Below are 55398 nucleotides of genomic sequence, written 5' to 3' on the forward strand. Positions count from 1 at the left end.
GATGTCAACATATCTGGCGTTGACTTTTGGCACGCTGTTGAGTTCTCAAGGAACGGACACTTCCTTCGAGCCGCATCCCTGCGGGCCCTCCGGGCGCTTCGTTCTTTCGTGTTTCCAGCTTATCAGATGTTTTCCGCCCCGTTTTCCGGAGTTTCATTCGATCCGATTCGCTTTTGCCTTTCGGCGCTCCCGAACTCTAGCAGAGTTATTCGTTCCGCATTTCCACTCGAATTTTCGAATGGGCGCGCGGCGAGTCGCTCAGCGAGGGTTTGGGGGGCCGCCTCCCGGTCACGTCCGGTTCGGGCGACTCGGACTACGTTAGGTCACTAGGACGGACGAGTCAAACCTCGAGGGGCCGGATCTGGCTGGATCCGGCCCCTCGAAGTGTGCGCCACAGGTCAACTGCGGTCTGTTTCAGGCCATCCGACTACGCGAAGGAGCCGGAGAGCACCTGCCGCGGAGCGATCAGGCGCCGGCCAGTTCGACCGCGGCCAGGTTCCGCTTTCCGCGGCGGAGGACCAGCCAGCGGCCGTGCAGCAGGTCGTCGGTGGTGGCGACGGCCTCCTCGTCGGTGACCTTGGCGTTGTTGAGGTAGGCGCCGCCTTCCTTGATGGTGCGGCGGGCACCGGAGCGGCTGGGGGCCAGGCCGGATTCGACCAGGAGGTCGACGAGCTGGCCGAGTTCGGTGACGGTGGCCTTGGGAACCTCGGCGAGGGCGGCGGCCAGGGTGGCGGGTTCGAGGTCGGCGAGGTCGCCCTGGCCGAACAGGGCCTTGGAGGCGGCGACGGCGCGCTCGTACTGCTCGGCGCCGTGGACGAGGGTGGTGAGTTCCTCGGCGAGGGCGCGCTGGGCGAGGCGGGCGGCGGGGCGTTCCGCGGTGTCGCGTTCCAGCTGCTCGATCTCCTCGCGGGAGCGGAAGGAGAAGATGCGCAGGAACTTGGCGACGTCCCGGTCGTCCGCGTTCAGCCAGAACTGGTAGAAGGCGTAGGGGGTGGTGAGTTCGGGGTCGAGCCAGACGGTGCCGGACTCGGTCTTGCCGAACTTGGTGCCGTCGGCCTTGGTGATCAGCGGGGTGGCGAGGGCGTGCACGGAGCGGCTCTCGGCCTTGCGGATCAGGTCGGTGCCGGCGGTGAGGTTGCCCCACTGGTCGCTGCCGCCGGTCTGCAGGGTGCAGCCGTAGCGGCGGTTGAGCTCCAGGTAGTCCATGCCCTGCAGGATCTGGTAGCTGAACTCGGTGTAGCTGATGCCCGCGTCGGAGTTGAGGCGGCGGGCCACCGCTTCCTTGGCGATCATGTTGTTGACCCGGAAGTACTTGCCGACGTCGCGCAGCAGGCTGATCGCCGACATCCCGGACGTCCAGTCCAGGTTGTTGACCATGCGCGCGGCGTACTGGCCCTCGAAGTCGAGGAAGCGGGAGATCTGGCCGCGCAGGCGCTCGACCCAGCCGGCCACCGTCTCGGGGTCGTTGAGGACGCGCTCGGCGGTGGGCTTGGGGTCGCCGATCAGGCCGGTGGCGCCGCCGACCAGGCCGAGCGGGAGGTTTCCGGCCTGCTGGATGCGGCGCATGGTCAGGATCTGGACCAGGTTGCCGAGGTGCAGGCTGGGCGCGGTCGGGTCGAAGCCGCAATAGAACGTGACCGGGCCGTCCGCGAACGCCTTGCGCAGTGCGTCCTCGTCAGTGGACAGGGCGATCAGCCCTCGCCACTGGAGCTCGTCGACGATGTCGGTCACGGTCCGCGTCTCCTTCGGTCGTGGGTCCGGCGCGGTGCGGCCCTGGTGGGCTGCGCGCCTGGACAGTTCCAGCGGGGTAGAGCCTACGCGGTCGTGACCCGGAGGTTCGGGGACAGGTCACCGGGCGGGACGGAAATTCCGTTGTTCGAGACGTGGCGGGCGGCCACAGTTGTGCCACCGCCGACCGGCGGCCGCGAGCACCGGAGGTGGCCCGTCATGCGCAACACCCTTGTCCTGAACGCGAGCTACGAACCGCTGACCACGGTGCCACTGCGCCGTGCGGTGGTGCTGGTCCTGCAGGACAAGGCGGTGGTCGAGCAGGCCCATCCACTGCGGGTGGTGCGCGGCTCGGGGGTTCAGGTGCCGGTGCCGCGGGTGATCCGGCTGACCAGGTACGTGCGGGTGCCGTTCCGACAACAGGCTCCGTGGTCGAGGCGGGGTGTGCTGGCGCGGGACCAGCACCGCTGCGCGTACTGCGGGCGGCGGGCCACCACCGTGGACCACCTGGTGCCCCGGTCGCGCGGCGGTGCGGACAGCTGGCTGAACACCGTGGCGGCCTGCGCGGAGGACAACCAGCACAAGGCGGACCGGACGCCGGAGCAGGCCGGGATGCGGCTGCTGCGGCGGCCGTTCGAACCGACGCCGGAGGCGACGTTGATGCTCGCGCTCGGGCTGCGGGCGGGTGAGCTCGGAGAGCTGGCCGCCTGGCTGCCTGCGGGCGCGTGAAATGCCGACGGGCCCGACCTGATCAGGGGACAGGTCGGGCCCGTCGGCATGCGGGCGAAAGACCGGCTGCGGGTCAGCTCTTGCTGGTGAAGCCGGTCGCGATACCGAAGTTGGCGGCGTGCTCGGGGACGGCGACCACGTGCCCGGAGGTGGTGAACACCCGGCCCGCGGAGAGCAGCGAGCCGGTGCCCTGCGGGAAGGCGCCGCCCTGGGTCTCCTGGCCGCCGGCCACCGCGAAGCGGCTGAGGTGGGCGGGCTGGTCGGCGCGCTCGTCGACGGCGACCAGCAGGCCGCTGTTGTCGACGCCGGCGGGGTGCGCCTTGCCCTTCTCGGCGATGGGGGTGCGCCACTGCTGCTTGCCGGTGCCGAGGTCGTAGGCGGTGATCGCGGTGGGGTTGCCACCGCCGTCGGGGACGACCGCGGCGAACATGGTGCTGCCCTGGAAGTGGACGCCGGGGACGGCGGCGAAGCTGCCGCGGGCGACGTCCAGGCGGCCGCCGCCCTCGACGCCGAGCTGGATCTCGACGCCGGGGTCGCCGTTGGCGCCCCAGGCGAAGACCCGGTCGTCGGCGGGCTGGCTGCCGGTGGTGAGCACCACGGCGGGCTCGGCGGAGAGCACGGTGACGGTCGTGGGCTGGTTGTTGAGGCCCCGCCAGTACTTCACCTTGCCGTCGGAGACGTTCAGCGCGACGGCCTGGTCACCGGGGGTGGAGTCGGCGCAGCGGCTGTGCAGCAGGACGGTGGTGGGGCCGGCGCTGCCGGAGAGGGTGCAGAACTTGCCCTGGCCGGTGTACTGCCAGGCCTCGGAGCCGTCGTTGGCGGCCCAGGCGGCGGCCTTGTCGTAGCCGACCGCGATCACCTTGTCGTCGGTGACGGCGACGTGGGCGGCGTACTTCTCCTTGGCGTCGGACAGCGTCTTGGACCAGGTGATCTTCCCGGCCTTGGTGTCGACGGCGGCGGCGGTGCTGCACGGGCTCTTCGGGTCGGCGGCGGGTCGGTAGACCACGGCGCCGATGCCGCCGGAGTTGACGCTCGGGGACAGTCCGCAGGGGACGGCTCCGTCGGCGGGCGGGGCGAGCGTCCAGGTGGGCTTGCCGTCGGCGAGGTTGTAGGCGTGCACGCCGGTGGCGTCGGCGCGGACCACGGCGTCGGCGAGCAGCCAGCTGCCGACCAGGGTGTCGTCGGCGCCCTGGGCTCCGGCGGCGGCCGGATCGGTGTTGGCGGTCCAGGCCTTGGTGTGGGCGACCGCGATGTTCTGGGTGGTGCCCTGGGTGCCCTTGTCCGCGCCGGACTTGCCGCTGTCGCTGTCGGAGGTGGCCAGCACGGCCGCGGTGGCCAGCACGGCGAGCGCGGCGACGCCGGCGCCTATCCGGATGGCGAGGCCGCGCTTGCTGGGCGCGCCCGGGCCGGCGGTGACGGCGGCGCGGGCCCGGGAGACCAGTCCGCCGGCCGGCGGCTCGGCGTCATCGGCAGCGTGCGTCGGCGGAGTTGACGTGCCGTCGGCGCCGGGCGCGAACGGGTCGGCGGCGCTGGTCTGCGGGTAGTCGCTGGCGGTGACCGGGCCGGGCTCGGCGGCGGGCTCGGCGAACGCGCCCGGCGCCGGAGTCTCCTGCTGCGTGAACGGGTCGGCCGGGGCGTACTGCTGGGCGGCCGGGTCGGCGTACACGCCGGGCTGCTGGTAGCCGCCGAAGTCCTGCTGCTGCCCTGCGTAGAGCTGCTGCTGACCGTAGGTCTGCTGGTCGACGTAGCCCTCGGGGTAGCCCTGCTGCTGGCCGTACGCCTGGTCGTAGCCCTGCGGCTGGTACGCCTGGTCGGGCCGGCCGTAGAGCTGCTCCTGGGCGGCCGCGTCCAGCTGTCCCCCGGGCTGCGGGTAGCCGCCGTAGGCCTGCTGCTGCTCGGTGTAGGCCGGCTGCTCGCCGTGGACCGGCTGCTGCCCGTACGCCTGCTGCTCGCCGTAGGACGGCTGCGGCTGCGGGTACCAGGGCTGCTGCTGGTCGTACCCGGGGGTCGTGGAGGGTTCCTGAGCCATGCGTTCCGTCCGTCCCGACTGCGGTCTGGCAAGCAGCCAGCATCTCACGCCCGGCGGACGGGTTTTGGCCGGGGCTTTGCCCGGGGACCGGGACGGTGGGTCAGGAGGTGGTGTCGAGGGCCTGGTCGATCAGGTGGGCGAGGGTGAAGTCGAGGCCGGTCAGGCCGCCCGCGCTGTGGGTGCTGAGGACGAAGGTGAGGGTGCGCCAGCGGATGTCGATGTCGGGGTGGTGGTCGAGCGCCTCGGCCTGCTCGGCGACGGCGTCGACGACCTTGATCGCGGTGGGGAAGCTCGCGGTCTCGGCGGTGCGGGTGAGGGCCTCGCCGGTGCGGGTCCAGTGCGGAAGGTCGGCGAGGGCGGCGGTGATCTGGTCCTCGCTGAGGCGGGTGCGGCTCATGTGTGGTCTCCGTCCGAGTGGCTGTCGGGGCAAGCCTAGGGAGCTGTCAGAAGAACAGCAGCTTGGTGACGGCGGCGAGTCCGACCAGGACGATCAGGGTGCGCAGTGCGACCGGCGGGAGGCGGCGGCCGACCTTGGCGCCGAGCATGCCGCCGAGGGTGGAGCCGACGGCGATCAGGCCGGCGGCGGTCCAGTCGACGGTGGAGGTGAGGACGAAGAAGATCGCGGCGACGCCGTTGACGATCAGCGCGAGGACGTTCTTGATGCCGTTGACGGTCTGCAGGGTGTCGGGGAGCAGCATGCCCATCAGGGCGAGCAGCAGGACGCCCTGGGCGGCGCCGAAGTAGCCGCCGTAGACGCCGGTGAGGGCGATCAGCAGGAGCAGCAGTGGTCCGCCGTCGGTGGCGGGCGGCAGGGTGCCGGCGGCGCGGCGGGCGGCCATCGCGCGGGCGACCCGGGGTTGCAGGACGACCAGGACGAGGGCGGTGAGGATGAGCACTGGGACGACGGCGTCGAAGGCGCCGGGGGCCACGATCAGCAGCGCCGCGCCGATGAGTCCGCCGGTCAGCGAGGCGGCGCCGTAGCGGATCAGGCGGCGGCCCTGGCCGGCGAGTTCGGCGCGGTAGCCGATGGCGCCGGCGAGCGAGCCGGGGGCGAGGCCGAGGGTGTTGGAGACGTTGGCGGTGACGGGTGGCAGGCCGATGGCGAGCAGCACGGGGAAGGTGATCAGGGTGCCGGAGCCGACGATGGCGTTGATGGTGCCGGCGGCGGTTCCGGCGAGCAGGACGGCGAGCGCCTCCCACAGTGTCATCCGCTTTCCCCTCGTTGGCTGCTGTCGGGCCGGTTGATCATGCCGGAGCGGTTCGGCGTTCCGCCAGAGGGTGTCCGAATCGCGGTCCGGCCCCAACACGCGCGCAGGCCCCGCCCGTTGGATCGGGCGGGGCCTGCGGAGCGCGGCTGACTACTCGTCGAACTTCGGGTACTCGCGGGTGGGCTCGACCCGGGGGCGGAGCGTCTTGTCGGTGTCCACGGGGCGCGGGGCGCTGGCCGGGTCGACGGGGACGCGGGCGGCGGCCGGGGGGACGGCGGTGGCCTCGGGGCCTCCCTTGCCGCCGCCGGTGGCGCCCTGGAACGCGCCGCCGAGGCCCTTGAGCGCGTCGCCGACCTCGCTGGGGATGATCCACAGCTTGTTGGCGTCGCCCTTGGCGAGCTCGGGCAGGGTCTGCAGGTACTGGTAGGCGAGCAGCTTCTGGTCGGCGTCGCCCTCGTGGATGGCCTCGAAGACCGTCCGGATCGCGGCGGCCTCACCGTCGGCCTTCAGCACCGCGGCCTGGGCCTCACCTTCGGCCTGGAGGACGGCGGCCTGCTTCTCACCTTCGGCGCGCAGGATCTGGGCCTGCCGGGCGCCTTCGGCGGTGAGGATGGCGGCGCGCTTGTCACGGTCGGCGCGCATCTGCTTCTCCATCGAGTCCTGGATGGAGGTCGGCGGCTCGATGGCCTTGAGCTCGACCCGGTTGACCCGGATGCCCCAGCGGCCGGTGGCCTCGTCGAGGACGCCGCGCAGACCGGCGTTGATGACCTCGCGGGAGGTCAGGGTGGACTCCAGGTCCATGGAGCCGATGATGTTGCGCAGCGTGGTGACGGTGAGCTGCTCGATGGCCTGGATGTAGCTGGCCACCTCGTAGGTCGCGGCCCGCGGGTCGGTCACCTGGTAGTAGATGACGGTGTCGATGTTGACGACCAGGTTGTCCGAGGTGATGACCGGCTGCGGCGGGAACGGGACGACCTGTTCACGCAGGTCGATCCGGTTGCGGATGGTGTCGATGAACGGCACCACGATGTTCAGGCCGGCGCTGAGGGTGCGGGTGTAACGGCCGAAGCGCTCCACGATCGCGGCGCTGGCCTGCGGAATCACCTGGATCGTCTTGATCAGGGCGATGAAGGCCACCACGACCAGGACGATCAGCACGATGAGGACGGGTTCCAACGCTTCTCCCCTAGACGACCAGGGCGGTCGCGCCCTGGATTTCGACGACGTCGACCTGCTGGCCGGGCTCGAAGACCGAGCCCGGGTGGAGCGCCCGGGCGGACCAGATCTCGCCGTTGAGCTTGATCCGGCCGCCCTCCCCTCCGTCGACTGTTTCCTGTACGACTGCGGTGGCGCCGGTCAGCGCCTCCACGCCCGTGCGGTAGCCCGGGCCCTGCTTCAGCTGGCGGTAGGCGATCGGGCGTACGAACACCAGAAGCGCCGCCGACACTCCGACGAACACCAGGAACTGCGGGACCACACCGCCGCCCAGGCCGGCCGTCAGGGCGGCCGCCCCGGCGCCGACCGCGAACATGGCGAATTCGGGCATCGCGGTCGCCACCAGCGGAATGCCCAGGCCCACTGCGAGCAGCAGCCACCAGATCCAGCCGTCCACGCGTCCATCCTAGGGAAGTTCGACCTCTTCAGGCGTAGCTTCCCGCAGCTGGGGGTGCGGAAACCGGCCAGGTGTGCGACCGGTTCCCCTTGGGTAGCGGATCCGGCCGTCAGCCGAGCGGCAGGCCCTGCGCGGTCCAGCGGTCGCCGCGCTGCTCCAGGGTCAGCGGCAGGCCGAAGCAGTGCGAGAGGTTGCGGGCGGTGAGGGTGGTCTCGATCGGCCCGGCCGTCATGATCTTGCCTTGACGGATCATCAGCACGTGGGTCATGCCGGGGACGATCTCCTCCACGTGGTGGGTGACCATCACCATGGACGGCGCGAACTCGTCCTGGGCGAGCGCGGCGAGGCGGCGCACCAGGTCCTCGCGGCCGCCGAGGTCGAGGCCGGCGGCGGGCTCGTCCAGCAGCAGCAGTTCGGGGTCGGTCATCAGGGCGCGGGCGATCAGGGTGCGCTTGCGCTCGCCCTCGGAGAGGGTGCCGAACTTGCGGTCGGTGAAGCCGGCCATGCCGAGCCGGTCCAGCAGGACCAGGGCGCGGGCCTCGTCGGGCTTCTCGTAGGTCTCCTTGCCGTGCACGGTCAGACCCCAGGCGGCGGTCAGCACCGACTCCAGCACGGTCTGGTTGCCCGGCAGCTTGTCGAACATGGCGGCGCTCGCCAGACCGATCCGGGCGCGCTGCTCGAACACGTCGATCTGGTCGAGCTTCTCGCCGAGCACGACGGCCTGGCCCGAGCTCGGGAACAGGTAAGCGCCGGCGATCTGGAGCAGTGTCGTCTTGCCCGCGCCGTTGGGGCCGAGCACCACCCAGCGCTCGCCCTCCTTGACCGTCCAGGACACGTGATCGACGAGTGCGCGCCCCTCCCGGACCACGGAAACGTCCACCAGCTCCAGCACGTCGCTCATGCCTACGCCTTCCCCAAATGCAAGAATCCGGCCGTCCGTGGAACCTGCGCGAAGGTCCTCGGGGTGCGGTCCAACCTGTGTCAGGCCAAACCTACGCCACCCGCCCCGCGCGGTTGTCCGTAGGCTGGTCCGATGCTCGCGACTCCTGCCGACAATCCGTACCAAGAGCCTCGTTCGGGACGACTCACCGCCTGGGGCAACGCGCTGCTGGCCGGTGCCTGCTCCCCCGACGACGCCGCCACCGCCGTCCAGGGCGACGACGACGCCCACCGGGTGACCGGCCTTCCCGGCGAACCGCCGGACTCGCTGCACGGCCTCACCTGGGCGCTGGGGAAGCTGCGCGTGCTGGGCGCGAAGGGCCTGCGGCTGGCGCTGCCGGTGGCCGGGCACCCGCTCGGGCTGACCGGGCCGCCGGCCTTCAACGCGCTGGCGATGGGCGCCCAGGAGGCCGTCCTCGCGGTGGGCGTCCCGTACGGGCTGGTGCCGGAGGTCGAGGTGTACGGCCCGGAGGGCGACCAGGGCGTGCGGGTGCTGTGGCAGTGCCTGCCGGTCAACGACGCGCTGCCCGCCGACGTGCCCTCGCTGGACGAGGCGGAGCGCGAACTCGCGGACGGCCTGCGGCAGGCCACCGTCATGCTGACCCGGCTGGACGTGGCGGGGGCCGGGCCGCAGACGCTGCGCGCCCTGGAGGGGTTCCGCCGCCGCGGCCACCAGAAGCTGCTCGCGCCGGGCTACCCGCAACGCGCGGTGCGGGTGCTGGAGTCGGCCCGGCAGGTGTCGGCGCTGCTGGGGATCGCCGCGGGCGGCCACGGCGCGGCCGTCTCCGCCTCCGAGATGACGGCCCGCCGGGAGATCCTCGCCCCGCTGGACCGCACCGCCAGGCGGGCCCAGGTCGCGGCGTACAACGCGATCGTGGACGAACGGGGCTGAGCGGGTCCTCAGCCCTGGTTGCGCACCGCCCAGAGCGCGGCCTGGGTGCGGTCGGCGACGTCCAGCTTCATCAGGATGTTGCTGACGTGGGTCTTCACGGTCTTCTCGGACAGGTGGAGCGCGCGGGCGATCTCCCGGTTGGAGCGGCCGTCGGCGAGGTGCGAGAGCACCTCGCGCTCGCGGTCGGTGAGGCTGCCGCCGCGGCCCTGCGCGGGCGCGGGGACGTCCTCGACGAGCAGCGCGGCGGCGAGTTCGGGCTGGAGCAGGACGTGGCCGGCATGCACCGAGCGGATCGCCCCGGCCAGCGCCTCCGGGTCGACGTCCTTGTACACGTAGCCGGCCGCGCCGGCCCGCAGGGCGGGGACCATGGTGCGGTGCTCGGTGAAGCTGGTGACGATCAGCACCTTGGCGGGGTTGTCCTGTTCGCGCAGCAGCCGCAGTGCCTCGATGCCGTCCACCCGGGGCATCTTGACGTCCATCAGCACCACGTCGGGGGCGAGTTCGCCGGCCCGTTCGACGGCTTCCGCACCATCGGCGGCCTCGCCGACCACCTCGATGTCGTCCTGCACCTCCAGGAAGGTGCGCAGACCGCGCCGGACCACCTGGTGGTCGTCCACCAGTAGGACGCGGATCGGTGACGTGGTGTCAGGCACCGGGGACCTCCAGTTCGACCAGGGTGCCCCGGCCAGGGGCGGACTCCAAGGACAGTCGGCCGCCGACCGCGGCGGCCCGGTCACGCATCGACACCAGGCCCAGGTGGCGGCCGGCCCGGCGAACGGATTCGGGATCGAAGCCGCGGCCGTCGTCGGCGACCGTCAGCCGGACGCCGCGACCGGGGGTGCCGGTCAGGGTCACGGTGACGGTCTTCGCCTGGGCGTGCCGCAGCGCGTTGTGCAGCGCCTCCTGGGCGACCCGCAGCACCGCCGACTCCTGACCGGCCGGCAGCGCGCGCACACCGGTGGCGGTGAAGTTCACGGTGGCGCTGTGCGCCCGGTCGAGCACCTGGATCTGCGAGGCGAGGGTGGCGACCAGGCCGTCCTCCTCCAGCGCGGCGGGGCGCAACTCGATCACCACGGCGCGCAGTTCGTCGGCGGCCTCGGCGGCCAGCCGGGCGACCTCGGCGAGGTGGTCGCGGGCCCGGGCCGGGGCGCGGTCGACGAGTTTGGCAGCGGCACGGGCGGTGAGGCGCAGCGAGAAGAGCTTCTGCGAGACGGCGTCGTGCAGGTCGTGGGCGATCCTGGCGCGTTCGCCGGACAGCGTGAGTTCGCGGCTGCGCTCGTACAGCCGGGCGTTGCCGAGGGCGAGCGCGGCGTGGGCGACCAGGATCCGCAGCAGCGCCTCGTCGTGCTCGGTGAAGCCGCCGGGCTTGTTGGCCAGGAACAGGGCGCCGGCCACCTCGTCCCCGTCCATGATCGGCATGCCGAGGAAGTCCGTCATGGCCGGGTGGGCCTCCGGCCAGCCGCCGAACGCGGGCGCGGTGCGGACGTCCTTCAGCCGGGTGGGTTCGCGGTCGTGCAGCATCGAGGCGAGCACGCCGTGCTGACGCGGCAGCGGGCCGATCGCCCGCCACGTCTCGTCGCTGACGCCGTCGACCACGAACTGCGCGAACCCGCCGTGGTCGTCCGGCACGCCGAGCGCGGCGTACTCGGCGCCCAGCAGGGTGCGCGCCGAGGCGGTGATCCGGCGCAGCACCTCGCGCACCTCGAGCGGTCGGCTCATCGCCAGCACGGCCGCACTGACCGCCTCGATCCCCTCCAGCGAGGGATCGCACCCGGGATTCTCCATGCCGCCACGCTACCGCCGCGCTCACGGCCTACGCCTCGGGCGGGGGACCTACGTCGAAGGGCCGGGGAAACGTGCTTCCCCGGCCCTTGTGCGCGACGTGCGAGTGGTCAGCCCTTCTGCATGACCTCGGGCTCGTGGCGCTTCTGGAAGCGCTGGATGGCGAAGGCCAGGCCGACCGAGATGAGGATCATGACGGTCCAGTTGAGGAACATGATGCCGGCGGAGTGGTCCCAGAGCTTGTCAAGCGGGGCGGTCTCCGGGGGCTTGGCCACGACCACGGGTGAGATGTGGGCGAGGTCGAGCGTGTTGCCGCTGGCGGCGACGCCCCAGCGGGCGGGCATCAGCCAGCCGAGCTGCTCCAGGCCGGGCTTGTCGAACAGCTGGAAGATCGCGCCGGTGAAGACCATCTGGACGATGGCGAACATGACCAGCAGCGGCATGGTCTTCTCGGAGGTCTTGACCAGCGAGGAGATCGCCAGGCCGACCATCATCGAGGTGAAGCTGAGCAGGATCACGCCGATGGACATCTCGACCGCGGGGAGGTGCTTGAAGACCAGGCCCTCGGTGGGGAGCTTGCGGACCTTGAACGCGATCGCGGAGATGATGCCGCCCTGCAGGAAGCTGATCGCGCCGAGCACGATGAACTTCGAGGCCAGGTACGCGGACCGGGACAGGCCGGTGGCGCGTTCCCGTTCGTAGATCGCGCGTTCCTTGATGAGTTCGCGGACCGAGTTCGCCGAGCCGGACAGGCAGGCGGAGAACGCGACGACCATCAGGATCAGGCGGGCGACGTCGTTGCGGCCGGCCGCGTTGTTGCAGGGCGCCAGGCCGCACTTGTCGGGGATCACCGCGGAGACCGCGCCGAGTACCAGTGGCAGGATCAGTGACAGCGCGATGAAGCCCTTGTCGGAGGCGATCACCGCCAGGTAGCGGCGGATCAGCGTCCACAGCTGCGAGCCCCAGCTCTGCGCCTTGGGCGGGCGCAGCTGGGTGAGCGCGTTGGGCTGGGCCTGGGTGACGGCGGCGTCCACGTTGGCCGAGTACTTCTGGTGGTGCACCGAGTTGCGGTAGCGGCCGGCCCAGTCGTGGTCGGGGAAGTTCTCGAACGCCTGGAAGACGTCGGCCCAGGTCTCGTAGCCGAAGAAGTGCAGGGCCTCCGCGGGCGGGCCGAAGTAGGCCACCGAGCCGCCGGGGGCCATCACCAACAGGCGGTCGCAGAGCGCGAGTTCGGCCACCGAGTGGGTGACGACCAGGACGGTGCGGCCGTCGTCGGCGAGGCCGCGCAGGGTCTGCATGACCTCGCGGTCCATGCCCGGGTCGAGGCCGGAGGTCGGCTCGTCCAGGAAGATCAGCGAGGGCTTGGTGAGCAGCTCCAGCGCCACCGAGACGCGCTTCTGCTGGCCGCCGGAGAGCGCGGTGATGCGGTTGTCGGCGCGCTTGTCGAGGCGCAGTTCGTACAGCACCTCGTCGATCCGGCGGTCGCGCTCGGCGGCCTCGGTGTCGCCGGGGAAGCGCAGCCGGGCCGCGTACTTGAGGGCGGTGCGGACGGTGAGTTCCTTGTGCAGGATCTCGGACTGCGGCACCAGGCCGATCCGGGAGCGCAGTTCGGCGAACTGCCGGTACAGGTTGCGGCCGTCGTACAGCACGTCGCCGCGGTCGGCGGGCCGGTAGCCGGTGAGGGCGCGCAGCAGGGTGGACTTGCCGGAGCCGGACGGGCCGATCACCGCGACCAGGGACTTCTCCGGGACGGAGAACGAGACGTCGCCGAGCAGGGTCTTCTTGCCGCCCTTGAAGTCGACCTCGACGGTCAGGTGGTGGGCGGAGAAGGTGACGGCGCCGTTGTCGACGAACTCCTGCAGCTGGTCGCCGACCAGTACGAAGGAGGAGTGGCCGACGGTCAGCCGGTCCTGCGGGCCCATCAGCTGACGACGGGTCGGCTGGCCGTTCAGGAAGATCCCGTTGTGGCTGCCGAGGTCGACGATCTCCCAGCGGCTGTCCGGCAGTTGGCGCAGTTCGGCGTGGTGCCGGGAGACCTGGAGGTCGGAGACCACGATGTCGTTGTCGAGGGCGCGGCCGATCCGGATGGTCCGCCCGCCGCTCAGGCTGCGGACCATGGTCGGGTTGCCGAGCCCGCCGGCCGGCCCGGCCTGCTGCGGGGCCACCGGGTGCTGCTGCACGGGCGGCTGCGGCTGCTGGAACTGCTGCGGCGGCGGGAACTGCTGCTGCGCGGCCTGCTGCTGGTGCGGGAACGGCGGCTGCGGGACGGGCTGCTGCTGCGGCGGGAAGCCCTGTTGCTGCGGGAAGGCCTGCTGCGGCGGGAAGGCCTGTTGCTGCTGCGGGAAGCCCTGCTGCGGGTGAGGGGCCTGCTGCTGCGGCGGCGGGAAGCTCTGCTGCTGCGGGAAGCCGGGCCGCGGGGTGGGTGCGTCCCAGCCCTGCGGGATCGGCTGCTCGGCCGGCTGCTGCCACTGGCCGGGCCGGGCGGCCGGGCCGGGTCCGACCGGCGGCTGGCCGACGGGCGGCTGCTGGTACGGCGGCTGCGCCTGCGGCCCGGGGGCCCGGCTGGTGACGGCCTCGTGCAGCGGTCCGGGCTGCGCGGGCGCGGCGGCGGGAGCGGTGAAGGCCAGCCGGGGGCCGTTCTGCCCGTTGCCGAGGTGCACCACGGTGCCGGGGTGCAGGGCGCTCTGCTCGACCCGGGCGCCGGCCACGAAGGTGCCGTTGGTCGAGCCGTGGTCGGTGAACTGCCAGCTCGCCCCGTCGAAGCTGATGGTGGCGTGCCGCCAGGAGACCCTGGCGTCGTCGAACAGGAAGTCCGACGCCGGGTCACGCCCGATGGTGTAGGCACGGCCGGGTTCGAGTACCCGCTGCCGGCCGTCGATTTCTAGTACGAGTTGCGGCAACTCTCCGCCCGCCCCGCTCTCCGGTCCCCCAGGATGTTGCATCTGACGGGGGGAATCATTCCAGCCGGGTCGGTCTGTCCGAAACCCGGTACACGGTTCTGTGACCGCCCGGCTACCGCTCGCGGACCTGCTGGGGTGTCCGCCGGGTGTCCCACGACCCGGACGCGGGCGGCTCGCGCGGGGACGCTCCGGGTAGCGTGGGGGGCACCATGAACGCAACAGATCCGGCCGCTCAGGCCCCTTCCGCCGCGCCGCCCGTGAGCACCGACACCGAGCGAACGCTGCTGGTCAAGGTGTTCGGCAAGGACCGCCCCGGCATCACCGCGGGCCTGTTCACCCAGCTCGCCGGTTTCGGGGTCGAGGTGATCGACATCGAGCAGGTGGTCACGCGTGGCCGGATAACGCTGTGCGCGCTGGTCACTCCCCCGCCCGCGGCGGGTGCCGAGGGCGACCTGCGGGTGACGGTGCACCGCTGGGCGGAGGAGCACCGGCTTCAGGCCGAGATCATTTCCGGCACCGGCGACAACCGTCCGCGCCGCGAGGGCCGTTCGCACGTCACGGTGCTCGGCCACCCGCTGACCGCGGCCGCGGTGGCGGCGCTGTCGGCCCGGGTCTCGGAGGCCGGCGGCAACATCGACCGGGTGTTCCGCCTGGCCAAGTACCCGGTGACGGCGGTGGAGCTGACCATCTCCGGCGTGCCCACCGAGGAGCTGCGCGCGGTGCTGGCGGCGGAGGCCGCCGTGCAGCGGGTGGACATCGCGGTGGTCCGCTCGGGGCTGCACCGGCGGGCCAAGCGCCTGGTGGTGATGGACGTCGACTCCACGCTGATCCAGGACGAGGTGATCGAGCTGTTCGCCGCCCACGCGGGCTGCGAGGCGCAGGTCGCCGAGGTGACGGCGCAGGCGATGCGCGGCGAGCTGGACTTCGCCGAGTCGCTGCGGGCCCGGGTGGCGCTGCTGGCGGGCCTGGACGCGGCCGTCACCGAGAAGGTCCGCTCGGAGGTCCGGCTCACCCCGGGTGCCCGGACCCTGATCCGCACCCTGAAGCGGCTCGGCTACCAGGTGGCGATCGTCTCCGGCGGCTTCACCCAGGTCACCGAGCACCTGGTGGACCGCCTGGGCCTGGACTTCGCGGCCGCCAACACCCTGGAGGTGGTGGACGGCAGGTTCACCGGCCGGGTCACCGGCGAGATCGTCGACCGGGCCGGCAAGGCCCGCTGGCTGGCCCGGTTCGCCGAGCAGGCCGGGGTGCCGCTGGAGCAGACGGTGGCGATCGGCGACGGCGCCAACGACCTGGACATGCTGAACGCGGCGGGCCTGGGCGTGGCGTTCAACGCCAAGCCGGTGGTCCGCGAGCAGGCCGACACCGCCGTGAACGTGCCGTTCCTGGACACCGTGCTGTACCTGCTGGGCGTCACCCGCGAGGAGGTCGAGGCGGCCGACGAGCTGGACGGCGCGCCCACCGGGGACTGATCGACCAATACCGAAGGGGCGGGGTCCGCGGACCCCGCCCCTTCGGTCTGCCTTCAGTCCTGTGGCATGAAGTACGACTCGAGCCGGGCCACGCCGGGCTCGACCAGCTTCCACGGGCCGTCGAAGCTGAGCACCGCCACCGCGGCGGGCGGGAAGCCGTTCAACCGCATCCGGTTGAGTTCCTCGGCGTCGCCCTCGTCGCCTGCCAGCACCTGGGTCAGGCCCAGCACGCCGGGGTTGTGGCCGACCAGCAGCAGGTCGCTGTGCTCCTCCGGGGTCTCCTGGATCACCTCGATCAGCTTTCCGGGCTGGGCCTCGTACACGCGGTCCTCGTAGACCGTCTTCCGGGGCCGCTTGGGCAGCTCGTGGGCGACCAGCTTCCAGGTCTCCCGGGTGCGCAGCGCGGTGGAGCACAGGACGTGGTCGGGGTTGACGCCGGAGTCGGCGAGCCAGCGGCCGGCCTCGGAGGCCTGGCCGCGCCCGCGGTCGGCCAGCGGGCGGTCGTGGTCGTCGACCTGGTTGGGCCAGTCGGCCCGGGCATGACGAAGAACGATGATCCTACGAGGAGTGTCGGCGCTCATACCCCTAGAGCTTCGCAGAAAACCGCCGCCCGGGCGCGGGGTCGGGAAAGCTGCCACCCCTGCGGGTGGCAGCTCCACCGGTCCGGCACGGACGGCGGGCACCTGTCGGATCAGCCCATGTTCGAGGCGATCGACGCGACGATCGAGATCACCACCACGATGGCGGCGATCAGGCCGAGCATCTGCAGCAGCTTCTTCTGGCCGCCCTGGGGATTCGGTTCGAGAACTGGCATGTCGCCGAGCCTAACCGACCACCTCGTCCTCGATGTGCCGGGCCCGGGCGGCACGCACGCCGACCAGGATCTGCGGCACCAGCAGCAGCGCCAGCAGGCCCAGCGGCAGGTACCACTCGCCGGTGTTCTCGTACAGGGCGCCCATCAGGATCGGGCCCGGGATGCAGATCAGGTAGCCCAGGCTCTGCGCGAACGCCGACAGCTGCGCCACCCCGCCCGGGGTGCGGGCGCGCAGGCCGAGCATGGTCAGCGCCAGCGGGAACGCGCACATCGACAGGCCGACCAGGATCGCCCACAGCCACGGCACCGTCCCGGCGGCCAGCATCAGGCCCAGGTAGCCCGCGATGCCGCACAGGCCGAGCACCACCACGTACATCCGCTGGTCGCCGCCCCGGGCGGCCAGGTTGGGCAGCACGAACGAGACCGGCACGCTGATCGCCATCACCACCGCCAGCAGCACACCGGCCGCGGACTCCGAGACGCCGGCGTCGTGGTAGATCTTCGGCAGGAAGCCCATCGTGCTGTACGCGCTGGTGGACTGGAGGCCGAAGAACGCGCCCAGCGCCCAGGCGGTGCCGCTGCGCAGGATCGGCAGCCGGGTGTGGGCCTGCGCGGCGGGGGCCACCGCAGTGCCCTTGTCCCGGCGCACGAACAGCACGACCAGCCACAGCGCCAGGGCCAGCACGGCGGGCAGCGCCCAGACGCCGAGGCCGAGCCGCCAGGAGCCGCCGAGCGCGTGGGCCAGCGGGACGGTGGTGGCGGCGGCCAGCGAGGTGCCGACCGACAGCGCCATCGAGTACAGGCCGATCATCGGACCGACCCGGTCCGGGAAGTACCGCTTGATCACCACCGGCAGCAGCACGTTGGCCAGCGCCACTCCGGCCAGCGCCAGCGCGGTGAGCAGCAGGAACACCGCGGTGGAACCGGTGAACGAACGGGCCAGCACACCGGCCGCGATGGCGCCCATCGCGGCCGTCACCACGGTGATCGGGCCCAGCCGGCGGGCCAGACCCGGAGCGGCGAAGCCCAGCAGCGCGAAACACAGCGGCGGCACCGCGGCGAGCAGGCCGGCCACCGTGGCGCTCATCCCGAGGCCCTCGCGGACCGGGTCGAGCAGCGCGCCGAGGCTGGTCACCACGGGACGCAGGTTGACGGCGGCGGCGGCCACACCCACGGCGAGCAGGACGGCTCCGCCGTTGCGAACCACCGACGGGGGGCCGGCGGCGGTGACGGTGGCGCTGGACGTTGGGGCTGGTCGAGGGGTCTCGGTTCCGGTCGCTGAGGGGTCTGCTGCGGTAGACATGGCGTAATCATAGAATCATGGGATGACTTAAGTCGCCCCGGTATCCTGATGACGTAAACCACAGAAGGAGCCCGACCTTGGCGCTGTCGACCACTCGCCGCACCCCGCTCTCCGACCAGGTGATCGCCCAACTCCGGGCCCAGATCACCTCCGGCGAATGGCCGGTGGGATCACGTATCCCGACCGAGGCGGAACTCGTCGACCAGCTCGGCGTCGCCCGCAACACCATCCGCGAAGCCGTCCGCGCCCTCGCCCACAACGGGCTGGTCGACATCCGCCAGGGCTCCGGCACCTACGTCCTCGCCACCAGCGAACTCGCCGGCGTGATGCACCGCCGGTTCGCCGACGCCGACCAGAGCCAGGTCGCCGAACTCCGCGCCACCCTGGAAACCTCCGCCGCCGGCTTCGCCGCGACCCGCCGCACCGCCCGCGACCTCGAACTCCTCGACGCCGCCCTGGCCCGCCGCGACGCCGCCTGGCACGCCGGCATCCCCGAGGACTTCATCCAGGCCGACGCCGCCTTCCACCACGCGGTGGTGGCCGCCGCCCACAACGACGTCCTCGCCGCGATCTACGCCGACCTCGGCGAGGTCCTGCTCGCCCACCTCCGCCACGACGTCGGCCCCGACCTGCTCCCCCACCGCTGGGTCTCGCACTCGGACATCCTGGACGCGATCAGGTCCGGCGACGCGGAAAAGGCCGCCGAGGCGGCGGGCCGGGCGATTGGCAGATGCAAGAGCTGAGCCCTGGAAACGGCGGGAGCCACAACAGGGGCCCGGGGAACGGCGGGGCCGAGTCTGCTGGTGATCAACAGGGCGCGGAGAGGTCCCGTTGTTTCGGGTCCCGTCTTTTACCGGTAGCAGTCACGACCTACCGCTATCCCTGACCACCAGCAGCTCGCCCTCGCAGTTCCCCGAGCCCCTGTTGTGCATGCTCGTCTGCCAAGCAGTTCCCGAGCCCCAGGTTGTGCATGCTCGTCTGCCAAGCAGTTCCCGAGCCCCTGGTTGTGCTTACTCGTCTGCCTCAGGCACCGATGGCGTGCAGCCCGCCGTCCACGTGGACGATCTCGCCGGTGGTCTTCGGGAACCAGTCGCTGAGCAGCGCGACGACGCCGCGGCCGGCCGGCTCCGGGTCGGTGAGGTCCCACTTGAGCGGGGAGCGGGAGTCCCAGGTGGCGGCGAGGTCCGGGAAGCCGGGGATCGACTTCGCGGCCATCGAGCCGATCGGGCCCGCCGAGACCAGGTTGCAGCGGATGTTGCGCTCGCCGAGGTAGCGGGCGAGGTAGCGGTTGGTGGACTCGAGGGCGGCCTTGGCCGGGCCCATCCAGTCGTACTGCGGCCAGGCGAACTGCGCGTCGAAGGTCAGGCCGACCACGGCGCCGCCGTCCTGCATGAGCGGGAGCAGCGCGGTGGTGAGGGACTTCAGCGAGTACGCGGAGACCTGCATGGCGGTGGCGACGGACTCCCAGGGGGTGTCCAGGAAGTTGCCGCCGAGCGCGTCCTGCGGGGCGAAGCCGATGGAGTGGACGATGCCGTCCAGGGTCGGCAGGTGCTCGCGGACCTGGTCGGCGATGCCGGCCAGCTGCTCGGGGTTGGAGACGTCGAGCTCCAGGACCTTGACCGGCTTGGGCAGCTTCTTGGCGATGCGCTCGGTGAGGCTGGGCCGGGGGAAGGCGGTGAGGATGATCTCGGCGCCCTGTTCCTGGGCGAGCTTCGCGGTGTGGAAGGCGATGGAGGACTCCATCAGCACACCGGTGATCAGGATCCGCTTGCCTTCGAGAATTCCAGTCATGGTCAGTTACCCATGCCCAATCCGCCGTCCACGGGAATGACGGCTCCGGTGATGTACGCGGCCTCGTCGGAGGCCAGGAACCGCGCGGCCGAGGCGATCTCGGCGGGGGCGGCGTAGCGGCCCAGGGGGACGCCGGAGACGATCTCCTTGCGGCGCTCCTCGCTGAGCACCGCGGTCATGTCGGTGTCGACGAAGCCGGGCGCGATCACGTTGACGGTGATGTTGCGGGAGCCGAGTTCGCGGGCCAGCGAGCGGGCGAAGCCGACCAGGCCGGCCTTGGAGGCGGCGTAGTTGGCCTGGCCGGCGGAGCCGCTGAGGCCCACCACGGAGGAGATCAGCACCACGCGGCCCTTGCGGGCGCGCAGCATCTTGGCGGCGGCGCGCTTCACGACCCGGAAGGTGCCGGTGAGGTTGGTGTCCAGGACGGAGGTGAAGTCGTCCTCGGACATGCGCAGCAGCAGGGTGTCCTTGGTGATGCCGGCGTTGGCGACCAGGACCTCGACCGGGCCGTGGGCGGCCTCGATCTCCGTGAAGGCGGCGTCGACCTGCTCGGTGTCGGTGATGTCGGCACGCACGGCGAGGACGTCGTACTTGGCGAGCTCCGCCGGGACCTCGCCGTTGCGGCTGGTGATGGCGACCTTGTCGCCCGCCTCGGCGAAGCTCTGGGCGATGGCGAGGCCGATGCCCCGGTTACCTCCGGTGACCAGTACCGAGCGGCTCAACGGTCCACCTCTTCCCTACTCGATGTGCGCGTGCCGATCGCACGCGTAGCCATCTGTGACGCTATCGGTAGGGTGCGAGCTCGGGCGAAGCGGCCTTGGACAGGCATTGCCGGGTGTGTTCTGTCGCATCCCGACAATCCGGGTGCGGGTCGGGCGTGGGGAACGCCCGGCCGGTGGTGGCCGTTGCCCCGGGGGTGCTCCGGAGAGTCCGGGCACCGTTTTCGAGCGAGCCGATCGGAGCGGACGCGATGAGTGGTGCACTCCCTGGCCGGGCGGGCCGCCGGGCGCTGGTGGCGGCGGCGGCACTGACGGTGGCGGGTGCTGCGGCGTGGGCGCTGCGGGAGCTGCCGGCCCAGTTCGGGCGCCGGCCGGACCCGTCGGACCCGCGGGTGCGGGTGTCTCCGCAGTACCGGGACGGGGTGTTCCACAACGCGCCCTCGCAGGTGTCGCCGGGCGTTCCGGGCAGCCCGGACGCGGCGACGCTGCGCCGGATGCTGTTCGAGAAGGACGGGCGGGTGCCGGCCGGTCCGGTGCCGCTGGCGGTGCCGGTGCAGCCGGCCGCGGCCTCCCAGGAGGTGGCGGTGACGTGGTACGGCCACGCCTCGGCGCTGCTGGAGCTGGACGGCTGCCGGGTGCTGGTGGACCCGATGTGGTCGGACCGCTGCTCGCCGTCCCACCTGGCGGGCCCGAAGCGGCTGCACCCGGTGCCGGTGGAGCTGGCGTCGCTGCCGCAGGTGGACGCGGTGCTGATCTCGCACGACCACTACGACCACCTGGACATGGCGACGGTGCGCCGCCTGGTGGAGCTCCAGTCGGCGCCGTTCGCGGTGCCGCTGGGCATCGGCGGGCACCTGCGCCGCTGGGGTGTGCCGGAGCACCGGATCATCGAGCTGGACTGGGACGAGACGTGCACGCTCGGCGAGTTGACGCTGACGCTGACCGCCGCGCACCACTTCTCCGGCCGTGGTTTCACCCGCAACACCACGCTGTGGGGTTCGTGGGTGGTGGCGGGACCGGAGCGGCGGGTGTTCTTCACCGGCGACTCCGGCTACTTCGAGGGTTTCGCCCGGATCGGCGAGCAGCACGGCCCGTTCGACGCCGCGCTGATGGCGATCGGCGCGTACGACGACGCCTGGGCGGACATCCACCTGAGCCCGGAGGACGCGGTCCGGGCGCATCTGGAGCTGCGCGGCGGTCTGCTGCTGCCGGTGCACTGGTGCACGTTCAACCTGGCGCCGCACCGCTGGGCGGAGCCGGTGGAGCGGCTGTTGGCGGAGGCGAAGGCGCAGGGCGTGCCGCTGGCGGTGCCGCGTCCGGGGCAACGGGTCGAGGTGTCCGATCCGCCGGAGCTGGACGGCTGGTGGGAGGCGCTGTCCTGACCCGGAACTGACTTGGCGTCAGGGCGGTTCGGCGAATATTTGCTGGCAGAACGCCCTGCGGCCGGGGATGATGCGAGCGGGTGTGCCCTCGACCCGGGGGCGGCCCGCCGCACCTGACCCTCGACCCAGGGAGCCCGATGCCCCCCTCCGCGATGGACCCTCAGTTCCTCTCGTACCCGTTGCGCCCGCTGGCGGACGCGGCCCTGTCCCGGGCCCGGCAGTTGGGCGTCTCGCACGCCGATTTCCGGCTGGAGCGGGTCCGTTCGGCGTCCTGGCGGCTGCGTGACGCCCGGCCGTCCGGGTCGTCGGACACCGTGCAGCTGGGCTTCGCCGTCCGCGTCCTGCTGGACGGCGCCTGGGGCTTCGCCGCGGGCGTGGACCTGACGCCCGCTTCGGCGGCGGCGGTTGCCGAGCAGGCGGTGGCGGTGGCCCGGCTGGCGGGCGGGATCAGCCGGGCGGCGGGCTCGGACGAGCGGGTGGAGCTGGCCCCGGAGCCGGTGTACCCCGACGTGGAGTGGGTCTCCGCGTACGAGGTGAACCCGTTCGAGGTGCCGGACGCGGAGAAGACCGGCCTGCTGGCCGAGTGGTCCTCCCGGCTGCTGGCGGCGGACGGCGTCTCGCACGTGTCGGCGGCGGTGCTGACGGTGCAGGAGAACAAGTTCTACGCGGACACCGCGGGCACCGTGACGACCCAGCAGCGGGTGCGCCTGCACCCGTGGCTGGAGGCCACCAGCGTGGACGAGCGCACGGGCGCGTTCGACTCGATGCGCACCATCGCGCCGCCGGCCGGGCGCGGTTGGGAGTACCTGCGGGGCAAGGGCTGGGACTGGGACGCCGAACTGGCCGAGCTGCCCGAGCTGTTGGCGCAGAAGATGCGCGCGCCGAGCGTCACCGCGGGCCGCTACGACCTGGTGATCGACCCGTCCAACCTGTGGCTGACCATCCACGAGTCGATCGGCCACGCCACCGAGCTGGACCGCGCGCTGGGCTACGAGGCCGCCTACGCGGGCACCTCGTTCGCCACCTTCGACCAGCTCGGCAGCCTGAAGTACGGCTCCGAGCTGATGCACGTCACGGGCGACCGGACGGCCGAGAACGGCCTGGCCACCATCGGGTACGACGACGAGGGCGTAGCCACCCAGTCCTGGGACCTGATCCGCGACGGCGTCCTGGTCGGGTACCAACTCGACCGTCCGATGGCCAAGTTGAAGGGTTTCGAGCGCTCCAACGGCTGCGCCTACGCGGACTCCCCGGCGCACGTCCCGGTGCAGCGGATGGCCAACGTCTCGCTCCAGCCCGCCGCCGACGGCCCCGACACCGCCGGCCTGATCTCCCAGGTGGAGAACGGCCTGTTCATCGTCGGCGACCGCTCCTGGTCGATCGACATGCAGCGCTACAACTTCCAGTTCACCGGGCAGCGCGCCTACGCCATCCGGGGCGGCGAACTCGCCGGGCAGGTCAAGGACTTCGCCTACCAGGCCACCACCACCGACTTCTGGGGCTCGATGAGCGCCGTCGGCGGCCCGCAGACGTACGTGCTCGGCGGGGCCTTCAACTGCGGCAAGGCCCAGCCGGGCCAGGTCGCCGCGGTCAGCCACGGCTGCCCGTCCGCGCTGTTCCGTCAGGTCAACGTGCTCAACACCCAGCAGGAGGCGGGTCACTGATGTCCCTCACGCACCCCCACGAGCTGGTGGAACGCGCCCTCGAACTGTCCCGCGCCGACGGCTGCGTGGTGATCGCCGACGAGGAGTCCACCGCCAACCTGCGCTGGGCCGGCAACGCGCTCACCACCAACGGCGTCACCCGCGGCCGGCGGCTCACCGTGATCTCCACCGTGAACGGCGCGCAGGGCACCGCCGCCGGCGTGGTCGCCCAGGAGGCCGTCACGCTCGACGAGGTCGAGCAGCTGGTGCGCGCCTCCGAGGCCGCCGCCCGGGCCGCCGAACCCGCCGAGGACGCCCAGCCGCTGATCACCGCCCGACCGGCCGACCCGCGCTTCACCGAGGCCCCGCAGGTCACCGACATCGGCGTGTTCGACGCGTTCGCGCCCGCCCTCGGCGAGGCCTTCGGCCGCGCCCGCGCCAACGGCGAGCTGCTGTACGGCTTCGCCCGGCACGAGATGGTCTCCTCCTACCTGGGCAGCTCCACCGGCCTGCGGCTGCGCCACGACCAGCCCACCGGCACCGTCGAGCTGAACGCCAAGACCGCCGACCTGACCGGCTCCGCCTGGGCCGGCGCCGCCACCCAGGACTTCACGGACGTCGACGTCACCGCCCTGCACACCGACCTGACCCGCCGCCTCGGCTGGGGCCGCAAGAAGATCGACCTGCCGGCCGGCCGCTACGAGACGCTGCTGTCGCCGTCCGCCGTCGCCGACCTGCTGGTCTACATGTCCTGGTCGTCCGGCGCGCGGGACGCCGTCGAGGGCCGCTCGGTGTTCTCCAAGCCCGGCGGCGGTACCCGGATCGGCGAGCAGCTCAGCCCGCTGCCGCTCACCCTGCGCTCCGACCCGGCCGAACCCGGCATCCAGGCCGCCCCGTTCGTGCTCACCCACTCCTCCGGCGAGAACGACTCGGTGTTCGACAACGGCGCGCCGCTGACCGGCACCGACTGGCTGCGCGACGGCAAGCTCACCCACCTGCTGACCACCCGCCACTCCGCGGGCCTGGCCGGCCTCCCGCTCACCCCGCCGATCGACAACCTGGTGCTGGAGACCTCCGCGCCCGACGCGCCGACGCTGGAGGAGATGGTCGCCAGCACCGAGCGCGGCCTGCTGCTCACCTGCCTCTGGTACATCCGCGAGGTCGACCCGGCCACCCTGCTGCTCACCGGCCTCACCCGGGACGGCGTCTACCTGGTCGAGAACGGCGAAGTGGTGGGCGCGGTCAACAACTTCCGCTTCAACGAATCCCCGGTCGACCTGCTCGGCCGGATCACCGAGGCCGGCCGCACCGAACGCTGCCTGCCCCGCGAATGGGGCGACTGGTTCACCCGGGCCGCGATGCCGCCGGTACGCGTGCCCGACTTCAACATGAGCTCGGTCAGTCAGGCCTCCTGACCGGCCGGCCGAACCCTGGGGGGGATCCCGATGGACGAAAAGCACACCGTCAAGACGTCGAAGATGCTCAGCCGCGTCCTGCGACACGACCCGGGCGCCATCGGGGTCACCCTGGACGCGGCGGGCTGGGTGGAGATCGACACCCTGCTCGCCGCGCTCGGCCGGCACGGCCGGCTACTCAGCCGCGCCCAGCTCGACCACGTGGTCGCCACCAACAACAAGCGCCGCTTCGCCTACTCCGAGGACGGCCGCTCCATCCGGGCCAGCCAGGGCCACACCGTCGAGGTCGACCTCGGCCTGCCCGCCACCACCCCGCCCGACGTGCTGTTCCACGGCACCGCCGAGCGCAACCTCCCGTACATCCTGGCCGAGGGCCTGCGCCCGATGGCCCGGCAGGACGTCCACCTCTCCGCCGACACCGGGACGGCCGTCAAGGTCGGCTCCCGGCACGGCCGCCCCGTGGTGCTGGAGGTCGATGCGGCGGCGATGGCCGCCGACGGCCACGAATTCCGGGTGTCTGCGAACGGTGTCTGGCTCACCGACGCCGTACCCGTCCAGTACCTGCGCCGCACCGCCTGACCACCGGACGGACCCCACGTGGGTCCGTCCGGCATCAGCGGGGTTACCGTGGACGACCGTAGGGAGCCCGGAACCGATGGATGGATGGACCCATGCGCAAGAGCGCGGACGACGACCAGGTCTTCCGGATCACCGGTGCCCGCAGCAGCCTCAGCGAGGACGTCCGGGGCCGGCAGCGCCGCTACGTGATCTCCATGCTGATCCGCACCGTGTGCGTCCTGCTCGCCGTCATCCTGTGGGACGTCCAGCGCTGGCTCGCCTTCGCCGCACTGGCCGGCGGCGTGCTGCTCCCGTACTTCGCGGTCCTGATCGCCAACGCGGGCCGCGAGCGCGCCCCCGGCCTGCCCTCGACGTTCGACTTCGCCCCCGACACCCAGCTGATGCTCGGCCCCGGCGGGACGGGCGGCGGCGGGGCGGCGGCCGCCGCCACCGAGAACCGGCCACAGGATTGAGAATCCCTCAATTCCGCTGTCCGATATGACCGTTCATGCGACGGTCTGACCGTCTGAAAGCTCAGACGATCCTCAAATTAATCACTGGACGGACGAGCTTCCGAGCCCGTTGCCGTGCCATACTTCCAGAGCGCTCCGCATCCCCCGTCGGAGCGACGGACCGACGCCGGGCAGCTCCCCCCGTGGCTGCCCGGCGTCGTCATGCCCGGGCATAGGATCGGACCCATGGACACCGCGCACCCCCTCTTCGGCACCCCCACCGGCCCCGAAAGCCCGGCCGGCCCCCCGAAGTGCTCCGCCAAGGGCTGCCGCGCACTCGCCACCTGGACCCTGCTGTGGAACAACCCCAAGCTCCACACCCCCGACCGCCGCAAAACCTGGCTCGCCTGCGACGAACACCGCGACTCCCTCAGCCAGTTCCTCGCGGTCCGCGGCTTCCTCAAGGACACCGAGCCGTTCACCCCCTGACCGTCGACAGCGCCCAGTAGCGTGGTCCGCACTTCGGCGAGTGGGGGAATGCGTTGTCTCGTGGTGGTGCAAGGCGAATGTCCCGGGCGGAGGCGCTGCGCCGCCGCGTCGACTCCCAGTTCGTCGGACGCCGGGCCCAACTCGCCCTGTTCGCCGACAACCTGCGCAAGAACCCCGACCCGGAGGCCGGGCCCGACCCCGCCGACTTCCTGTTCCACGTCCGGGGCGTCGGCGGCATCGGCAAGTCCACCCTGATCGCCCAGTGGCGGGAGACGGCCGGCCGGGCGGGCGGGCGCACCGCGCTGATCGACGACACCGACGTGCAGGGCGTCGACACCGCGCTGGCCGCGCTCGCCGCCCAACTCGCCTCGCCGGAGGCCCCGTTCAAGGACTTCGACAAGGCCCTGGAACAGTACCGGCGGGCCCAGGCCACCCCGGCCGACCTGCCTTCGCTGCCCGCCCGGGTGGTCGCCCACGCCGCTCTCGGCGCGGCCAACACCTTCGTTCCCGGCTCCGCCGCCTTCACCACCCCCGAGACCGTCGCCGAAAGCACCGACCGTCTGATCGCCGCCGTCCGCCGCCGCCGACCCACCGGCGACTCCGAACTCGCCACCCTCAGCCGGGCGTTCGTCACCGAACTCGCCCACCTCTGCGACCGCGAACCCGTCCCCTGGGTGGTGCTCTTCCTCGACACCTGGGAGATCACCGGCCGCCACCTCGACGGCTGGCTGCGGGAGTTGATCGACGGCACCTATGGCGATCTCCCGCTCGACGTGATCGTCGTGCTGGCCGGCCGCGACGAACTCGCCGAACGCGACTGGGCCCGCCTGCGCTCCGCCGTGGTGGACGTCGCCCTCGAAGCCTTCACCGAGCAGGAGGCCCGCGACCTGCTGGCGAGCCGCGGCGTGCACTCCCCCGACGCGATCGACGCCATCGTCCGGATGTCCCTCGGCCTGCCGCTGCTGCTGGCCCTGCTCGCGGGCACCGACCCGCACTCCGCCGAGGAGGTCGCCGACGCCGGAACGGACGCCGTAGACAAGGCAGTTCAGCGCTTCCTCCAGTGGATCCCCGAACCCGCCCTGCGCGAGACCGTCCTCGCCGCCGCCCTCCCGCCCCGCCTCGACCGCGACCTCTTCTGCCTCGCCGTGGACGACCCGACCGCCCCCGGCTGGGACTGGCTCCTCGACCAGCCCTTCGTCACCGCCCACGGCGACGCCCACCAGTACCACGCCGTCGTCCGCGCCAGCCTCCTGCGCCACCACCGCATCCGCGCCCCGCACGCCTGGCGGAGCGGGCACACCCGCCTCGCCCAGCACCACGCGGCCGCCTGTGAAGCCCTCCAGGCCGAGCTCCCGCCGTCCCGGCTCCGCAGCAACGCCCGCTGGCTCCGCCACCTCCTCGACGAGAGCTACCACCTGCTCTGCGCCGCCCCGACCACCCAGCTGCCGCCGGCGCTCCACCGCCTCGCGGAGGCCGCCGACCACTCCCCCGACTCCCTCACCGCCTGGGCCGAACTCCTCACCCTGGCCGCCCGCGACACCGCCGACCCCGACCTCACCCGCTGGTCCGAGCTGCTGCACGCCGCCCTCACCACCCCCGACCCGGCCGAGACCGTTCTCACCGCCCTGGCCGCCCCCGGCCTGCCCGCCCGCCTCCGGGCCCGGGCGCTGACCGGGCAGGGCCACCGGTCGATCCAGCAGAACGAGGACCCCGCGGCGCTCGTCCTGCTGGACCAGGCCCTGCTGCTCGCCCCCGACCTGTTGCCCGCACTGATCCAGCGCGGCCGCGTGCGCTGCTACCTCGGCCACCGCGACCTGGCACTGGCCGACCTGGACGCGGCGCTCGCCCGCACCCCGTTCGCCGCCGAGGTGCTCGCGGCCCGCGAGCACCCGGACCGCATGGCGGCCGCCGTCTCCGACCGCGCGACGACCGTGGCCACCAGGCAGGAACACTCCGACGCGTTCTACTACCGGGGCTGGGTCCTGCGCCTGGTCGGCCGGCTGGACGAGGCGCTGGCCGACCTCGACGCCGCGGTGGTCCTCGACCCGGAGGACAGTTGGGCACTGTCCGAACGCGGCCAGGTGCACCACAGGGCAGGACGGTTCGACCGCGCGATCGCCGACTTCACCGCCGCCCTCGCCCTCGAACCCGAGCACGGCTCGACCCTGATCCGCCGAGGCCTGGCCCAAGGCGCGGCGCACCGGATCGACCTCGCCATCGGCGACTTCGACGCCGCCCTCGCCCTCGACCCCTTCAACACCTGGGCCCTGTGCGAACGCGGCATCGCCCACCGACTCGCCGACCACCCGGAACAGGCGATCAGCGACTTCACCGCCGCGCTCTCCGTCAACCCCGGCTACGTCTGGGCCCTGGGCGAACGCGGCAAGACGCACTACCAATCAGGCCGGCTCTCCCACGCGGTCGCCGACCTGGACGCCGCCCTCGCGCTCGACCCGGACAACCCCGTCGTTCTGCGCGACCGCGGCGAGGCGCACAGCCGGGCGGGACGGTACGGCCAGGCCGTCGCCGATTTCACCGCCGCCATCGCCCTCAACCCCAACGACTTCATCGCCCTGGTCTGGCGAGGCCGCACCCACTGCCGGGAGGGCCGTCTCGACCTGGCCCTCGTCGACCTCGACGCGGCGCTCGCCATCAACCCCGCCGATCCCTGGGCCCACTTCTACCGCGGCGAGATCCATCAGGACGCGACCCGCCACCCGGAGGCGATCGCCGACTTCACCGCCGCCGTCGCCATCGACCCGCAGCACATCTGGGCGCTGCTGCACCGCGCGAAGTCGCACCGGCGAACCGGCTGCCCCGACCAGGCGTCCGCCGACCTCGACGCTGCCCTCGCCATCGACCCCGGCTTCCACTGGGCCCTCCTCGAACGCGCCCACCTGCACCAACAGACCGGCCGCCACGACTTGGCCCTCACCGACTTCGACGCTGCCCTCGCCATCGAGCCCGACTCCCCCTGGCTGCTGCGCGACCGCGCCGAACTCCACCGGCGTGCGGGCCGCCTCGACGCAGCCGTCACCGATCTCAGGGCGTCCCTCGCACTCTCCCCCTACGAGATCGGCACCCACTGCGCACTCGTCGCGGTGCTCCGCCGGCAGGGCAAGTGGCAACCCGCCCGGGAAGCCCTGGACCAGGCCGCCCGGCTGGAACCGACCGCCCCCGGCGTGCTCCGCGAAGAGGCCGTCACGCAGCTGTACGAGCACGGCCGCGAGGCCTCCACCCCGGCCTGGGACGCGCTGCTGGCCGCAGTCCCCCCCACCCTCGCGGCCTCCCGGGCGGCCCTGGCGGTGCTGCACGCAGTGGCAGTCCAGGACGGCGAGCTCGGCCCCCCAATAGCCGAGTTCCTCGCCGTCCCGAACGCCCCCGACACCCACGACACCCTCCGCGAATACCTCCACGAACTGACCACCTCCCCCGCCGCCACCCGCGCCGCCACCGCACTCGGCCTGCTCGGTCAAGCACCCTAATTCGCTGGCGGCCGCCACCACCTGGGCCTGGACCCGGAGTTCGTCCGGGATCGCGAACGCACCATCTGGCCCGTTGCGTTGCTGGAACCCGACGACGAGGACCTTGCCCACCCGGCGCCGCTGGCCGCGGTGGTGACGGTCGGCTCCGACCAGTGCTTCGTGGTGGCGCACGTCGACGACCATCCGATCGGCGAGGGGGCCGCACTGCTCAACTGGCTGGCGGTCGCCCCCGAGCACGGGGTGTGCCGGATGACGGCACGTCAGGCGGTGCGCCTACAGTGAGGCCCGTGAATGATCTTCCCGCGCCTGGTCGGCAGGCAATCGAGAACCTGATCGCCCGGTACGCCGAGCTCGTGGACGACGGGAACTTCGCCGGCCTCGCCGACCTCCTCGCGGACGCCACCTTCACCGGCAGCGGCGACCCCATCAGCGGGCGGGACGCGATCGAGCGGATGTTCCGCAGCATGCTGATCGTCTACGCCGACGGCACCCCGCGCACCCAGCACGTGACCACCAACCTCGCCGTCGAGGTCGACGAGGAGGCGGGTACGGCGTCGGCCCGCTGCTACGTCACGGTGTTCCAGTCGCTCCCGGAGCTGCCGTTGCAGGCCATCGTCTGCGGCCGGTACCACGACCGCTTCGAACGCCGCGACGGGCAGTGGCGTTTCACCGAACGGCGCTTCCGCGCCACGCTGGTCGGCGACGTGAGCCGCCACCTGCGGAGCTAACCGCCGATCGCCGACATCGGCCGTTCGGGCTGGAGGAACTCCGGAGCGTCGATGCCCGCGCCGGCCTTCTTGCCCCACATCGCCGCCCGCCACAGCTCGGCCAGCTCCGCGTCGCTCGCGCCCGCCCGCAGCGCGCCGCGCAGGTCGGTCTCGCCGGTCGCGAAGAGGCAGTTGCGGACCTGGCCGTCGGCGGTGAGCCGGGTGCGGTCGCAGGCGCGGCAGAACGGGCGGGTGACGGAGGCGATGACGCCGACCGTCGCGGGACCGCCGTCGACCAGCCAGCGCTCGGCGGGGGCCGCGCCGCGCACCGAGGACGGTTCGGGAGTCAACGAGAAACGCGTGCGCAGCAGGGCGAGGATCTCCTCGGCGGTGACCATCTGCGAGCGGTCCCAGCCGTGTTGGGCGTCCAGCGGCATCTGTTCGATGAACCGCAGCTGGTAACGGTGCTCGATCGCCCAGGCGAGCAGGTCGGCGGCCTCGTGATCGTTGACGCCGCGCATCAGGACGGCGTTGAGCTTGACCGGCCGCAGCCCGGCGGCCTCGGCGGCGAGCAGCCCGTCCAGGACGTCCTGGTGGCGGCGGCGGCGCGTCAGCTTCGCGAAGGTGTCGGGGTTCAGGGTGTCGATCGAGACGTTGACCCGGTCGACTCCGGCGTCCCGCAAGGCGGTTGCCACCCGGGCGAGGCCGATGCCGTTGGTGGTGAGGGAGACCTCGGGGCGGGGCTCCAGCTCGGCACACGCGGCGATGATGGAGACCAGCCCGGGACGCAGCAGCGGTTCGCCGCCGGTGAAGCGGACTTCGCGGACGCCGAGGGTCCCGACGGCGAGTCCGACCAGCCGGACGATCTCCTCGTCGGTGAGCAGCGAGGATTTTCCGAGCCAGTCCAGGCCTTCCTCGGGCATGCAGTAGGTGCAGCGCAGGTTGCACCGGTCGGTGAGGGAGACCCGCAGGTCGACGGCCTGTCGACCGTAGGTGTCGAGGAGCATCCCGGTCCCGCCCTTCCTCGAAGAGCCGCACCGGCCCGGCCGCCACCCAGCGGCCGGGCCAGCTTAACCGGGCGCGGGACACGACCTAGTCCGCGCCCAGGCCGGTGAGTGAACGGACTTCCAGTTCGGCGTACTTCGCGGGGTCGGCCTGCTCGCGGGCCAGCCAGGTGCCGATCGCGCCGGCCAGGAATCCGACCGGGATGGAGATCAGGCCGGGGTTCTCCAGGGGGAACCAGTGGAAGTCGCTGTGCGGGAAGAGCGAGGTCTTGGGGTTGCCGGAGACCACCGGCGAGAAGATCACCAGGGTGACGGAGGTGATCAGGCCCGCGTAGGTGGCGGAGACCGCGCCGACGGTGTTGAACCGCTTCCAGAACAGCGAGTACAGCAGGGTGGGCAGGTTGGCCGAGGCGGCGACCGCGAAGGCCAGCGCGACCAGGGCGGCGGCGTTCAGCTTGTCGGCGAAGATCGACAGCACGATGGCGATGGCGCCGATCGCGACGGCGGCGAGCTTGGCACTGGCCACCTCCTCCTTCTCGCTCGCCTTCCCGCGCCGGATCACGTTGGCCCAGAGGTCGTGGGCGAAGGACGAGGAGGAGGCCAGGGTGAGTCCGGCGACCACGGCGAGGATGGTGGCGAAGGCGACGGCGGAGATCACCGCGAGCAGCACGGCACCGCCGGTGGAGCCGGCCCCGCCGCCGAGTTGTTCGGCGAGCAGCGGGGCGGCGGTGTTGCCGGCCGCGTTGGAGGCCTTGATGGTCTTGGGGCCGACCAGGGCGGCGGCGCCGAAGCCGAGGGCGAGCGTCATCAGGTAGAAGACGCCGATGATGCCGATCGCCCAGAGCACGGACTTCCGGGCGGCTTTCGCGGTGGGGACGGTGTAGAAGCGGACCAGGATGTGCGGCAGTCCGGCGGTGCCGAGGACGAGGGCGATGCCGAGGCTGAGGAAGTCGAGTTTGGTGGTGCCGGTGACGCCGTACTTGAGTCCCGGTTCTAGGAAGGCGTGGCCCTTGCCGCTGGCGTCGGCGGCGGCGCCGAGCAGGCCGGACAGGTTGAAGTGGTACTTGGCCAGCACCATGAAGGTCATCGTCGCGGCGCCGGCGATCAGCAGCACGGCTTTGACGATCTGCACCCAGGTGGTGCCCTTCATGCCGCCGACGGTCACGTAGACCACCATCAGCGCGCCGACCGCCAGGATGGTCCAGCGTTTGGCGCCGTCGCCGCTGACGCCGAGCAGCAGAGCGACCAGGGTGCCGGCGCCGACCATCTGGGCGAGCAGGTAGAAGATCGACACCACGATGGTGGAGATGCCGGCGGCGGTGCGCACGGGCCGCTGGCGCATCCGGAAGGCGAGCGCGTCGGCCATGGTGTAGCGGCCGGAGTTGCGCAGCGGTTCGGCGACCAGCAGCAGCGCGACCAGCCAGGCGACCAGGAAGCCGATGGAGTAGAGGAAGCCGTCGTAGCCGTACAGCGCGATGAGTCCGGCGATGCCGAGGAAGGACGCGGCGGACATGTAGTCGCCGGAGATCGCCAGGCCGTTCTGGAAGCCGGTGAAGGCACGGCCGCCGGCGTAGAAGTCGGCGGCGTCCTTGGTCTGGCGTCCGGCCCACAGCGTGATGCCGAGGGTGACGATCACGAAGACGCCGAACAGCGACATGATCAGGGTGCGGTGCTCGCTCGCGGAGCCGGCCAGCTGGATCATTCGGCACTCTCCCCGACGACATCGGCGGTGGCGCGGTCGCGTATGGCGGCGGCGGCCGGGTCGAGCCGGCGGCCGGCGTGGCGGGCGTACCAGGCGGCGATGGCGAAGGTGCTGGCGAACTGGAGCAGGCCGAGCACCAGGGCCAGGTTGATGTTGCCGGCCACCTTGGTGTTCATCAGCCCGGGCGCGTAGCAGGAGAGCAGGACGTACAGCAGGTACCAGAGGACGAATCCGGCCGTGACGGGGAAGGCGAAGTTCCGGAAGGAGCTGCGCAGTTGGCCGAACTCCGGTGATTCCTCGATGCGGGTGAACGGTTCCGGGACGGTGTCGTGCGGGGGTGTCACGGCGGTGCCTCCTGACGTCTTCGGTGCGACGGACGATCGGATGGGCATGGGTCGTGTCGTGCGGAGTGCGGAGCATGGTAGATCCGGGGTGCGGCCGCGAGAAGATCCCGTGCACGATCCGGTCGAAATCTGACCGGAACGCAGGACCGGGGCGGCCCGTCTCGGCCGCCCCGGTCTGACAATCAGTCAATCAACGTCCCCTGAGAAGGCTCAGAGAAAGGCTCAGAAGGCGATGCGCACCTTCAGCGCCGTCCGCTCGTCCATCGCCCGGTAGCCCTCCGGCACCCCGTCCAGGCCCACCGTCCGGTCGAACACGATGCCCGGGTCGATCGCCCCGGACAGCACGTCGGGCAGCAGCTCGGGGATGTACGCCCGGGCGGGGGCGACGCCGCCGCGCACCGAGACGTTCCGGTTGAACATCTGGCCGATGTCCACGCCCGCGCTGCCGCCGTGCGGCACGCCGACGTAGCCGACCGCGCCGCCGTCGCGGGCGATCGAGATGGCGGTGCGCATCGACTCCTCGGTGCCGACGGCCTCCAGCACGGCATGCGCGCCGAAACCGCCGGTCAGCTCGCGCACCGCCTCGATCGCCGCCTCGCCGCGCTCCGGCACCACGTCGGTGGCGCCGAAGGTGCGGGCGATCGCGGTGCGGCCCTCGTGGCGGCCGAGCGCGATGATCCGGCCGGCGCCGAGCCGGTGCGCGGCCAGCACGCCGCACAGGCCGACCGCGCCGTCACCGACCACCGCGACGGTCGCGCCGGGCCGCACGCCCGCCGACACCGCGGCGTGGTGCCCGGTCGCCATCACGTCGGACAGCGCCAGCAGGGCCGGCAGCAGCTTCTCGTCGCCGGCGGCCTCCTTGGGCAGCTTCACCAGCGTGCCGTCCGCGAACGGCACCCGGACCGCCTCGCCCTGCCCGCCGTCCGAGCCGGGGATGCCCCAGAACCCGCCGTGCGGGCAGGAGGTCTGCAGGCCCTCGCGGCAGTACTCGCACACGCCGTCCGACCAGACGAACGGGGCCACCACCAGGTCGCCGACTGTGAGATCGCGCACCTCGGAACCGACCTCCTCGACGAAGCCGAGGAACTCGTGCCCGATCCGCTGCCCGGCCTGGCGCTTGGCCACACCGCGGTACGCCCACAGGTCGCTGCCGCAGATGCAGGCATTCAGCACCCGCACCACGGCGTCGGTGGGCCGCTGGATCCGGGGGTCGGGCACCTCCTCGATCCGGATGTCCTGGGGGCCGTGGATCACGGTGGCGCGCATGAGGGTTGTCCTTCGTTGCAGAGGTCGGGTGCCTGGTTCGCACTCACTTGCCACTCTAGAACGGCCGTCCGGGCGACCGTTCCGGCCTGAGCCGTCCCCCGTTCCCCGTAAAGTGGTGCGCTATGTACGCGCCATTCCCCACCTCGCCGCTCCCGGCACAGCGCACCGGCCCCGGCGGGGACGCCGGGCGCGGCTTCGCGGTGGTCGACGTGGAGACCACCGGACTCGGGCGCTCGGACCGGGTGATCTCGGCGGGCATCTACCAGCTCGACCCGGACGGTGAGGTCACCGACCACTGGTACACCCTGGTCAACCCGGAGCGGGATCCCGGCCCGGTCTGGATCCACGGCCTGACCAGCGAGGTCCTGGAGGGCGCGCCGACCTTCCCGGAGGTCGCCGACGAGTTCGCCGAGCGGCTGCGCGACCGGGTGATGGTCGCGCACAACGCGCTGTTCGACTGGAACATGATCTCCCGCGAGTTCTCCCGGGCCGGCCTGCGCGCCCCCGTCGAGCAGCGGCTGTGCACCATGGTGCTGGCCCGCGACCTGCGGCTGCCCCTGCCGAACGGCAAACTCTCCTCGCTGGCCGCCCACTTCGGGGTCAGCCAGCGCCAGGCGCACCACGCGCTGGACGACGCCCGGGTGCTGGCCGAGGTGTTCCGCCCGTCGCTGGCGCTCGCCCGCAGCGGCGGGGTGCCGCTGCCGCTGACCACCTGCGTGGCCGTCACCGACCTGGGCGAGAGCGCCCCGGCCGGGCCGTCCCGCGGCTCCTGGAGCAGCTCGTACCGGCCCTCCCGCAAGCGCCCGGCCTGCCCGTACCCGAATCCGGGGCGCTGGGTGGACGGATCGCCGCTGATGCAGGGCATGCGGGTGGCGATCACCGGCGACACCGCCACCGATCGCGAACTGCTGGAGGACCGGATGATCGAGGCGGGCCTGCACATCGCCTCCTCGGTGAGCCGGCTCACCAGCCTGCTGGTCACCAACGAGCCCACCTCGTGGAGCGGCAAGGCCCGCAAGGCCCGAGAGTACGGCACCCCGGTGGTCGGTGAGGACGCGTTCCTGCAGCTGCTGCGGGAGGTCGCGCCGCACCCCGGTGCGTGACGCGACGGTAAGGAGGATTAGCGTGCCGGGTGTGTACCGATTCCTGCTGTCCGCGCGCTGGGCGGTCATCGTCCTGCTGGCGCTGGTGCTGATCCCGACCATGATCCGGTTGGGTTTCTGGCAGTACCACCGCCACGAGGCGCGGGTGGCCCGCAACGACCTGGTGGCCCGGAACCTGGGCAGCCCGCCGGTCGCCTTCGACTCGCTGTCCTCGCCGGGCTGGTCGGTCCCCGGCGGCGAGGTGTGGCGCACCGTCACCGCGCAGGGGCACTACGACACCGCGCACGAGGTGGTCATCCGCGGCCGCACCGAGCCGGGCGGCAGCTCCATCGGCTACTTCGTGATCACCCCGCTGGTGCTGGCCGACGGCAAGGGCTCGGTGCTGGTCAACCGCGGCTGGGTGGAGTCCGGCGCGGGCGCCGCCGACTTCCCCGCCGTGCCCGCCCCGCCGGACGGCGACGTGACGGTGACCGGGCGGCTGCGCGCCGACGAGACCTACGCCAAGGTGGGCCTGAAGAACCGCGGCGGCCTGCCCGACCGGATGTACAAGGTGATCAACACCGAGGAGCAGGCCAAGTTCTCCGGCACCACCGTGCTCGGCGGCTACCTGGAGCTGGCTTCCTCCCAGCCCGCCGCCGGCGCCTCCCCCACCCTGCTCACCGAGCCCGGCCACACCGACATCGGCCCGCACATGGCGTACGCCATCCAGTGGTGGCTGTTCACCACGCTGATCCCGACCGGCCTGGTCGTGCTGGCCCGCCGCGAGGCCAAGCAGCACGCGGCGAAGCCGGTGGCGGCCGAGGACGAACTGGTCGGCGCCGCCGGCTGATCAGCTCAGGACCTACCAGCTGAGCGGCGGCGGGTCGAGCCGCTGCTCGGCCCAGATGGTCTTCCCGCTGCGGGTGTAGCGGCTGCCCCAGCGTTCGGTGAGCTGGGCGACCAGGTACAGGCCGCGTCCGCCCTCGTCGGTGAGCCGGGCCCGGCGCATCCGCGGCTGAGTGGCGCTCGGGTCGGACACCTCGCAGGTCAGCACCGAGGAGCGGATCAGGCGCACCATGACCGGCCCGCCCGCGTACCGGATCGCGTTGGTGACGAGTTCGCTGAGCACCAGTTCGGTGGTGAACACCAGCTCGCCGAGACCCCACTGCTCCAGGGTGCGGCTGGCCGACTCGCGCACCCCGGCGACCGCCGCCGGGTCGGCCTCGATGGTCCAGGCGGCGGTGTCCTCGGCCGGCACCGGGTGCAGCCGGGCCAGCAGCAGCGTGACGTCGTCGCTCTGCCCAGCGGTGGCCATCTCGGCGACGATCGCCCGCCCGGCGGCGGCCAGGTCGCCGCGCAGGTCGGCCTCGCGGAGCTGGGTGGCGAGCTGGTCCATGCCCTCGTCGACGTCGCCGCCGTTGCCGCCCTCGATCAGCCCGTCGGTGTACAGCGCCAGCACGCTGCCGGCCCGCGGCGCGCACTCGGCGGTCTCGAACGGCAGCCCGCCGATGCCCAGCGGCGGCCCGGGGTTGACCGGCAGGTACTCGACCTGCCCGTCGGGGTGGACCAGCGCGGGCGGCGGGTGCCCGGCGCTGGCGGCCTGGCAGATCCCGGCCACCGGGTCGTAGACGGCGTACACGCAGGTCGCCCCGGACGGGTCGGCGACGCCGCGTTCGCGTTCCTCCTCGCTGCCCTCGACGACCAGCTGGGAGACCAGGTCGTCCAGGTGCACCAGCAGTTCGTCGGGTTCCAGGTCCAGGTCGGCGAGGGTGCGGACGGCGGTGCGCAGCCGGCCCATGGTGGCGCTGGCCTGGAGTCCGTGGCCGACCACGTCGCCGGCCACCAGGGCGACCCGGGCGGAGGAGAGCGGGATGACGTCGAACCAGTCGCCGCCGACGCCGGTCGCGGTGTCGGTGGGCCGGTAGACGCTGGCGGTGGTGGCGGCGGGCACGGTGGTCTCGGCGGGCGGCAGCAGGCTGCGCTGGAGTCCGACGGCGGCCCGGTGCTCGCGGGTGTAGCGGCGGGCGTTGTCCAGGGCGAGCGAGGACCGGGCGGCGATCTCCCGGAGCAGCTCCAGGTCCTCGCGCTGGTAGGCGCCCTCGGCGGGGTCGCGGTGGACGGTGACCCGGCCGAGCGGGCCGCTGCGGGCCTGTAGCGGGGCGCTCATCGACGGCGGTTCCGGGGTCGAGGAGAGCGGGGCGCCGAGCACCTCCCGGCCCAGCGGGCCGAGCGGCCGGCCGTCGGTGCGCGGCGGCCCGGCGGTGGCGGTGCGGCGGACGGCGAGCCGGCCCTCGGTGTCGGGCTGCGGTTCGTCGCCGGTGAACACGGCCTCGGCGATGTCCACCTCGACGCGGTCGCCGAGCCCGGGGACCAGCACCCCGGCCAGGTCCTCGGCGGTGCCGGCCACCGACAGCGAGCTGCCGACGGCGGCGGTGGCCCGGTGCAGCACGTCGGCCCGCCGCCGGTACCGGTGCACCTCGGTGACGTCGCCGAACAGCGCGGTCACGCCGATCACCTTGCCGTCCAGGGCCTGCAGCCGGAACGCCTGGATCTCCATCACCACCCCGCTGCGGGGGTCGTCCAGCGGGCGGATCCGCAGCGCGGTGCGCACCACCGGCTCCCCGGTGGTGACCACGTGCCGCAGCAGCGCCTCGGCGGCGTCGGCGTCCTCGGGCTGCAGGTAGTCGTGCAGCTTGGAGCCGGTCAGACCGTCGGGCAGGCCGGTGTAGGGCAGCAGGTGGCTGTTGGTGCGCAGCAGCCGCAGGTCGGTGTCGAACACGGCGAGGCCGAGCTGGTCCTGCAGGAACAGCTCCCGGGTGAACGCCTCGTCCTGGCGCCGCTGGGCGACCGTGTCGGCGGGGGTGGCCAGCACCAGGGCGCGCACCTCGCTGCCCTCGCCGGCCAGCGGCAGCACCTGGTACGAGACCTCCAGCGGAACCCCGGAGCCGGTGCGCAGCCGTACCTCGCCGGACCCACGGTCGAGCAGGCGCTCCTCGCTCTCGTCGGCGAGCAGCTCGCGGGCGGGACGGCCGGTGACCTGGGCCGCGTCCAGCGCGAGCAGCTGCTCGGCAGCGGCGGTCCACCCGACGACGCGGCCGTCGCCGTCGACCAGGGCGGCCGCGACGCCGTCGATGTTCGGCAACCGCCTACTTTCCATGCGCAGCACCTCGGGTGGGTGGTCCGGTCCTCCCCATCTTCGGACGGTTCCCGGCCGCGCGCCATTGACACCCGTCCGCGGCACCCGGTGACCGCAACTGGCCGATACGCACCCGTTGACGGCCCGCATTGGTCCAGTCCACATTGGCGGGTGCCGTTGTCCTGATCCGCTCTTCCCCCCTCTGGAGCGCACCGTCATGACGCACCGCACCCTCCGCATCCGGGCCGCCGCCACCGCCCTCTGCCTCGGCGCCGCCGCCCTCGCGCTGCTCCCCGCCCCGGCCGGCGCCGCCCCGTCCCCGTTGGCCGGCGACACCGTCAAGGTCTCCACCGGCAAGGAACTCCAGGCCGCGCTGAACGCCGCCGTCCCCGGCCGGACCATCCAGCTCGCCGACGGCACCTACACCGGCAACTTCAAGATCACCGCCCCGGGCACCGCCGCCGCCCGGATCACCCTCACCGGCTCCCCGCGCGCCGTCCTCACCACCCCCACCGGCGGCGGCTACGGCCTGTCGCTGAACGGCGCCCCCTACTGGACCGTTCACGGACTCACCGTCACGGGCGCGCAGAAGGGCATCGTGCTGGACGCCTCCGACTGGGTGGTGCTCGACGGCGTCACCGTCCACCACACCACCATGGAGGGCGTGCACTTCCGCACCTCCTCCAGCCACGGCGTGCTGCGCGGCTCCGCCGTCCACGACACCGGCACCGCCCACGACGGCAAGGGCGAGGGCGTGTACGTCGGCACCGCCAACACCCTCACCGACCGCAGCGACTACGTGCAGATCCTCAACAACGTGATCGGCCCGAACATCGGCGGCGAGAACATCGACCTCAAGGAGGGCACCACCGGCGGCCTGATCTCCGGCAACCGCTTCGACGGCAACGGCCTGACCGGCGTCAACTACGACGACTCCTGGGTCGACGTGAAGGGCAACGGCTACGTCATCGAGAACAACACCGGCGTCCGCACCGTGAACGACGGCTACCAGACCCACAGCCAGCTCCCCGGCTGGGGCTGCGGCACCGTGTTCCGCAACAACCACTCCGACCTCACCGGCGCGACCGGCCGCAACCCCGCCAAGTACGCGATCGACGTCACGAACTACGACCGGACCGGCTGCCCCGTCACCGTCACCGCCGACAACACCGTCACCGGCCCCGCCGCCCTGGTCAACCCCGGCGTCCCTGTGGGCTGACCCTCCCTCACCCCGCCAGGACGACCGGTCAGAATGGTCGGTATGGATCTCGGACTCAAGGACAAGGTGTACGTGGTCACCGGCTCGACCCGGGGACTCGGCCACGCCACCGCCGCACAGCTGATCGCCGAGGGCGCCCGCGTCGTCGTCACCGGCCGCACCGAAGAATCGGTCGCCGCCGCGGCCCACGCCCTCGGCGACCACGCGTACGGCGTGGTCGCCGACAACGCCGACCCGGCCACCCCGGGGCGTCTGATCGACGCCGCGAGCAGCCGCTTCGGCGGCTTCGACGGCATGCTGATCAGCGTCGGCGGCCCCGCCGCCGGGCCGGTCGCCACCGCCAGCGACGAAGCCTGGGGCGCGGCGTTCGACTCCGTCTTCCTCGGCGCCATCCGCCTGGCCCGCGCCGCCGCCGAACGCCTCCCCTCCGGCGGCGTCATCGCCTTCGTCCTGTCCACCTCCGTCCGCCAGCCGATCCCCGGCCTCGGCATCTCCAACGGCCTGCGCCCCGGCCTCGCCATGGCCGCCAAGACCCTCGCCGACGAACTCGGCCCCCGCGGCATCCGGGTCCTCGGCCTCCTCCCCGGCCGCATCGACACCGACCGCGTCCGCGAACTCGACTCCCTCACCCCCGACCCCGCCGCCGCCCGCGAAGCCGCCACCGCCAACATCCCCCTCCGCCGCTACGGCACCCCCGCCGAATTCGGCCGCACCGCGGCGTTCCTGCTCTCGCCTGCCGCGTCCTACCTGACGGGCGTGATGGTGCCGGTGGACGGCGGCGCGACCCGGGGCCTGTAGGACGAGAGGGAGTGACTGCCAGCAAGGTCGCGACCACGTGCCCGTCATTGGCCTGGGTCGCGATCTTGCCGGTGGCAGCCTTCCACCCCGCGCAGTTCTCCCCCAGCCCTTGGGGGCTGGGAGATACCCCCACGCGCCCCCGGTCGCCCTCCCTCAGCTCGCGAAGGCCTGCCCGTGGCGATGCCTGCGGAAGGCCGGTTGGGCGAGGGCGAGGGCCACGGTGACGGCGATGGTGAGGCCGGCGACGGGGAAGAACGGGGCGGGGCCGATGCGGTGGACGATCAGGCCGGCGGCGGCGACCGAGATGGGGAAGGAGCCGGTGACGGCGAGCATCACCATGCTCATCACCCGGCCCAGCAGGCGGGTGGGCGTCCAGGTCTGAAGCATCGTCACGACGACGATGTTCTGCCAGCCGCTGGCCACGCTGTAGACGGCTATGCACGCGCCCGCGCCGATCGCGCCGCCCGCGTACGGGACGCCGGCCAGGCCGATGCCCATCACCACCGCGAGCAGCGCTAACAGGCGGGCGGGCTGCTGGGTGGCCGGGGCCTTCGCGGCGATTGCCGAGCCGACCAGGGAGCCGATGCTGAGCACCGTCAGCAGGATGCCGTAGTCCGCGGCGCCGAGCGAGCCGTGTGCCCAGTCGGGGAAGGCGACCTCCATGGTGCCGTTGAAGGCGAGGTTGCAGACCAGGGCGACGACCATCACCACGTGCAGCAGCCGGCCGCGCCGCAGCACGTCGGCGAACCCTGGGCCGTCCGTCTCCGCCTCCGACGGGCTGCCCTCGGCAACTGGATCGGCCTTGCGGGGCCGCAGGCCCAGCAGCACGGCGGCGGAGAGCAGGAAGGACCCGGCATCGACGGCGAGCGCCGGGGTCGATCCCCACAGCGCGACCAGAATGCCGCCGATGGACGGGCCGAGCACCCCGCCGAACTGGTTGGCCATCGAGGACAGCGCGTTGCCGCGGCCGAGCTGTTCGGCCGGGAGCAAGGCGGGCAGCAGGGTGTACGAGGCGGGCAGGAACAGTCCGGATCCGGCCCCCAACACCACGGCCAGCGGCGCGAGTTGGAGCAGCCCCGGCTCACCGGCCGCAGCGACCGCGGCGAGCGCGCCGATCGCGAGGGCCCGGACGACGTCCGCGCCGAGCATGATGCGGCGGCCCCCGTAGCGGTCGGCGAGGATGCCGCCGAGCGGAATGGTCGCCACCCGGGCGATGCCGTAGCACGCCAGCACAGTGCCGAGTTGGGCCGTCCCGCCGCGGCCGCCCAGCACCAGCCAGGGCAGCGCGACGGCGTAGCAGTAGTCCCCCACCATCGACGCGAACTGCCCGACCACCAGCAGCCGGAACCCCGGCACCGCCAACGGCCCGTTCCGCCACCCCCGCATTTGCTGCCCCCGCACGCATACGATCGACTCACGAACAGTCAGTCACCGTACTGCCGTTCGACCCGGCGGACCGGCCGTTCGGCAAAGCGGGGCGGATCTCTCCGGTCTCAGCGGACCCGCGGGGTCTTCTTCGTGCGGGCCTTGCGGGGGCGGGCCACCCGAAGGCGGAGCTCGGAGGGGAGGGCGGCCAGGCCGAGGGAACGGCGGGCGCGTTCGACCGGGCCCGTGCGGTAGGTGTCGATCAAGGCGGCGGTGTCGGCGCCGGGGACGAGCCGCAGGGCGGTGTGCACCTCGGGGCGGCGGGCGGCGCCGGTGACGCGGACGGTGACGCGGTCGACCGCCGGGTGGGCGATGAGCTCCGTCTCGATCGCGTCCTCGATGGCCCGGCTGCGCACGTGCAGTGCGAAGTGCGGCTGCCCGGGCGCCGCAGGGGACGGCAGGTCCAGGCCGGCCGGGCCGCCGCGGCGCAGCTGCGAGAACAACCACCACAGCCCGCCGAGCACGACCAGCGCGGGCACCGCGATCGCCACCGGCCACCACCAGTCGCGGTCGGTCCAGCGGGTGCGGCTGGTGGCGCTGACCACCGGCTGCTCGGGCGAGGTGAGCGGCCACCAGTGCGGCGGGGTGATCCCGAGGTGCCGGTAGACGTCCAGCCCGCCGAGCAGCACCAGCGCTCCACCGACCAGCAGCAGGAGTCCGACCACGGCCAGAATGGCCCGGTTGACGGTGCGTCGGCTCATAGGGGCGGCTCCAACTCGGCCAGTTCACGGCGGTGGTGACGTTCCCGGACCGACCGGGTGCGGACGTCCAGCCGGTGCGATCCCACCAAGACCGCGCGGTTGACGGTGCGTCGGCTCATCGGGGCGGCTCCAACTCGGCGAGTTCACGGCGGTGGTGACGTTCCCGGACCGACCGGGTGCGGACGTCCAGCCGGTGCGGGCCGGCCATCGGGATCCGGCCCAGCTCGTCCCGCAGGTGGCGTTCCACCGCGGCCGGGTCGGTGGTCCCGGCGACCGTCACCCGGGTGCGCCACCGCCCCACCTTCACCTGCCAGTGGTGCAGGTCCGCACGCTCCTGGGCCCGCAGCGAGATCAGCTCGGCGACCGCGCTGCGGTGGATCGCCGTCCCGCGCGGCTCCAGCGCGAGCCAGCCGCGCAGCCCGCGCCGGAACGCCAGCGTCAGCAGCACCAGCCCGAGCAGCACCGCCCCGGCGGCGAACCCCAGCACCCACGGATCGTCGAGCTGCCGGGTCTCCAACTGCTGCGCCAACTCCCGCCGCCACGGCCGGGCCTGGCCACCGGAGCGCACCGCGACCACGTCGTACAGCAGCATCCCGGCGGCCACCACCACGACCGCCACCACCAGCGCCGTCACCACCCCCCGCTCGGACCGCAGCCACGAGGCGGCGCTGCGCTTGCGCAGCTCCTTCGCCGTCGCACTCACCGCAGGCCCGCCGGATGCAGGCGGTCCACGATCACCTCGGCCGAGGCCACGGCGGTGCCGGTCAGCTCGGCGACCCGCTCGCACGCCGCGTCCCGCGCCGTCCGGGCCAGCGCCGCGACGTCGCACGGGAACGGCAGCTCCACATGCAGGGTGAGCCGGACCCGGCCGTGCGCGTACAGCGCCGACGCTTTCGGCCACGGCCCCGGCTGCGGGTGGCCCCGCCACGCCGGGGCGAGCGCGTCGGCGACGGCCCGGGCCGCGATCCGGCGGTACACCCGGTCGGCGATCTGCTCACCACCACGCTGCGCGGGCGGGCCCGCGACTGCCCCCGAGTACGCCATCAGCGCCGCCGGTCCCGGCCGCGCAGCAACTCACCCAGCTCACCGAGCTCCAGATCCCCCTCGACCAGCCGGCCCACCACGAAGCCCACCGCCCCCAGCGCCGCGACCAGTAGGAACGCCGCGAACCCGCCGAAGTAGCCGGCGAACCCGAGAGCCATGCCGGCGAGCATGCCCACCAACGCCACGTTCATCCACCACTCCTTCGCAGCCCGTCCCGGAAACTCACTGCACCCGCGGGCGCCGACCGGAGGACGAGGATTCCTCTTCCTCCACCTCGTCCAGCTCGTCCGGCAGGTGGACGTCGTTCACGGCGATGTTCACCTCGACCACCTCCAGGCCGGTCATCCGCTCCACCGCCTCGATGATGTTCGCCCGCACCTCACTCGCCAGCCGGGGAATCACCACCCCGTACTCGACCACCAGCGCGATGTCGATGGCGGTCTGCTTCTCCCCTACCTCCGCCTTGATCCCCCGCCCCACACTCGACTTCGACCCCGGCACCCGATCCCGCATCGCCCCGAACGTCCGCGAGAACCCCGACCCCAACGCATGGATCCCCGCCACCTCCCGCGCCGCCATCCCCGCGATCTTCTCCACCACCCCGACCGCGAGCGCCGTCCGCCCCCGCTCATCACCCGCCGTCTGCGCCTCCACCGCGCCCTTCTGCAGATCCGCGGGCGTGGGGGTGTGTGGCTGCGCCATGTCGGGCCTCCTGGGGTCGGGTCCAGCTATATCCCAAATCACCCCTAACCCTGACATTTCGCCACGCAAAACGCTCGCGCAGGGAGCGAAGGCAGGTGGGCGCGAAAACAGGGGCGCTGGGGGTACCCCCAGGCGAAGCCGAGGGGGCGGAACTGCGCGAGCAAGGAGTGAACGTCAGCAAGGTCGCGATCAAGTGCAAGTCATTGCCCTGCGTCGCGACCTTGCTGACGGGTGCCTCCCGCTTCGCGCAGTTCCCCGCGCCCCTGGTTGTGCTCTCCCTGGTTCGCGCAGTCCCCCGCGCCCCCGGTTGTTACAGGCCCGCGAGGTCCCGGAGGCGTCGCGCCTGCGACTCTCGCTCCGCCGCCCGCTGCTGCTCGTACGTGCGGTCGCCCGCACCTTGCAGCAGCGCCTTCGTCTCGATGACGGCGTTCCGCGGCGCAGCCAACAGCGCCGCCGCCAGGTCCTTCGCCGTGGCGGTGAGCTCCGCGGCCGGGACGGCGACGTTGGCGAGGCCCGTGGCGACGGCCTCTTCGGCGCCGACGCGGCGGCCGGTGGCGCAGATCTCCAGGGCGCGGGCGTAGCCGACCAGGTCGGTGAGGGGCTTGGTGCCGGTGAGGTCGGGGACCAGGCCGAGGGAGGTTTCCTTCATGGCGAACTGGACGTCCTCGGCGACGACGCGCAGGTCGCAGGCGAGGGCGAGCTGGAAGCCGGCGCCGACGGCGTGGCCCTGGACGGCGGCGATCGAGATCAGGTCGGTGCGGCGCCACCAGGTGAAGGCTTCCTGGTAGAAGGCGATGGTGGCGTCGAGTTCGGCGTCGGGGGAGGCGGCGAGCTGGAGGAAGCCGGTTTCGCCGGGGATGCCCTCGGGGGTGAACATGGCGCGGTCGAGGCCGGCCGAGAAGGAGGTGCCCTCGGCCTGGAGGAGGGCGACCCGGACGGTGCCGGGCAGGGCGCGGCCGATCGCGGCGAGGGCGCGCCACATGGCGGGGGTCTGGGCGTTGCGGCGCTTGGGGTCGCAGAGCGTGACGGTGGCGAGTTCGCCGTCCAGGTCGAGGCGGACGCCGGCCTGTTCCCACGCGGTGCGGTCGGCGTCGGGGATGTGGGTGGTCATGGCGGTGCTACCTCCAGCGACAGGGCGGGGACGCCCGCCGACCCCGACGGGCTACTGGAGAGTAACAAAGCACCGGATCCACGTACAGGAATGCCGGTGGAATGCTCGCGGAATACGAGGCGCAAGGGCCCGGAAACGACGGTCGGCGGCTCGGGAGAACCCGGCCGCCGATCCGTGTGGAACCTCGTGCGTTGGCGAGCAGCGTGCTGGTGCAGCATGGGCGGCCGGGGCTGCTCGAGCACCGCCCGCCTGAGGTGATGGACCGTCAGGAACCGGCGGCCGCAGCGGCTTTGCCCTTGCCGCGCGTGGCACCGCCACGACCTCGAAGGTTGACCCCGGACTCGCTGAGCATCCGGTGGACGAAACCGTAGGAACGGCCCGTCTCCTCCGCGAGGGCGCGAATGCTCGCGCCGGAGTCGTACTTCTTCTTGAGATCGGCCGCGAGCTTTTCACGCGCGGCACCTGTCACCCGGCTGCCCTTTTTCAGAGTCTCGGCCACCCGTGCCTCCTCGTAGAGGTGATCAGTCAGATTCCCATGATCACCCATTGCAAGGCTCCTGGCCACCCATTCGACAAGGTCCGTCACCGGAAAGCGGGCTCGTCCGGTGGTGTTCGCTGCGCACCAGGGCGCTCACGGAGGGTGTGCGCGCCCCTCCGCGATTCGCTTCGGTGAGCGAATCCGCTGCTCAGCCCGCCGGGCGGGCACGAAACGGCCCGGGCCCGCAGAGCCAACGGCTGTGCGGGCCCGGGCGTTCCCGGATTGGACGGACGACCGGTTCCCCTCGTACCGACGGCCGACCCGGTGTCTACTCGCCGGTTGCCTTCGGACCTCCGGGGTTCAGGCGAGCGACACCAGGTCGTGGTAGGCGGGGCTCCACAGGTCCTCGACGCCGTCGGGGAGCAGGATGATCCGCTCGGGCTGGAGCGCGTCCACCGCGCCCTCGTCGTGGGTGACCAGGACGACCGCGCCGGTGAAGGTGCGCAGCGCGCCGAGGATCTCCTCGCGGCTGGCCGGGTCGAGGTTGTTGGTGGGCTCGTCGAGCAGCAGCACGTTGGCGCTGGAGACCACCAGCGACGCCAGCGCGAGCCGGGTCTTCTCACCGCCGGAGAGCACCCCGGCCGGCTTGTCGACGTCGTCGCCGGAGAACAGGAAGGAGCCGAGGATCTTCCGGATCTGCACCAGGTCGGTGTCGGGCGCGGCGGAGCGCATGTTCTCCAGCACGGTGCGCTCGGGGTCGAGCGTCTCGTGCTCCTGGGCGTAGTAGCCGATCTTCAGGCCGTGGCCCGGGATCACCTCGCCGGTGTCCGGCTTCTCCACGCCGGCCAGCATCCGCAGCAGGGTGGTCTTGCCGGCGCCGTTGAGGCCGAGGATGACCACCCGGGAGCCGCGGTCGATCGCCAGGCCCACGTCGGTGAAGATCTCCAGCGAGCCGTACGACTTCGACAGGCCCTCGGCCGTGAGCGGGGTCTTGCCGCACGGGGCCGGGTCCGGGAAGCGCAGCTTGGCGACCTTGTCGGAGACCCGGACCTGCTCCAGGCCGGAGAGCAGCTTCTCGGCGCGGCGGGCCATGTTCTGCGCGGCGACGGTCTTGGTGGCCTTGGCGCGCATCTTGTCGGCCTGCGAGTTGAGGGTCGCGGCCTTCTTCTCGGCGTTGGCGCGCTCGCGCTTGCGGCGCTTCTCGTCGTCCTCGCGCTGCTGCTGGTACTGCTTCCAGCCCATGTTGTAGACGTCGATCGCGGAGCGGTTGGCGTCCAGGTAGAAGACCTTGTTGACGACCGTCTCGACCAGGTCGACGTCGTGCGAGATGACGATGAAGCCGCCCTTGTAGGTCTTCAGGAAGTCCCGCAGCCAGGCGATCGAGTCCGCGTCGAGGTGGTTGGTGGGCTCGTCGAGCAGCAGGATGTCGGCGTCCGAGAACAGGATCCGGGCCAGCTCGACGCGGCGGCGCTGACCACCGGAGAGGGTGTGCAGCTCCTGGCCGAGGATCCGGTCCGGCAGGCCGAGGGCGGCTGCGATGGTGGCGGCCTCGGCCTCGGCGGCGTAGCCGCCCTTGGTGAGGAACTCGGTCTCCAGCCGGGCGTACTTCTTCATCGCGTTGTCGCGGGTGGCGCCCTTGCCGTTGGCCATCCGCTCCTCGTTCTCGCGCATCTTCTTGAGCACGGTGTCGAGGCCACGGGCAGACAGGATGCGGTCCCGGGCGAGCACGTCGAGGTCGCCGGTACGCGGGTCCTGCGGCAGGTAACCGACCTCGCCGGAGCGGGTGACGGTACCGCCGGCCGGCAGGCCCTCGCCCGCGAGCACCTTGGTGAGCGTGGTCTTGCCCGCACCGTTACGGCCGACCAGACCGATCCGGTCGCCCGGGGCGATCCGGAAACTGGCCGACTCGATCAGGATGCGGGCGCCGGCACGAAGCTCCAGGGCGTTCGCGGTAATCATGGCTGGGGTCACTCCTAGACGTGGGGATGGCACTCAGCCATTCGCTTCAGTCTACGGGAGCGCGCGAGACGTTTTCCTGGGGCGTGGGAGGGCGCGAACCCACCGGGTCACTTCTCGCAGGTGGGCGTCGACGCCGCGAACGGCATCGAAGCACCGCAGTTGGTCTCCCGGCCGCCGCGGGTGGTGTCGTAGACCCAGGTGCCGATCACCGGGCCGTCGTCGATCGCGATGCGGTGGCGGTCCAGTGGGCGCATCTTCACGTCGGGGCCGGTGTTGAGGAAGTTGCCTGGCGCGTTGAGCGCGAACACCATGACGCCGCCGGGCAGTTGGCGGGCGGCGCCGTTGGTGGGCACGCAGACCCGCGGTACCAGGACGGCGTCCTCGCTCTGGGCGGTGCGGGCCGGGTCGAAGGTGCAGCCCGCCGGGGGGCGGGAGTTGAAGCGCAGGTCGCCGTCGCGGTCGCGGAAGCCCATCAGCAGGCCGGGGGTGACCACGGTGACGAACGCGTCGGCCTTGGAGTCGGCGGAGGGGTGCAGGGCGGCGGCGGCGCGTTGCACGGCGAGGGCCTGGCGCTGCTCGTCGGTGCGGTCGGCCGCGCCGGGTTCGCCGTCGGCGCGCAGCCAGTCGGCGAGGCCGGGGACGCTGCGGTGCCAGCGGACGGAGTGGTCGGCCGGGTTGACGGAGGTGACCATGCCGTCGTCCCAGACCACGGCCGCGTCCTCGCCGACCATGGTCAGGTAGAGCGCGGTGGCGCCGTCGCGGCGGTAGGACCACAGGTGTTCGCCGGTGCTCCTCGAGTAGGCCTCCACGCCGGGGCCGACCTTCAGGTTCAGGTCGCCGGTGCTGGCCGACTGTGCGCCGACCGGGCTGGCGTCCGCCGCTCCGGGCAGGACCTTGTCCCCGAACGGTTGCGGGCGGTTGGCGTGCGCCGCCGCGCCTGCCGCGAGGACCAGCAGTGCGGCGGCGGCGGGCAGTACCGATCGGGGCGACAGAGTGCGCAGCGGATTGAAGGACACGGCCGGAGCGTACCGTCCGGCCCCGACGGAATTCAGCTGGATTCGAACGCGCCACGCCGCCGCCGCACGCCTTATACGGTTCCGACACAACCGGTTGCGACCTGCGTCGGCGGGCCGTCTCCCGGTCGTTACGGCCCGCTAAGGTACGGCTTCGACCGGCCGACGGACTGTTACAGAGGTGAGACAGGGATGGAATTCGACGACGACGCCCAGTTGGACGGCTCGCAGGTGGAGGACCGCCGCGGCATCCCCGGGGGCGCCGTGGCGATCGGCGGCGGCGCGGTCGGCATCGTCGGCCTGATAGTGGCGCTGGTGCTGGGGCTGGACCCGTCCATGTTCAGCAACTCGCACAGCAGCAGCAGTGCGCCGGCTGCGGGGAAGGCCACCGGCACGGCACAGACCTCGACCTGCAAGACCGGCGCGGACGCCAACAAGCGGCAGGACTGCCGGATCCTGGCGACGGTGAACAGCATCCAGAACTACTGGCAGGGCGAGTTCGCGAACCGCGGCAAGAAGTACTCGCAGGCGGACAGCGTTCTGTTCACCGACCGGGTCCAGACCGCGTGCGGCCCGGCGACCTCGGCGGTCGGGCCGTTCTACTGCCCGGGCGACCACAAGGCCTACTTCGACCTCGGCTTCTTCAACGACATGGGCCGCCAACTGGGCGCCCAGGGCGGCCCGTTCGCCGAGGCCTACGTGGTGGCCCACGAGTACGGGCACCACGTGCAGACCCTGCTCGGCGTCAGGGTCGGCAACGACCGGCAGGGCGCGGACAGCGCCTCGGTGAAGTCCGAGCTCCAGGCGGACTGCTACGCGGGCGTGTGGACGCACCACGCCACCACCACCCCGCAGGCCTCCACCGGCCGTCCGCTGATCACCAAGCTGACCGACGACGACATCGCCCGGGCGCTGGACGCCGCCGAGTCGGTCGGCGACGACCGGATCCAGAAGCGCGCAACCGGGAAGACCAACCCGGAGACCTGGACGCACGGCTCCTCGGAGCAGCGCAAGCAGTGGTTCACCACCGGCTACCAGAGCGGCGACATGACCAAGTGCAACACCTTCGGATGACCGTGCGGCAATGACCCGATGGGGTGACATGCGACATTTCTGATGGTCTGTCAGGTTACGCTCCAGGCGCCCGAGTTGTCCCCGAGTCCGTTCGGAGTGAGCCCATGCGCCTCGGCCGTCTCACCCTGGCTGCCGCCGCTCTGCTGCTGATGACGACCGCGAGCGTGCCCTCGGGCACGCCGCTCAGCCAGACCGAGCGGCACGCGGCGCTCTCCTCGGACGCCATCCAGCCGCGCGGCGCGGCGCCCCGTCCGACGGTCCAGCGGGCCGTGCACGAGGTGCCGTTCGGCGCGTTCGTCGGTTCCTGGAACGAGTACATCCCGAACATCGCGAAGATGGCGTCCTGGCTGGACAACGCCAACATGCAGGTCGGCCACACCTACCTGGCCGGCAACAGCTGGCGGGACATCGAGGGCGAGCCGGTGGTGCTCGGCCTGTGGTCGCAGTGGCGGCAGGCCGACCAGTCCCGGCGGCTGGTGCTGGGCGTGCCGATGCTGGTCCCCAACGAGGGGAACGTGCCGGACGGCGAGGTGGCCGGCCTGCTGGCCCGCGGCAACAAGGGCGAGTTCGACCAGCACTTCCTGCGCCTGGCCCGCAAGCTGGTGGCACTGGGCGGCGGCGACACCACCATCACCCTGGGCTGGGAGATGAACGGCATCACCTACACCTCGCGCTGCCGGCCCGACCCTGGCGCGTGGAAGGCGTACTGGCGGCGGATCGTCGGCGTGATGCGCTCGGTGCCCGGGCAGCACTTCGCCTTCGACTTCACCCCCACCCGCGGGCTGGACGCGATCCCCTGGACGCGCTGCTACCCCGGTGACGACGTGGTCGACATCCTCGGGATGGACAGCTACGACATGCCTGCGGGCGGCACCTTCGACCAGTACGTCAGCGAGCCGTACGGGCTGCAGGACCAGGTGGAGTTCGCGGCCAAGCGCGGCAAGCCGGTCTCCTACCCCGAGTGGGGGCTGTTCCGCAACGGCGACAACCCGGAGTACGTGCGCCGGATGGTCGAGTGGATGCGCACCCACGACACCGCCTACCAGACCGTCACCGACTACTGCCCGCACGGCTTCTGGCAGTGCCAGGACAACCCGAGGTCGGCGGACGTCTTCAAGCAGTTGATGTCCGGCTCGTCCGGGGCGGCGGGGCCGGCCCTCATGCCGTCACCGAAGCCTGGCCCGCACTAGCGTCTCCTTCAGCTTCGGCAGCCTGGTCCGCAGCAGCCGCACGGCGGTGGTCCGGGCCCGCACCCGCAGGGCCCGGACGGCGGCGGACGGGGCGAACCGGCCGGGGCCGAACACCAGCCGCTGGTTGGGCAGTTGGTCGGGCCGCCAGCGCTGCTTGTACGGCTCCTGGCCGCGCAGCAGGCTCAGTTGCGGGATCCCGGCGGCACGCACCTCGTCCAGTGCGCCGCCGAACAGCAGGCCGGCGATGTCCAGTCGCTCGCGCAGGCCGGGGTGGGCGCCGTACATGTAGAGGCCGGCGAACGGGTTGCACAGCAGGATCAGGTCGACCGCGACCACCTGCCCGTCGAGCTCGAAACGCTGTATGGCCGCCCGGCGGGTGGCCACCAGGGCGGCGGTGGACTCGGTGAGGTGGTGCGCGAAGCGCTCGGTGCGGTGCTCGGGGGTGACGCCGCGGTCCTGCCACTGGAGGCGGTGCAGGCGCAGCAACTCGCGGACGGTGTCCGGGACTTCGTCGGCGGTGGCGGTGTGCACCCGGATCCCGGCCTCGGCGATCTTCCGCAGTTTGACCCGGCTGCGCTGCGCGGTCTTGCCGGGCAGCCGCTTGAGCAGCTGGTCCATCGGGACGGCGGGCAGGTACTGGCACATCGAGTCGGCGAACCGGTGCCGGCGGCCCGGCCAGTGCGCGAACACCCGTTGCAGGGCGGCCTCGGGGTGCACCTCGCGCAGGTCCAGACTGTGCCAGGGGCGGCGCAGCGGCAGTGCGGCGGCGAGTTCGGCGGCGGCCCGGTCGGCGCACTCGTCGTCCAGCAGGACATCGGTGAAGTCGACCAGGCCCGCGCCCAGGTTGGTCAGGCCGCCGAACGGGCCCCGGCGGCGCAGTGCGGCGGCGGCGACCAGCCGGCCGTCGCGGCGGACCAGCACCAGAACCAGGGCGCCCGGGCGGCCGTAGCCCTGCCACCAGGAGCGCAGCCAGGGCGCGGACTGGAAGACCGTGGCGGTGGAGCAGCGGCGGTAGAGGTCGTCCCAGTCGTCGGCGACCGTGTCCAACGCGTCGTCGCCGCGCAGGACTTCGGCGGTCCAGCGGTGGCGGTCGGCGGCGGCGTGGTCGGCCTGGGCGGGGACCGTGGCGGCGGTGGCGGGCGGCTGGCGGAGCTTCATCGGTACACCCCTTCGGTCCGCGGGGTCTCGGCCTGGGTGGGGAAGACGGCAGTGGTGGAGCCGGGGTCCGGGCCGGGCCCCCGGCGGGTGAGCATCACCAGGGTGCCGAGCAGCACGCCGGCGGCGCCGCCGACGGCGGTGTCCAGGGTGGCGGACGGCGAGGCGGGGGCGTCGGGTTCGGCGGCGGCGGCCAGTTGGACCAGTTTGACGCCGGTCTCCTTGCTGCCGGAGTTGCCGAACGCCATCAGCGACCGGGCGACCGCGCCGGCGTTCTGCACGGCGTCCTCGGGGCGGGGGCCGGTGCCGGTGATCTCGATCACCGGGGCGTCCGGGGAGGTGGTGCCGCGCACCAGGGCGGCCAGCGTGGCCACCGAGCGGTGGGTCTCGGCGGCGGCACCGATCAGCACCTGCGGCTGGCCGGTGAGCCGGCCGTACGCCTGGGCGAAGTTGACGGCGCTGGCGTTCTCACCGGCGTTCTGCGGGACCACCACCACGTAGGCGGAGGAGGCGTAGGACGGGTGCGAGACGACGGCGTAGCCGGTGCCGGCCGCCACGCCGAGCGGGACGGCGACGGCCATCGGCCACCAGCGGCGGGCCGGCGCGCGGAAGCGGCGGCGTGGTTCGGGCATCGGGGACTCCAGGAAACGAGGGGAACGGGGTCAGCGAGGGCGGGCCGCCACACCTGGCGGGACGGCGACGGCCATCGGCCGCCAGCGGCAGGCCAGCGCGCGGGAGCGGCGGCGCAGTAGGGGCATCGGAGGGCTCCAGAGAACGGGGTCAGCGGAGGCGGGCCGCCGCACCTGGCGGGACGGCGACGGCCATCGGCCACCAGCGGCGGAACAGCGCGCGGGAGCGGCGGCGCAGTAGGGGCATCGGGGGGCTCCAGAGAACGGGGTCAGCGGAGGCGGGCCGCCGCACCTGGCGGGACGGCCACGGCCATCGGCCACCAGCGGCAGGCCGGCGCACGAGCGCGACGGCGAAGTGCAGGCATCGGGGGACTCCAGAGACGGGATGGCGGGGGTCAGTGCGCGCCCGCGCGGCGGCGTGCGGGGTGGCGGGGGCCGGGCAGGGCGCCGGCGGACTCCCGGTAGAGGGCGGCCAGTTCGGCCGCGATCCGGGTGATGTCGTAGTGCGCGACGGCGGGCGGGACCGGGACGGGTCCGGGCGGTGCGGCGGCGGCGGCGGTCAACTCGCGGGTGTAGGCGGCGGGTTCGGACGGCAGCAGGCGGGCGTGCGGGGCGGCGCCGACCGGGAGTTCGGCCAGTGCCGGGCAGGCGGAGTGCAGCACCGGCAGTCCGGCGGCCAGGGCCTCCAGGGCGGCGAGTCCGAAGGTCTCCGCGCGGGACGGCGAGACCAGCACGTCCATCGCGGTGAGCAGTTCGGGCACGTCGTCGCGTTCGCCGGTGAGCACCAGCCGTTCGCGGACGCCCAACTGCTCGGCGCGGGCCGTGAGTTCGGCCCGTTCGGGGCCCTCGCCGACCAGCAGCAGCCGGGTGCCCGCCGGGAGCGCGGCGAGCGCCTCCAGCGGAACGTGGAAGCGCTTGCCGGGCACCAGCCGGCCGACCCCGCCGGCCACAAACGCGTCGGAGGGGAGGCCGAGTTCGGCGCGCAGCCGGGCGCGGTGGGCGGCCCGTTCGGCGGGTGGGAAGCGGTACCGGGCGGCGTCGATGCCGTTCGGCAGCCGCCGGACCCGGTGGGCGGGCACGCCCCAGGTGTCGAGCACGGCGGCGACCTGGCCGGAGACCGCCAGGGTGGTGCCGCCGAGCCGTTCGGCGGCCAGGTACAGCGCCTTGACGCCGGCCGAGGTGGGCCGGCCCTCGATCTCGCCGGCCTGCAGCGAGTGCTCGGTGGCGAGCACGCCCCGCACCCCGGCCAGCCGGGCGGCGAGGCGGCCGTACAGCATGGCCCGGTACAGGTGGGTGTGGACCAGGTCGTAGCGGCCGGCCCGGATCAGCCGGGTGAGCCGGGGCAGCACGCCGAGGTCGCGGTTGCCGCGCATGGCGAGGTGATGGACGGTGAATCCGTCGGCGCGCAGTTCGCGGGCCACCGTGCCGGGGTTGGTCAAGGTGGCCACCTCGTGCCGCTGGTCCTTCGGCAGATGCCGCAGCAGCAGCGCGAGTTGGCGTTCCGCGCCGCCCGCGTGCAGGCCGGTGACCACGTGCAGGACCTTCACCACCGCTCCCCCGCGGCGGGCTTCGGCGGGGCCCAGCGCAGTCCGGTGACGGCCTCGCGCCAGCGGTGCCGGCCGCGCTTGGCGCGCAGCCGCCAGGCGCCGTCGCGGTCGCCGACGTAGCTGCGCGGCAGGGCGTGCCGGCCGGTCAGTGAGGAGTGCTCGATGGCGCAGGCGTAGTCGTAGCCGGCGTCCCGTACGGCCCGGGTGGCGGGCAGGTCGACGGCGCCGTACGGGTAGCAGAAGCCGGTGACGGGGCCGCCGACCAGGTCTTCCAGCTCGCGGCGGCTCTCCTTGGTCTGGCGTTCCAGTGCGGCGGGCGGCAGCCCGGACAGGGCCTGGTGGCCCAGGCCGTGCGAGCCGATCTCCCAGCCCGAGGCGGCGAGTTCGATGATCTGGTCGACGGTCAGCAGTTTCTTCCGGGGGCCTTCGACGTCCCAGTGGTTGGCGGCGCCGAGCAGGTCGGGCATCACGTACGCGGTGGCGGTGAAGCCGTACTCGCGCAGCACCGGGACGGCGTGCCGGGCGAAGTCGGCGTAGCCGTCGTCGAAGGTCAGGCCGACCAGTTTGGACTCCCGGCCGAGGGCCTGGGCGTCGAGCAGTTCGCGGACGCTGACGCCGCGCCGGCCGGAGCGGTGCAGCCAGTCCATCTGTTCGGCGAACCGTTCCGGGCTGACGGTGAGCTGGTAGGGATCCTCGTCCTCCTCGGCGACCGAGTGGTACATCAGGATCCAGGGTGCGAGCCGGGGTGCGAGCACCTGCGCCGGCAGACA

Annotated in this window: 54 protein-coding genes (1 of these 54 only partly in view); 19 read left to right on the top strand and 35 right to left on the bottom strand. The window is 72.5% G+C overall.

What is annotated here, in order from left to right; translation table 11 throughout:
• Positions 1-465: 465 nt before the first annotated feature.
• Complete coding sequence (tyrS, locus tag ACGFWJ_RS33775; RefSeq protein ID WP_387863023.1) at positions 466-1731, bottom strand: tyrosine--tRNA ligase; 1266 nt, start codon at positions 1729-1731, stop codon at positions 466-468.
• 216 nt (positions 1732-1947) lie between these two features.
• Here tyrS and ACGFWJ_RS33780 point away from each other — a divergent pair, with 216 nt between their 5' ends.
• A complete protein-coding gene (locus ACGFWJ_RS33780) occupies positions 1948-2457 on the top strand; it encodes an HNH endonuclease (RefSeq protein ID WP_387646002.1) in 510 nt (169 codons plus the stop codon).
• A gap of 73 nt (positions 2458-2530) precedes the next feature.
• Here ACGFWJ_RS33780 and ACGFWJ_RS33785 read toward each other — a convergent pair whose 3' ends face one another.
• The 6 genes from ACGFWJ_RS33785 to ACGFWJ_RS33810 form a co-directional block, all read right to left on the bottom strand.
• Positions 2531-4486: a PQQ-binding-like beta-propeller repeat protein gene (locus ACGFWJ_RS33785; RefSeq protein WP_392956327.1), complete on the bottom strand. Its 1956-nt coding sequence runs from the start codon at positions 4484-4486 to the stop codon at positions 2531-2533.
• Between the two features lie 100 nt (positions 4487-4586).
• Positions 4587-4883 (bottom strand): 4a-hydroxytetrahydrobiopterin dehydratase, encoded by a 297-nt coding sequence (locus tag ACGFWJ_RS33790; protein WP_380486166.1) that lies wholly within the window; start codon positions 4881-4883, stop codon positions 4587-4589.
• Between the two features lie 46 nt (positions 4884-4929).
• Complete coding sequence (locus ACGFWJ_RS33795) at positions 4930-5694, bottom strand: sulfite exporter TauE/SafE family protein (protein WP_387646009.1); 765 nt, start codon at positions 5692-5694, stop codon at positions 4930-4932.
• 150 nt (positions 5695-5844) lie between these two features.
• Complete coding sequence (locus tag ACGFWJ_RS33800; protein WP_387646012.1) at positions 5845-6870, bottom strand: SPFH domain-containing protein; 1026 nt, start codon at positions 6868-6870, stop codon at positions 5845-5847.
• A gap of 10 nt (positions 6871-6880) precedes the next feature.
• Entirely contained in the window at positions 6881-7294 is a 414-nt protein-coding gene (locus ACGFWJ_RS33805) for an NfeD family protein (protein ID WP_380342548.1), read from the bottom strand.
• Positions 7295-7415: 121 nt separating this feature from the next.
• Positions 7416-8207, bottom strand: coding sequence for an ABC transporter ATP-binding protein (locus ACGFWJ_RS33810; RefSeq protein WP_392956330.1), 792 nt, complete (start codon positions 8205-8207; stop codon positions 7416-7418).
• A 132-nt stretch (positions 8208-8339) separates the two neighbouring features.
• On the opposite strand from ACGFWJ_RS33810, the gene ACGFWJ_RS33815 reads away from it, so the two are divergent.
• Positions 8340-9137, top strand: coding sequence for a hypothetical protein (locus ACGFWJ_RS33815; protein WP_392956332.1), 798 nt, complete (start codon positions 8340-8342; stop codon positions 9135-9137).
• 8 nt (positions 9138-9145) lie between these two features.
• Here ACGFWJ_RS33815 and ACGFWJ_RS33820 read toward each other — a convergent pair whose 3' ends face one another.
• The 3 genes from ACGFWJ_RS33820 to ACGFWJ_RS33830 form a co-directional block, all read right to left on the bottom strand.
• Positions 9146-9790, bottom strand: a complete 645-nt coding sequence (locus tag ACGFWJ_RS33820) for a response regulator (RefSeq protein WP_387646019.1) — start codon at positions 9788-9790, stop codon at positions 9146-9148.
• The gene (locus ACGFWJ_RS33825; protein WP_392956335.1) at positions 9783-10922 is read right to left on the bottom strand and encodes a GAF domain-containing sensor histidine kinase; all 1140 of its coding nucleotides are present in this window, start codon (positions 10920-10922) and stop codon (positions 9783-9785) included. The genes ACGFWJ_RS33820 and ACGFWJ_RS33825 overlap by 8 nt, the downstream gene beginning before the upstream one ends.
• Before the next feature lie 107 nt (positions 10923-11029).
• Positions 11030-13861 carry an FHA domain-containing protein gene (locus ACGFWJ_RS33830; RefSeq protein ID WP_392956337.1) on the bottom strand — a complete coding sequence of 944 codons (2832 nt, stop codon included), beginning with the start codon at positions 13859-13861 and terminating at the stop codon, positions 11030-11032.
• 167 nt (positions 13862-14028) lie between these two features.
• Here ACGFWJ_RS33830 and serB point away from each other — a divergent pair, with 167 nt between their 5' ends.
• On the top strand, positions 14029-15291 hold the full coding sequence (serB, locus tag ACGFWJ_RS33835; RefSeq protein WP_392956340.1) for a phosphoserine phosphatase SerB: 1263 nt from the start codon (positions 14029-14031) through the stop codon (positions 15289-15291).
• A 53-nt stretch (positions 15292-15344) separates the two neighbouring features.
• Here serB and ACGFWJ_RS33840 read toward each other — a convergent pair whose 3' ends face one another.
• The 3 genes from ACGFWJ_RS33840 to ACGFWJ_RS33850 form a co-directional block, all read right to left on the bottom strand.
• A complete protein-coding gene (locus ACGFWJ_RS33840) occupies positions 15345-15872 on the bottom strand; it encodes a SixA phosphatase family protein (protein ID WP_387646029.1) in 528 nt (175 codons plus the stop codon).
• Between the two features lie 110 nt (positions 15873-15982).
• Positions 15983-16105, bottom strand: coding sequence for an SGM_5486 family transporter-associated protein (locus ACGFWJ_RS33845; protein WP_387646030.1), 123 nt, complete (start codon positions 16103-16105; stop codon positions 15983-15985).
• Between the two features lie 10 nt (positions 16106-16115).
• Complete coding sequence (locus tag ACGFWJ_RS33850; RefSeq protein ID WP_392956344.1) at positions 16116-17408, bottom strand: MFS transporter; 1293 nt, start codon at positions 17406-17408, stop codon at positions 16116-16118.
• A 77-nt stretch (positions 17409-17485) separates the two neighbouring features.
• Here ACGFWJ_RS33850 and ACGFWJ_RS33855 point away from each other — a divergent pair, with 77 nt between their 5' ends.
• Positions 17486-18151 carry a FadR/GntR family transcriptional regulator gene (locus ACGFWJ_RS33855; RefSeq protein WP_387646035.1) on the top strand — a complete coding sequence of 222 codons (666 nt, stop codon included), beginning with the start codon at positions 17486-17488 and terminating at the stop codon, positions 18149-18151.
• Between the two features lie 280 nt (positions 18152-18431).
• Here ACGFWJ_RS33855 and fabI read toward each other — a convergent pair whose 3' ends face one another.
• The gene (gene fabI, locus ACGFWJ_RS33860; RefSeq protein ID WP_387646037.1) at positions 18432-19199 is read right to left on the bottom strand and encodes an enoyl-ACP reductase FabI; all 768 of its coding nucleotides are present in this window, start codon (positions 19197-19199) and stop codon (positions 18432-18434) included.
• A 2-nt stretch (positions 19200-19201) separates the two neighbouring features.
• Entirely contained in the window at positions 19202-19921 is a 720-nt protein-coding gene (fabG, locus tag ACGFWJ_RS33865) for a 3-oxoacyl-[acyl-carrier-protein] reductase (RefSeq protein ID WP_387646039.1), read from the bottom strand.
• A gap of 248 nt (positions 19922-20169) precedes the next feature.
• Here fabG and ACGFWJ_RS33870 point away from each other — a divergent pair, with 248 nt between their 5' ends.
• The 9 genes from ACGFWJ_RS33870 (at position 20170) to ACGFWJ_RS33910 (ending at position 30070) form a co-directional block, all read left to right on the top strand.
• On the top strand, positions 20170-21300 hold the full coding sequence (locus ACGFWJ_RS33870) for an MBL fold metallo-hydrolase (RefSeq protein WP_392956348.1): 1131 nt from the start codon (positions 20170-20172) through the stop codon (positions 21298-21300).
• 137 nt (positions 21301-21437) lie between these two features.
• Positions 21438-22964 (top strand): TldD/PmbA family protein, encoded by a 1527-nt coding sequence (locus ACGFWJ_RS33875; RefSeq protein WP_392956351.1) that lies wholly within the window; start codon positions 21438-21440, stop codon positions 22962-22964.
• Positions 22964-24358 carry a metallopeptidase TldD-related protein gene (locus ACGFWJ_RS33880; protein WP_387646047.1) on the top strand — a complete coding sequence of 465 codons (1395 nt, stop codon included), beginning with the start codon at positions 22964-22966 and terminating at the stop codon, positions 24356-24358. The genes ACGFWJ_RS33875 and ACGFWJ_RS33880 overlap by 1 nt, the downstream gene beginning before the upstream one ends.
• Positions 24359-24388: 30 nt before the next feature.
• Positions 24389-24937 carry an RNA 2'-phosphotransferase gene (locus tag ACGFWJ_RS33885; protein WP_392956353.1) on the top strand — a complete coding sequence of 183 codons (549 nt, stop codon included), beginning with the start codon at positions 24389-24391 and terminating at the stop codon, positions 24935-24937.
• A 92-nt stretch (positions 24938-25029) separates the two neighbouring features.
• Positions 25030-25389, top strand: a complete 360-nt coding sequence (locus ACGFWJ_RS33890) for a DUF3099 domain-containing protein (protein WP_387646051.1) — start codon at positions 25030-25032, stop codon at positions 25387-25389.
• Between the two features lie 225 nt (positions 25390-25614).
• Positions 25615-25857, top strand: a complete 243-nt coding sequence (locus ACGFWJ_RS33895) for a hypothetical protein (RefSeq protein WP_392956355.1) — start codon at positions 25615-25617, stop codon at positions 25855-25857.
• 77 nt (positions 25858-25934) lie between these two features.
• Positions 25935-29342 (top strand): tetratricopeptide repeat protein, encoded by a 3408-nt coding sequence (locus tag ACGFWJ_RS33900; RefSeq protein ID WP_392956357.1) that lies wholly within the window; start codon positions 25935-25937, stop codon positions 29340-29342.
• Positions 29343-29420: 78 nt separating this feature from the next.
• Complete coding sequence (locus ACGFWJ_RS33905) at positions 29421-29624, top strand: hypothetical protein (protein ID WP_392956359.1); 204 nt, start codon at positions 29421-29423, stop codon at positions 29622-29624.
• A gap of 5 nt (positions 29625-29629) precedes the next feature.
• Positions 29630-30070 carry a nuclear transport factor 2 family protein gene (locus ACGFWJ_RS33910; protein ID WP_392956362.1) on the top strand — a complete coding sequence of 147 codons (441 nt, stop codon included), beginning with the start codon at positions 29630-29632 and terminating at the stop codon, positions 30068-30070.
• Here the strand turns inward: ACGFWJ_RS33910 and moaA are convergent.
• The 4 genes from moaA to ACGFWJ_RS33930 all read right to left on the bottom strand — a co-directional run bounded on the left by moaA (position 30067) and on the right by ACGFWJ_RS33930 (position 34365).
• Positions 30067-31056, bottom strand: coding sequence for a GTP 3',8-cyclase MoaA (gene moaA / locus ACGFWJ_RS33915; protein WP_392956365.1), 990 nt, complete (start codon positions 31054-31056; stop codon positions 30067-30069). The genes ACGFWJ_RS33910 and moaA overlap by 4 nt on opposite strands.
• A gap of 85 nt (positions 31057-31141) precedes the next feature.
• A complete protein-coding gene (locus ACGFWJ_RS33920) occupies positions 31142-32755 on the bottom strand; it encodes a cation acetate symporter (RefSeq protein WP_392956367.1) in 1614 nt (537 codons plus the stop codon).
• Complete coding sequence (locus tag ACGFWJ_RS33925) at positions 32752-33147, bottom strand: DUF485 domain-containing protein (RefSeq protein WP_392956370.1); 396 nt, start codon at positions 33145-33147, stop codon at positions 32752-32754. The genes ACGFWJ_RS33920 and ACGFWJ_RS33925 overlap by 4 nt, the downstream gene beginning before the upstream one ends.
• Positions 33148-33321: 174 nt before the next feature.
• On the bottom strand, positions 33322-34365 hold the full coding sequence (locus tag ACGFWJ_RS33930) for a zinc-dependent alcohol dehydrogenase family protein (protein WP_392956372.1): 1044 nt from the start codon (positions 34363-34365) through the stop codon (positions 33322-33324).
• 122 nt (positions 34366-34487) lie between these two features.
• Here ACGFWJ_RS33930 and ACGFWJ_RS33935 point away from each other — a divergent pair, with 122 nt between their 5' ends.
• Together ACGFWJ_RS33935 and ACGFWJ_RS33940 are read left to right on the top strand one after the other, a co-directional pair.
• Positions 34488-35468, top strand: coding sequence for a DEDDh family exonuclease (locus ACGFWJ_RS33935; RefSeq protein ID WP_387646067.1), 981 nt, complete (start codon positions 34488-34490; stop codon positions 35466-35468).
• A 22-nt stretch (positions 35469-35490) separates the two neighbouring features.
• Positions 35491-36297 carry an SURF1 family protein gene (locus tag ACGFWJ_RS33940; RefSeq protein ID WP_387646069.1) on the top strand — a complete coding sequence of 269 codons (807 nt, stop codon included), beginning with the start codon at positions 35491-35493 and terminating at the stop codon, positions 36295-36297.
• A gap of 12 nt (positions 36298-36309) precedes the next feature.
• Here the strand turns inward: ACGFWJ_RS33940 and ACGFWJ_RS33945 are convergent, their stop codons facing one another.
• The gene (locus tag ACGFWJ_RS33945) at positions 36310-38604 is read right to left on the bottom strand and encodes a SpoIIE family protein phosphatase (protein ID WP_392956375.1); all 2295 of its coding nucleotides are present in this window, start codon (positions 38602-38604) and stop codon (positions 36310-36312) included.
• Positions 38605-38800: 196 nt separating this feature from the next.
• On the opposite strand from ACGFWJ_RS33945, the gene ACGFWJ_RS33950 reads away from it, so the two are divergent.
• Both ACGFWJ_RS33950 and ACGFWJ_RS33955 read left to right on the top strand, forming a co-directional pair.
• Positions 38801-39802 carry a right-handed parallel beta-helix repeat-containing protein gene (locus tag ACGFWJ_RS33950; protein ID WP_392956377.1) on the top strand — a complete coding sequence of 334 codons (1002 nt, stop codon included), beginning with the start codon at positions 38801-38803 and terminating at the stop codon, positions 39800-39802.
• Between the two features lie 42 nt (positions 39803-39844).
• Complete coding sequence (locus tag ACGFWJ_RS33955; RefSeq protein WP_392956380.1) at positions 39845-40600, top strand: SDR family oxidoreductase; 756 nt, start codon at positions 39845-39847, stop codon at positions 40598-40600.
• A 153-nt stretch (positions 40601-40753) separates the two neighbouring features.
• Here ACGFWJ_RS33955 and ACGFWJ_RS33960 read toward each other — a convergent pair whose 3' ends face one another.
• From ACGFWJ_RS33960 to ACGFWJ_RS34010, 11 genes are all read right to left on the bottom strand, one after another.
• Complete coding sequence (locus ACGFWJ_RS33960) at positions 40754-41986, bottom strand: MFS transporter (RefSeq protein ID WP_392956382.1); 1233 nt, start codon at positions 41984-41986, stop codon at positions 40754-40756.
• Between the two features lie 107 nt (positions 41987-42093).
• Complete coding sequence (locus ACGFWJ_RS33965; RefSeq protein ID WP_392956385.1) at positions 42094-42726, bottom strand: alkaline shock response membrane anchor protein AmaP; 633 nt, start codon at positions 42724-42726, stop codon at positions 42094-42096.
• Positions 42723-42845 carry a hypothetical protein gene (locus ACGFWJ_RS33970; protein WP_392956388.1) on the bottom strand — a complete coding sequence of 41 codons (123 nt, stop codon included), beginning with the start codon at positions 42843-42845 and terminating at the stop codon, positions 42723-42725. The genes ACGFWJ_RS33965 and ACGFWJ_RS33970 overlap by 4 nt, the downstream gene beginning before the upstream one ends.
• Positions 42842-43429, bottom strand: coding sequence for a hypothetical protein (locus ACGFWJ_RS33975; RefSeq protein WP_392956390.1), 588 nt, complete (start codon positions 43427-43429; stop codon positions 42842-42844). Before ACGFWJ_RS33975 ends, ACGFWJ_RS33970 begins: the two co-directional genes overlap by 4 nt.
• On the bottom strand, positions 43426-43770 hold the full coding sequence (locus tag ACGFWJ_RS33980; protein WP_392956393.1) for a hypothetical protein: 345 nt from the start codon (positions 43768-43770) through the stop codon (positions 43426-43428). Before ACGFWJ_RS33980 ends, ACGFWJ_RS33975 begins: the two co-directional genes overlap by 4 nt.
• Positions 43770-43961, bottom strand: a complete 192-nt coding sequence (locus ACGFWJ_RS33985) for a hypothetical protein (RefSeq protein ID WP_392956396.1) — start codon at positions 43959-43961, stop codon at positions 43770-43772. The genes ACGFWJ_RS33980 and ACGFWJ_RS33985 overlap by 1 nt, the downstream gene beginning before the upstream one ends.
• A 31-nt stretch (positions 43962-43992) precedes the next feature.
• The gene (locus ACGFWJ_RS33990) at positions 43993-44472 is read right to left on the bottom strand and encodes an Asp23/Gls24 family envelope stress response protein (RefSeq protein ID WP_392956398.1); all 480 of its coding nucleotides are present in this window, start codon (positions 44470-44472) and stop codon (positions 43993-43995) included.
• 310 nt (positions 44473-44782) lie between these two features.
• Entirely contained in the window at positions 44783-45583 is an 801-nt protein-coding gene (locus ACGFWJ_RS33995; RefSeq protein WP_387646097.1) for an enoyl-CoA hydratase/isomerase family protein, read from the bottom strand.
• A 265-nt stretch (positions 45584-45848) separates the two neighbouring features.
• On the bottom strand, positions 45849-46082 hold the full coding sequence (locus ACGFWJ_RS34000) for a helix-turn-helix domain-containing protein (RefSeq protein ID WP_014138756.1): 234 nt from the start codon (positions 46080-46082) through the stop codon (positions 45849-45851).
• Positions 46083-46421: 339 nt separating this feature from the next.
• Complete coding sequence (locus ACGFWJ_RS34005) at positions 46422-48020, bottom strand: ABC-F family ATP-binding cassette domain-containing protein (RefSeq protein WP_387862980.1); 1599 nt, start codon at positions 48018-48020, stop codon at positions 46422-46424.
• 107 nt (positions 48021-48127) lie between these two features.
• Positions 48128-49036: a hypothetical protein gene (locus ACGFWJ_RS34010; protein WP_392956402.1), complete on the bottom strand. Its 909-nt coding sequence runs from the start codon at positions 49034-49036 to the stop codon at positions 48128-48130.
• Positions 49037-49225: 189 nt separating this feature from the next.
• On the opposite strand from ACGFWJ_RS34010, the gene ACGFWJ_RS34015 reads away from it, so the two are divergent.
• Positions 49226-50107, top strand: coding sequence for a neutral zinc metallopeptidase (locus ACGFWJ_RS34015; protein ID WP_392956405.1), 882 nt, complete (start codon positions 49226-49228; stop codon positions 50105-50107).
• A gap of 104 nt (positions 50108-50211) precedes the next feature.
• Positions 50212-51297, top strand: coding sequence for a glycoside hydrolase family 26 protein (locus ACGFWJ_RS34020; RefSeq protein ID WP_392956408.1), 1086 nt, complete (start codon positions 50212-50214; stop codon positions 51295-51297).
• Here the strand turns inward: ACGFWJ_RS34020 and ACGFWJ_RS34025 are convergent.
• The 4 genes from ACGFWJ_RS34025 to ACGFWJ_RS34040 all read right to left on the bottom strand — a co-directional run.
• Positions 51274-52455: a GNAT family N-acetyltransferase gene (locus tag ACGFWJ_RS34025; RefSeq protein WP_392956411.1), complete on the bottom strand. Its 1182-nt coding sequence runs from the start codon at positions 52453-52455 to the stop codon at positions 51274-51276. The two genes, ACGFWJ_RS34020 and ACGFWJ_RS34025, sit on opposite strands and share 24 nt — an antisense overlap.
• Positions 52452-53084, bottom strand: a complete 633-nt coding sequence (locus ACGFWJ_RS34030; RefSeq protein WP_392956414.1) for a lipopolysaccharide biosynthesis protein — start codon at positions 53082-53084, stop codon at positions 52452-52454. Before ACGFWJ_RS34030 ends, ACGFWJ_RS34025 begins: the two co-directional genes overlap by 4 nt.
• Before the next feature lie 392 nt (positions 53085-53476).
• Positions 53477-54628, bottom strand: coding sequence for a glycosyltransferase (locus ACGFWJ_RS34035; RefSeq protein ID WP_392956416.1), 1152 nt, complete (start codon positions 54626-54628; stop codon positions 53477-53479).
• A protein-coding gene (locus ACGFWJ_RS34040) for a polysaccharide deacetylase family protein (RefSeq protein ID WP_392956419.1) crosses the window boundary here: on the bottom strand, positions 54625-55398 show its 3' portion. It continues 12 nt past the right edge of the window; 774 of the gene's 786 nt are visible here — the last part of the coding sequence; its start codon lies beyond the right edge, outside the window; the stop codon is at positions 54625-54627. Before ACGFWJ_RS34040 ends, ACGFWJ_RS34035 begins: the two co-directional genes overlap by 4 nt.

The sequence above is a fragment of the Kitasatospora sp. NPDC048407 genome (genome assembly GCF_043200475.1).
Lineage (GTDB): Bacteria > Actinomycetota > Actinomycetes > Streptomycetales > Streptomycetaceae > Kitasatospora.

Coding starts and splice junctions, on each gene's coding strand:
- ACGFWJ_RS33780 (WP_387646002.1), top strand. CDS start 1,948: ATGCGCAACACCCTTGTCCTGAACGCGAGCTACGAACCGCTGACCACG.
- ACGFWJ_RS33785 (WP_392956327.1), bottom strand. CDS start 4,486: ATGGCTCAGGAACCCTCCACGACCCCCGGGTACGACCAGCAGCAGCCC.
- ACGFWJ_RS33790 (WP_380486166.1), bottom strand. CDS start 4,883: ATGAGCCGCACCCGCCTCAGCGAGGACCAGATCACCGCCGCCCTCGCC.
- ACGFWJ_RS33795 (WP_387646009.1), bottom strand. CDS start 5,694: ATGACACTGTGGGAGGCGCTCGCCGTCCTGCTCGCCGGAACCGCCGCC.
- ACGFWJ_RS33810 (WP_392956330.1), bottom strand. CDS start 8,207: ATGAGCGACGTGCTGGAGCTGGTGGACGTTTCCGTGGTCCGGGAGGGG.
- ACGFWJ_RS33815 (WP_392956332.1), top strand. CDS start 8,340: ATGCTCGCGACTCCTGCCGACAATCCGTACCAAGAGCCTCGTTCGGGA.
- ACGFWJ_RS33825 (WP_392956335.1), bottom strand. CDS start 10,922: ATGGAGAATCCCGGGTGCGATCCCTCGCTGGAGGGGATCGAGGCGGTC.
- ACGFWJ_RS33830 (WP_392956337.1), bottom strand. CDS start 13,861: ATGCAACATCCTGGGGGACCGGAGAGCGGGGCGGGCGGAGAGTTGCCG.
- serB (WP_392956340.1), top strand. CDS start 14,029: ATGAACGCAACAGATCCGGCCGCTCAGGCCCCTTCCGCCGCGCCGCCC.
- ACGFWJ_RS33840 (WP_387646029.1), bottom strand. CDS start 15,872: ATGAGCGCCGACACTCCTCGTAGGATCATCGTTCTTCGTCATGCCCGG.
- ACGFWJ_RS33845 (WP_387646030.1), bottom strand. CDS start 16,105: ATGCCAGTTCTCGAACCGAATCCCCAGGGCGGCCAGAAGAAGCTGCTG.
- ACGFWJ_RS33850 (WP_392956344.1), bottom strand. CDS start 17,408: ATGTCTACCGCAGCAGACCCCTCAGCGACCGGAACCGAGACCCCTCGA.
- fabI (WP_387646037.1), bottom strand. CDS start 19,199: ATGACTGGAATTCTCGAAGGCAAGCGGATCCTGATCACCGGTGTGCTG.
- ACGFWJ_RS33870 (WP_392956348.1), top strand. CDS start 20,170: ATGAGTGGTGCACTCCCTGGCCGGGCGGGCCGCCGGGCGCTGGTGGCG.
- ACGFWJ_RS33875 (WP_392956351.1), top strand. CDS start 21,438: ATGCCCCCCTCCGCGATGGACCCTCAGTTCCTCTCGTACCCGTTGCGC.
- ACGFWJ_RS33880 (WP_387646047.1), top strand. CDS start 22,964: ATGTCCCTCACGCACCCCCACGAGCTGGTGGAACGCGCCCTCGAACTG.
- ACGFWJ_RS33885 (WP_392956353.1), top strand. CDS start 24,389: ATGGACGAAAAGCACACCGTCAAGACGTCGAAGATGCTCAGCCGCGTC.
- ACGFWJ_RS33890 (WP_387646051.1), top strand. CDS start 25,030: ATGCGCAAGAGCGCGGACGACGACCAGGTCTTCCGGATCACCGGTGCC.
- ACGFWJ_RS33895 (WP_392956355.1), top strand. CDS start 25,615: ATGGACACCGCGCACCCCCTCTTCGGCACCCCCACCGGCCCCGAAAGC.
- ACGFWJ_RS33900 (WP_392956357.1), top strand. CDS start 25,935: ATGTCCCGGGCGGAGGCGCTGCGCCGCCGCGTCGACTCCCAGTTCGTC.
- moaA (WP_392956365.1), bottom strand. CDS start 31,056: ATGCTCCTCGACACCTACGGTCGACAGGCCGTCGACCTGCGGGTCTCC.
- ACGFWJ_RS33920 (WP_392956367.1), bottom strand. CDS start 32,755: ATGATCCAGCTGGCCGGCTCCGCGAGCGAGCACCGCACCCTGATCATG.
- ACGFWJ_RS33925 (WP_392956370.1), bottom strand. CDS start 33,147: ATGCCCATCCGATCGTCCGTCGCACCGAAGACGTCAGGAGGCACCGCC.
- ACGFWJ_RS33930 (WP_392956372.1), bottom strand. CDS start 34,365: ATGCGCGCCACCGTGATCCACGGCCCCCAGGACATCCGGATCGAGGAG.
- ACGFWJ_RS33935 (WP_387646067.1), top strand. CDS start 34,488: ATGTACGCGCCATTCCCCACCTCGCCGCTCCCGGCACAGCGCACCGGC.
- ACGFWJ_RS33945 (WP_392956375.1), bottom strand. CDS start 38,604: ATGGAAAGTAGGCGGTTGCCGAACATCGACGGCGTCGCGGCCGCCCTG.
- ACGFWJ_RS33950 (WP_392956377.1), top strand. CDS start 38,801: ATGACGCACCGCACCCTCCGCATCCGGGCCGCCGCCACCGCCCTCTGC.
- ACGFWJ_RS33955 (WP_392956380.1), top strand. CDS start 39,845: ATGGATCTCGGACTCAAGGACAAGGTGTACGTGGTCACCGGCTCGACC.
- ACGFWJ_RS33960 (WP_392956382.1), bottom strand. CDS start 41,986: ATGCGGGGGTGGCGGAACGGGCCGTTGGCGGTGCCGGGGTTCCGGCTG.
- ACGFWJ_RS33965 (WP_392956385.1), bottom strand. CDS start 42,726: ATGAGCCGACGCACCGTCAACCGGGCCATTCTGGCCGTGGTCGGACTC.
- ACGFWJ_RS33970 (WP_392956388.1), bottom strand. CDS start 42,845: ATGAGCCGACGCACCGTCAACCGCGCGGTCTTGGTGGGATCGCACCGG.
- ACGFWJ_RS33980 (WP_392956393.1), bottom strand. CDS start 43,770: ATGGCGTACTCGGGGGCAGTCGCGGGCCCGCCCGCGCAGCGTGGTGGT.
- ACGFWJ_RS33985 (WP_392956396.1), bottom strand. CDS start 43,961: ATGAACGTGGCGTTGGTGGGCATGCTCGCCGGCATGGCTCTCGGGTTC.
- ACGFWJ_RS33990 (WP_392956398.1), bottom strand. CDS start 44,472: ATGGCGCAGCCACACACCCCCACGCCCGCGGATCTGCAGAAGGGCGCG.
- ACGFWJ_RS33995 (WP_387646097.1), bottom strand. CDS start 45,583: ATGACCACCCACATCCCCGACGCCGACCGCACCGCGTGGGAACAGGCC.
- ACGFWJ_RS34005 (WP_387862980.1), bottom strand. CDS start 48,020: ATGATTACCGCGAACGCCCTGGAGCTTCGTGCCGGCGCCCGCATCCTG.
- ACGFWJ_RS34015 (WP_392956405.1), top strand. CDS start 49,226: ATGGAATTCGACGACGACGCCCAGTTGGACGGCTCGCAGGTGGAGGAC.
- ACGFWJ_RS34020 (WP_392956408.1), top strand. CDS start 50,212: ATGCGCCTCGGCCGTCTCACCCTGGCTGCCGCCGCTCTGCTGCTGATG.
- ACGFWJ_RS34025 (WP_392956411.1), bottom strand. CDS start 52,455: ATGAAGCTCCGCCAGCCGCCCGCCACCGCCGCCACGGTCCCCGCCCAG.
- ACGFWJ_RS34030 (WP_392956414.1), bottom strand. CDS start 53,084: ATGCCCGAACCACGCCGCCGCTTCCGCGCGCCGGCCCGCCGCTGGTGG.